Source organism: Prauserella rugosa (assembly GCF_000719975.1).
Taxonomy (GTDB): domain Bacteria; phylum Actinomycetota; class Actinomycetes; order Mycobacteriales; family Pseudonocardiaceae; genus Prauserella; species Prauserella rugosa.
This window is the reverse complement of record NZ_JOIJ01000031.1, coordinates 1-44420: the sequence shown is the minus strand read 5'-3', so window position 1 is coordinate 44420 and position 44420 is coordinate 1. Positions and strand designations below refer to the sequence as shown.

Genomic DNA, 44420 nt, shown 5'->3' with positions numbered 1-44420 from the left:
CCGGGGCGACCGTGGCCGTGGCCGGCAGCGCGATCTACAACGCCCCCGACCCCGCCGAAGCCGCCAGCCAACTCCGCAAACGCGCCAACACCTGAGGCGTACGGCAATCAGCTCGGCGCCATCAGCTCGGCGCCATCAGGTCGGCGCCATCAGGTCGGCGCCATCAGGTCGGCGCCATCAGACAGAGCCACCGAGCAGAGCCACGGGGCGGCACCACCGGACAGCACCACCCGAGCACAGCCACGACGACAAGGGAGTCGGTATGAACAGCACGGAGTCACGGTCCCGGCGGGCGCGTAACCCCGGTGTCAGCGATACGTACTGCGCGCTGTTGCAGCAGGCCGCACAGGTACTGCGGATGCGGTACGTCGAAGTGCGACGCGACACCGGACTGTCCGCTGTGGAGGCTGAAGAGTTGGCCTACCTCTTCGAACGCGTCGTGGACAACCATCCCGCAGGCGACCAGGTCGACCCCGCCGAGGCGATCGCGCTCGCGCACCGGGTCATCGACGACGACCACCCGGAACGCTCGCCGCTCTGGCCGAAGGCCGAGTAACCGGCGGGAAGCGCCGCACCGCGGCCGAACGGACGCACCCGAGGACCATTCTCAGCTCAAAGAGGAGTAACGATGGCCACTGACGTTGCCACCGAGGCGCCGGCACGAGCCGTTCCCGACAGCGATCCGGCCCTGATCGGCCTGCCCACGTTCGTCGTGGGGGCGATCGCCCTCGCGCTGGTACAGACCGGTTACGTTCCGGCCGATGCGGTCGGCGCCTCGATGTCGATCATCGTGCCCGCCACCGCCGTCGGCCAGCTCATCGCCGCGCTCTGGGCGGTGGTGCTGGGCCAGGGTGCCGTCGCGGCGGTGTTCGGCATCTTCAGCGGATTCTGGTTCAGCTATGCGGCGCTCGTGCTCGGCCTGGCCCACGGCTGGTTCGGCATCTCCGACGCCGCGGCAATCCCCACGCAGGGACTGTTCCTCATCGCCTGGGTCGTGACGATCGGCGTGCTGACGCTGGGAACGCTGCGTCTGCCCGCCGTGTTCACCCTGCTGTTCGGGTTGATCACGGTCAACCTCGCGCTCGTGCTGTACGGCACCGTGGGCGAGAGTCCCGGCGCCGTGACCACCGCGGGCTACGTGGCGTTCGTGTTCGCCGGGATCGGGATCTACATGTTCATCGGCGTGCTCTCCACCGCGACGGGCGGCAGGCCCGTGCCGTTGGGCCGCCCGGTACTGAACTGAACCACCCCGAGCGGGCCGACCGAGGTGTCTCCGGCTGCACCCACCCGAAGGTGCACCGGAGGCACCTCGTGTGCGTGTGGTGCCCCCGAGGGCCCCATAGTCGCGATCAACGCAGCCATGGGGCCGTTGGGCGCATGCGGATTACGTGTAGCCGCCGAGCAGGTGGCCGAGCGCGCGGAGCCGCTCGGCGACCTCGCCCTCCGCCTCGACCCGCACGCCCACGCCCGCACCCAAACCCACACCCACGCCCGCGCCGGCGCCGGCGCCGGCGCGGGCGCCCAACGCTGCGACGAGCGCGACGTACTGCACCACGAGGTCGGCCGACTCCGCCGACAGCCGCGCGCGGCACCGCTCGGGCCCGTCCGCGACGAGCTTCCCGGGCAGCTGCGTCGGCAACCGCTTGCGCACCTCGCCGACCGGCAGATCGACGTGGACCGTGGCGGTGTGGCGGTACGTCGCCTCGGCGAACGACGCACGCAGGTACTCCGCCGGTTCAGCGGGCAGTTCTCGCGGGGTGAACCGTCTGCCGGTCGCCGCGGGTGCGGACATGCGGTCGACCCGGAAGGTCCGCCAGTCGTCGCGGCCGAGGTCGTGGGCGAGCAGGTACCACCGTCCTTCCGCGGTGATCAGATGGTGCGGCTCCACCCTGCGATCACCCACACCGCCGCGGCCCGCGTAGCCGAACGACACGATCTCGGCGTCGCGGCACGCCATCGCGAGGACCGCGAGACGTTCCGGATCCACGTCCTCTATGCCGACGTCCTCGGTGCAGAGGCCATCGGTGCCGACGTCCTCGGTGCCGAGGTCGTCGGTGGGCACGCGCCGCGACACCGCCGCCTCGATCGCACCGAAGGCGGCCAGCCGCGGCCGCAGACGTGCCGGCAGCACCTGAGCGAGCTTGGCCAGTGCCCGCGTGGCGCTCTCGCCGAGACCGGCCACCGGAAGCTGCGCCGCCGCGGTGGCCAGCGCGACCCCGACGGCCACGGCCTCCTCGTCGTCGAGCAGCAACGGAGGCAGCCTGCTGCCCTGCCCGAGGCGGTACCCGCCACCGGTGCCGCCCGTGCTGTGCACGGGATAGTCCAACGCGCGCAGCCGGTCGACGTCGCGGCGCAACGTGCGCGTGGTGACCCCGAGCCGCCGCGCCAACTCGGACCCCGGCCACTCGCGCCTGGTCTGCAACAACGACAACAGCCGCAGCAGCCGTCCTGGCATCTCCTGTCGCACCGACACGGGTTCAGCCTGCCAGCTCTCGAGGACGCAATGTGTCCTCGAGAGCTTCTAGCGTCGGGGACATGGACACCACCAGCGGAACCAGCACCGGCAGCAGAACCCCCACCAGCACCCGGACCGGCACCGAAACCGCACCCGACACGGCCGGTCTGCACGGAGTCCGCCACCTCCCGGGCGAGGCGACGTACGAGCGCGCCCGCACCGGATACCAGCGGGCACACGCGCACCGGCCGGAGTTCGTCCTCGCGGCCGCCGATGCCGACGACGTCCGAGCCGCGATCGAGCACGCCGCCGCGCACGGGACGTCCGTGACCACGCAGATCGGCGGACACGGGCTCGCCGCGGCACTCGAGGGCGGCGTCCTCGTCGACCTGAGCGCCCTGCGCACCGTCGAGATCGACCCGGCGGCCCGCACGGCACGCGTCGGCGGCGGTGCGACGTGGCAGGACGTGCTCGACGCGGCGGCACCACACGGCCTGGCACCGTTGTCGGGCAGTTCGCCGCACGTGGGCGCGGTGCCCTACACGCTGGGCGGCGGGTTCGGACTGCTGGGCAGGCGCCACGGCTACGCCGCCGATCACGTGCGGGCCTTCGACCTCGCCACCGGGGACGGACGGACCCGCCGCGCCGAGCCGGCCGCGTCCGACGAGCTGGATCGGGAGCTGTTCTGGGCGTTGCGCGGCGGTGGTGCGGGCGGCGGCATCGTCACGGCGATGGAGATCGACCTCGTCGAGGCGGGCGAGGTCTACGGCGGGTGCCTGTACGCCGACCTGGACGCGGTCCCCGACGCGCTCGACCGGTGGCGGCGGTGGACCTCGACCGTGCCCGACGACGTGACGTCCGGCGTGGCGATGCTGGTCTTCCCCGACGTCGCCGGAGTGCCGGAGGAACTCAGGGGACGCCACGTCGTGCAGGTGCAAGTCTGTGTCGCCGACCCCGACGGCGAGCACCACGTGGCGGCACTACGCGAGACGCTGCCCGCGGTGCGGGACACGATGGCACGGTGGGCGCTGCGCGACAGCGGGGCGATGTTCGAGGAGCCGGAGCGACCGCACGCCTACCGATCGCGGGCGGTCACCGTGCGCGAGCTCGACCCGCGGGCGCTCGCGCGGCTGACGAAGGCGGCGGGGCCGGCCGCCCCGGCGATGTGCGTCGTCGGACTGCGCCACCTCGGCGGAGCCTTCGCCCGTCGGCCGCGGCACCCGTCCACGGTGGCCCATCGGGACGCGGGCTACCTGCTGTCCGTGCTCTCCCCGGTGCGGCCGACCTCGGAGGCGACCGAGGCCGAAGTCCGCGCCCTCCACGCGGAGCTGCTGGCCCCGTTCGAGGAGGAGGTGCTCGGCACCTGCCTGCCGTTCAGCTTCGGCCCGGCCACGGCCGAGGAGGTGCGCGGCGCGTTCACCTCGGCCGACGCCGTCAGGCTGACGCGGGTGCGGGCCGCCGTGGACCCGGACGCCGTGGTGCTGCCCAACCACCCGCTGAGCCCGGAGTGATGGCGGGCCGAGGTCAGGGCAGACGCGTGCCGAGCAGGTCCGCGGCGAGGGCGGCGGCGTCGACCCGGTCGGCGCCGTCGACCACGTGCCACGGCGAGAGCCAGTTCGCGGCCGCCAGTTCGTCGTAGACCGCAGCACAGCGGGCCTGCAGTCCGTCGTCGCTCTCGAACGCGTCCCTGGCACGCGTGGCGTCGGACTCGGCCCGGCCGCGGGCGCGCGCCGCGGCCACCTCCGGTGCGACCCGCAGCAGCAGGTGCGCGTCCGGGACGGGCAGGCCGAACCGCTCGATCTCGAGGTCGCGCACCCACCGCACCACCTCGCTGTCGGCGCCCTGACGCAGGCGCGCGGCCTGGTAGGCGGCGTTGGAGGCCACGTACCGGTCGAGCAGGAGGACGTCGTGCCCGGCGCGCAACGCGCGGATCTCGTCGGCCGCGCCGCGGCGGTCGAGCGCGTACAACAGGCCCATCCCGTAGACCGAGTCACCGAGGTCGCCGTGCGCGCCGTGCAGTGCCTCGCGCACCAGGTCGGCGTGGACGCTGACGCCGTACCGGGGGAACGCCAGCGTGGCCACGCTCGCCCCCACCTCGGCCAGTGCCGCCGTCAACGCGTCGGTCAGTGTCCGTTTGCCCGCGCCGTCGAGCCCTTCGATGACCACCAGTCGCCCCACGGTGGAAAGCGTAGACAGCGGCGCCGAGCGCCCGACGCGCCCGTCCGGTTCACGGCCACCGGACGGCCGCCGTGCTGTACCGCTGTGCCTGCCGCAGTGCCGTATGTGCCGGGCGTGGCGGTCAACCGCCCGGCGACGACACCACCCATGTGGGGTAACCACCGGAGCACGCTGGAGAGGCAACGTGGTCTGGGCCGCCTCGCGTCGTACGGTGGACCCTTCGGCCACACCCACGACCACAAACCCCAGCTAGGAGGCGTGCCCGGTGCCTCTCCCCGGCCCCGACACCCGGGTCGTCGAGCTTCGCGTCCCGGGGCTGATCGGCACGAGCGGCGAATCGCTGCTCGATTCCGTCGGCACCGTCGACGTGGACGGCGACGGCACGGGACGGATCGTCCGCCCGTCCGACCGACTGCGCAGGCCCGCGCCCGGTCCGGTGCTGCAGGCGCTGGGCCGTTCGATGCCGCGCACACTCGAGGGATACCTGTGGAGCCGGATGACCTCGGGTGGGGCGGCCAAGGCCACGTGGGCTCTGCTGTTCCCGTTCTCGCTGGCCAACGTCGCGCACTGGATGCTGCCACCCGTGCCGGAGGGCAGCCGGACGTCGGCTGCGCTGAACCTGGCGTGCCGGGCGCTGTTGCGCGTCGCGGCCATCCTGCTGACGGTGCTGCTGGTCGGCCAGCTGGCGGTCGTGTCCCTCGACCTGTTCGCCGCGCAGTGCCTGGCCCCCGGCTCCGGTTGCCTCTCGGCTGCGCCGTCGTGGCTGCGCGAGGTGCCGGGGCTGCGCACGGTGTTCGGTCTGTTGCCGCTGCTGGCCGTCGCGGCGGTGCTGTTCGGGGTGTCCCGGTCGAGCTGGCAGGTCGAACAGCCGGACACGTCCGGTACGCGGGGCCTCGGCGGCGGCCTGTCGGACGTCGTCGACACGGCGGCGCTGCGCTGCGCCCACGTCGTCGCCGCGCTGGCCACACCGGCGCTGCTGGTGCTCGGCGGGCCAGGGCGGATGCCGGCCGACCCGGCGCAGGCCGCGTTGTGGGTGGCCACGCTCGTGCTTCTGGGGGTCGCGATCCTGGCCGTGGCCACCCGCGCGCAGCGCCTGCTGCCGCGCCCGGCTCGCGCGGCCCTGATCGTGCTGGCCGCAGGCGTGACCGTGACCGCCGCGGTCCTCACCGCACCACTGCCGACGGCCCTGCCGGGCGCGAACACGACCGTCGAGTTCGTCGGCGCCGGCCTGCTCGGCGTGTGTGCCCTGTTCGCGATCATCGTGGCCCCGACGGCCCTGCTGGCCCGCCGCACGTGGGCACATCTGCCGCACCGGTTACGGCCGTGGGCGGGCGGCTGGGCCGCCGCGCCCGCGCTGGCACTCGCGTGTCTGCTGGGTGGCGGGTTCGGTGCGGGACTCGCCGTCGCGCTGCGGGAACTGGTCGGTGGCGACGCACTGGCGCTGCCGCAGGGCTACGAGCTGATCACCATGCTGTGGGGTGGCGGGCTCGTGGTCGCCGCGCTGCTGGCGGTGGCCGCGTTCGCCGGTGCCGCGCTGCGCCGGGCACGCCGCGGCGTGCTCGAGGTGGTCCGGCTGTTGCAGGGCGAGGACGCCCGCACCGTCGACACCACCGAGTCCTCGGCCGCATGGGCCCGCGCCGGATGGGAGCGCAAGTACCTGCACCGCCTCGTGCTGACGTTCGCCTGCGTCCTCGCCGCGGGGGCACTGGCCCTGGCGGTCGTGCGGATCGCCGTCGGCCCACCGCCGGAATGGCTGACCCCGCTGTCGACACTGGGCGTGCTGACGCTCGGCGCGCTGGCCGCCGCACTGCTGCGGGTGGTCTACACCGCGGCCACGGGCCAGCAGCGCAGCAGGCACCTCGGCGCATTCACCGACCTCGCCTGCTTCTGGCCGCGCGCTGCGCATCCGGTGGTGCCGCCGTCCTACGCGCTGAAGGTCGTCCCGGAACTCGCCGGGCGGGTACGCGAGCACCTCGCCGAACCGAACACCCGCGTGGTGCTGGCCGGCTACCACGTGGGCGGTCTGCTCACGGTGCTGGCCGCCGCGCGCCTGGCCGAGGACCTGTCCGAGGACGAGCTGGACCGGGTCGGCGTGGTCACCGCGGGAACCCCGCTGCAGTGGGGATACCAGCGCGCCTTCCCCGCCATGTTCCCCTCCGGTTCGCTGGCGCGGCTGTACGGCAGGCTCGACGGCCGCTGGCGTGGTCTGTGCCGCGGCACCGACGCCTTCGGCGGGGGCGCGACAACGTGGCGGCACCAGGTGGCAGGCGGCATGCTGCTGGGTGTCGGATACCAGAAGGACGGCAGCATCGGCGCGGTCGAACCGGCGGTGCAGGGCCCGACCGGCGTGCTCGTGCTCGGCGGAGACCACTGGCTGCCCGATCCGATGCGTGCCCCGGTCAACGGACGCCGCTGGGCGGCGGGCGTGCGCAGGCATTCGGACTACGTCGGCGACCCCGAATGGGACAGGGCCGTCGTCATGGCCGCCGGTCTCGAGGACGCCGACCTGTCCGCGGGCCTTGCCGAGCAGGTGTCGCTGTTCGGCGACATCCTCGGCAAACCGCGCTGCGCGAACTGAGAGCGCGGGCTCTGCGGGGCGCCCTGCGGGAACACCCGGCGGGAAAACCGCCGCGCCCGATCGCCGACAATCACGCCATGCCCACGATCACTCCCGTGCGGGGAGACATCACGGCCCAACCGGTGGACGCGATCGTCAACGCGGCGAACAACGGCATGCGCGGCGGAGGTGGCGTCGACGGCGCGATCCACCGCGCGGGAGGACGTGCGGTCCTCGACGACTGCATCGCACGCTTCCCGAACGGGCTGGCGACGGGCGATGCGGGGTGGACCACCGCCGGTGAGCTGCCCGCGCGTTGGGTGATCCACACGGTGGGGCCGAACGTCCACGTGGGCGAACGCGATCCCGCGACGCTCGAATCGTGCTACCGGCGGAGTCTGGCGGTCGCCGACGAACTCGGCGCCAGGACGGTCGCCTTCCCGATGATCAGCACCGGTGCGTACGGCTGGCCGATCCGCGACGCCGCACTCACCGCGGCCTTCACCATCGCCTCCACGCCCACGCACGTGCGCCACGTGCGGCTGGTCGCGTTCGACGACGAGGCACTGCGCACCGTCGAGTTCGCCGTCCTGCTGCTGACGCCGTTGCGGATCCTGCAGGCGGTGCGGGTGCTGCACCGGCGCGGCGCCCAGCACGCCCGCATCCGGCCCGGCATGAGCGCCTCCGGTGGGTACTGGCGGGTCGCCGTGTGGCCGGAGGGTGCCGGCACACCCGGCCTCACCTACACGACCGGGTCGACGACGACGTTCCTCGACACCGAGGTCACCGCCGCCACGCGACCCGCCGAGGTGGCGGACCTCATGGAGGAGGCCAACCCCGCACTGCGCACCCGAGTGTCCGATCCGGACTATGCACTGTGGTACGAGCAGCTGCTGGCCGCCGTCGAGCGCAACCGCACACTGCCCGTGTCGTACGCCGACCACTTCGACAGCTCCGGCGGGTGGGAGGTCGGCGGGCGAGACCGCCATCCCCACCCGCCGGAGCCAAGGCAGCGCTGACGCCTACGGCGTGGCCGTGGGCTTCCGCGACAGGGCCATCGCCTCGTCCACAGTGGGCAGTGGCCGGAGACGGTAGGTGTAGGCGTAGTCCCGGTCTGCGAACAGCTTGTACTCGTCGAGCGTCTGCTGTCCCCACGAGTCGTTGCCGCCGACGCCCATCTGCCGATGGTTCAGTCGCAGCACGATCTCGTCCCGGGGCTCGAGCTGGTAGTCGTGCAGGATGTCGCCGGAGAGGTCCTCGGGCGTGAAGTGCGAGGCGTTGATCTCCAGCAACGGCTCGCCGACCGCCAGCAGGCCACCGCCGTCGGCACCGGTCAGGGCCAACCAGCGCACGTCGGTCTTGTTGCCGTTCTCCTGCGGCCGGATGTACGGCGTCCACTGCTCGTCGACGGTCGAGTCGTACACCCCGACCTCCGAGGCACTCTTGCGGTCCCAGTGGTTCTCCTCGGGACCGCGCCCGTAGAAGCGGATCGTGGCCAGCTCCGGCGGGATCCGCAGGATCGTGCCGACCTCGGGGATGTAGGGCAGCGAGGCCGCACCCGGATGCAGCGTGTTGTCCACATTGATCTCCGCGTTGCCGAAGATCGTGTAGACGGTGGTGTAGGTCGATTCGGTGGACGTCGGCAGCGTGCCCTCGACGGTGACGACGACGGCCCTGTCGTCGGAGGTGTCGACCGACACCTTCGTCACCGAACGTTTCTCCCCGGCGTGGCGCCAGGTGCCGTTGCGGTCCGGCTGGCCATTGCCCAGGTCGTTGTCGGTCGATCCGCGCCAGAAGTTCGGCACCGGGCCCGATTCGACGAGGGTGCGGCCGTCGACGACGTACGAGCCGAGCACACCGCTCGACTTGTCGACCTCCACCGTGAAGTTCTGTCCGGTCACGGTCACCGCGGCGTCGGACTCGTCGACCGTCACCGCCGGAACGGAATCCAGCGGGACGGGCTCGACCTCGGGACTGCCGACGTCGACGGCAAACTGGTGCTTGGCGACCTCGTGTCCGGCCTCGGCCCAGAGCGTGTCGTCGCGGAGGGTCAGCGACACCCGCAGGAAGTACTCCGAGCCCGGCTCCGGGTTGCCCGGCTTGCGCAACGGGACGGTGATGGTCCTGCTCGACCGTGGCGGCACGTCGAGCTGCTCGCGCGTCAACCGTCCACGCTGCACGACCTCGCCGTCGGCGACGAGTTCCCACGAGCCGTCGTAGACGTCGGCGTTGGTGAACAGGTGCTCATTGGTGATCGTCACCGCACCGGAGCTCGGATCGTCGGAGGAGAACAGGATGTCCTGGTAGACGTGTTTGACCTCGACGGCCTTGCCGCCCCGCTCGCGGTCGGCCGTGACGACACCGTTGGCACAGAAGTTGCCGTCGTTCGGATCGTCGCCCCAGTCACCGCCGTAGGCGAGGAAGGTTCCGGACCCGTTCGGGATCGGCCAGCGCAGCGACTGGTCGGCGAAGTCCCAGATGTAGCCGCCCTGCAGCACGTCGTGAGCACGGACGATGTCCCAGTACTCGCGGAAGTTCCCGGTCGAGTTGCCCATGGAGTGGGCGTACTCGATCATCACGTACGGCCGCAGGTCATCGCTGTCGGTGGCCCGCTTCTCCACAGTGGACGGACTCTCGTACATTGCGGACCGGATGTCGCTGACGCCCGGACTGTCGTCACCCTCGTAGTGGATGACCCGCACCTCGTCGTAGGAGCGGATCCAGTCGTGCATCGCGACGAAGTTGCTGCCGCTTCCCGCCTCGTTGCCCAGCGACCAGATGATGACGCACGCGTGGTTCTTGTCGCGGTGCACCACGTTCTTGGCCCGCGCGACGACGGCGTTCCTCCACTCCGGATGCGATCCCGGATAGTCGTCGCGCACCCCGTGCGTCTCGAGGTTCGTCTCGTCCATGACGTACAGGCCGTACTCGTCGGCGAGCTCGTAGAACAGCGGGTTGTTCGGGTAGTGGGACGTGCGTACGGCGTTGACGTTGAGCTGCTTCATCACGCGGATGTCGGCGACCATGTCCTCCCGTGTCAGTGCCGAACCGCGGTCGGGATGGATCTCGTGCCGGTTGACACCCTTGATCGTGATCGGCTGCCCGTTGATCCGCATGAGCCCGTCCACCATGGCGAACTCGCGGAATCCCACGCGGGTGGACAGGGTTTCGAGCTCCTCGCCACCGGGGCCGCGGAGGGTCAGCACGGCGGTGTAGAGATCCGGATGCTCGGCCGACCACAGCTTCGGCCCCTCGACGGATTTGCTCCCACGTGCGACGACCTCGCCCGCCCGCGCGGAACCCAGATCGGCCTTCTGCCGCAGCGGCTCCGTCCACACGGGATTGCCGTCGCCGTCGTAGAGCTGTGTCTCCACCGTGAACGTGCGCTTCTCCCCGCCCGCGTAGTCCCGGACATGGGCGGTGACCGCGAGGTCGGCGTTCGTATAGTCGTCACGCAGCGGCGTCTCGATCCGGAAGTCGCGCACGTGGACGGTCGGCGTCGAGAACAGGTACACCGAACGGAAGATGCCGGACAGCCGGATCATGTCCTGATCCTCCATCCAGTCGCCGTCCGAGAACCGGTAGACCTCGACGGCGATCTGGTTGGTGCCGGGTTTGACGTGCTCGGTGACGTCGAACTCGGCCGAGGTGTAGGAGTCCTCGCGGTAGCCGACGAGCGTGCCGTTGATCCACACGTAGAACGCCGACTTGACGCCTTCGAAATGCAGGAACGTCCTGCGGCCGCGCCATTTCGCGGGCATGCGGAACGTGCGCCGGTACTGACCGACGGGGTTGAACTTGGTCGGCGCGAACGGTGGCTGGGCGTTCTCGCCCTTGCCGTTGGCGCCCCACCACGGGTAGTCGCTGTTGGTGTAGATGGGGAAGTCGTAGCCGTGCAACTGCCAGTTGGCCGGGACGGGGACGGTGTCCCAGCCGTGGTCGCTTACGTCGGTGGAGTAGAACTCGGGATCGCGGTCGGCGGGATTGTCGGCGTGCCGGAATCGCCACGTGCCGTCGAGCGAAAGGCGATACGGCGAATCGGTGCGATCCGCGGCGAGCGCCTGCTCGAGATCCGCGTAGGGCATGAGCGTCGCATGCGGCGGCTCCGCGCCGACCTCGAAGAGCTCGAGGTTGTTGTTCCACTCGGGATAGTCCTCGCGCGCGCGGCCGCTCTCCTGGGCCGCTGCAGCGGGCGCGCACGGCAGCAGTGAGGTGGCGGTGACCCCGGGGATCGCCAGGCCACCGAGCACGGCGGCGCTGGTACCCAGGAACCCGCGGCGACTGACCGCGCGGGGCGAGCCGGACTCAGCCGGCTGGTCGTCGTTGACTGACTTGTCCGGTCCAGGCAGGGACATCGGCGAACCACTCCGTTCCTCGATCAGTCACACCTTGCTCACCAACCGCGCAAGAGTCAGCACATTCGCACATTCACACGAACCGAAGCTGTGTGATGCTGATCGATATGCCCGAGAGTGACGGCGGTGCCCACCCGAACAGATGACCGCGACACGCGCCCGTGTCCGGATCGGGCCCCGGCAGCGAGAAGGGCACGCGGCAGGCACGTGCCCTGTCCTTCACACGAGGAGCCTTCTGTTGCCGCTGCCTACCCGACTTCGAGCCGGGACTCAGCCGCGCGGAGCCCAGCCGCCCTGTGACTCAGCCGGGCCGTGACTCAGCCGCCCTGTGACTCAGCCGCGCCGGGCCCGTGCGGCGAGCCACACCACGGCCGCCGCGGCGGCGACGCCACCTCCGCCGACCAGGAGCAGACCTCCGCCGAGGCCCATGCCGCCGTCGGAGTCCGAACCGGCGGTCGTGGCCACCCCCAGCTCGGTCGCGGGGTCGTGTCCACCAGCCGACCGCGCGGTCGACGCCGGTGGCAGGCCCTGAGAGGTGCCTTCGCCGTCCCGCGCGTCCGCGCCGTTCCGGTCGTTGTCCGAGCCCTCGTCGGCGTTCCCGCCCGCGTCCGCGTCGCCGGGTCGGGCTGTGCCGTCGCCTGATCCCTCGCCCGCGGTCCCGCCCTGCGGCCCGACCCCTCCGGCCCCGGCGTGCCCGGAGTCGGACTGCGCACCGGCCTCGTCGTCGCGCGGCGGAGCGGCCTCGACACCGCCTGCCGAGCCGTCACCGCCCGGCCGGGACCCGGAACCGCCGTGGCCCGGCGTCGTCTCCGGAGGACGCCCCGGATCGACGGGAGCGGGCGGATCCTCGATGCACTGGGACCGGTGCTGGTACCGGTTCGACCCGCTCGCCGACCCGGCATCGAGGTCCCAGTCCAGCGCACGTCGCCCGGAGGGGCCGAACAGCTGACCGCGCTGGGAGCGCGCGTCGTCGCAGACCGGCAGATCCTGATCACCTGCCCTGCGGTCCTCCGGGCCTCCGGGTTTCGCACCCGAAGGGGGCCCGCCGGGAAGGATGTGGGCGTCCTCGGCCGCGGCCGGCACCACCGGCTCCGCGGCGGCGATGCCCACCGGCACCCCGAGCACCAGGGCGCCCGCCGCGGCCACCGCGGCGATGGAACGAGTCACGCGCATGAGGAACTCCGAAAACCGCCCACCAGAGAGTCCGCCCGCGCCCCACGGCCACCACGACCGAGGGGCGAGGCGGCCCGAACTCTACCCACCGCGGTGATGGGCCGGGAGCGCCTTTCGTACCTTCGTCTTCCTCCGCGCGAGTGACTCCGCTGGTCAGTCGCCTGTGCGGGTGGGCTCCGATTCCGGTCCGGACTCCGGCCCGGAGGCCTGGGAGCGCCCGAGCACCGAGTGCCGCTTGCTGTAGGCGAAGTAGATGAGCACGCCGAGCGCCATCCACACCAGGAACCGCAGCCACGTCAGCACGGTCAGGTTCAGCATCAGCCACAGGCACACGATGATCGCCACGATCGGCAACACCGGCACCCACGGCACCCGGAAGCCACGCGGCAGGTCGGGCCGTTTCTTGCGCAGAACGATCACACCGGCCGAGACGAGGACGAACGCGAACAGCGTGCCGACGTTCACCATCTCCTCGAGCTGGCTCGCGTCGAAGAACGTCGCCGCGACGGCGACGACCACGCCGACCAGCACGTTGACCCGCACCGGAGTGCCGCGCGAGCCGGTCTTGGCCAGGCCGCGCGGGAGCAGACCGTCGCGGGACATCGCGAACAGCACGCGCTGCTGGCCGAGCAACAACACCATGACGACGGTGATCAGGCCGACGACCGCGCCGATCGACACGAGCTGCGCGGCCCAGTCGACCCCGTTGTGCGCGAACGCGGTGGCGAGCGTCTTGCGGCCCTCCGGCTCGGCGTCCGTGGCCAGCTCCTGGTACGGCACCATGCCCGCCACGACCAGCGACGTGGCCACGTACAGCACGGTGACGATCGCGAGCGAGCCGAGGATGCCGCGCGGCACGTCGCGCTGCGGGTTGCGGGTCTCCTCGGCGGTCGTGGCGACGATGTCGAAGCCGATGAAGGCGAAGAACACGAGCGAGGCACCGGCCAGCAGCCCGAACCCGCCGTACACGCTGCCCGAACCACCTGCCAGCACCGAGAACAGGGACTGCTCGACCCCGGCGCCCGAGTCGCCGCCCTCCGCCGCGGGCGGGATGAACGGCGTGTAGTTGTCCGGCGTGATGTAGGCGATGCCGAGGGCGATCACGAACAGGATGATCAGCACCTTGATGGTGGTGACCACGATGCTGAACCGCGACGAGAGCTTCGTGCCGAGCGTGAGCAGCACCGCCAGCACCACGACCAGCAGCAGCGAACCCCAGTCGAAGCTGAGGCCGCCCAGGTCGAGGGTCGTGGCCACTCCGTCGCCGAAGATCGAGACCAGGAACTCCTCGAGATACACCGACCAGCCCTTGGCGACCGCGGCCGCGGCGACCGAGAACTCGAGCACGAGGTCCCAGCCGATGATCCACGCGAGGAACTCGCCGAACGTGGCGTACGAGAACGTGTAGGCGCTACCGGCGACCGGCACCGTCGAGGCGAACTCGGCGTAGCACAGGGCGGCGAGTCCACAGGCGACACCGGCGACCACGAAAGCCACGGCGACCGAGGGGCCGGCCAGGTCGCCGGCCGTACGGGCGGTGAGGGTGAAGATGCCGGCGCCCACCATGACGGTGACGCCGAAGACCGTGAGGTCCCATGCGCTCAGATTGCGGCGTAGCCGGGTCTCCGGCTCGTCGGTGTCCGCGATCGATCGCTCGACCGACTTGGTCCGCCAGATGCCGTTGCCGGCCACGTCGCCACCGCCTTCTACTACCGATGCTCACGTCCTCCGACCCGTCAGGGCCGTCGGGAACCATAACTCCACAGGACCGACCACGCCCACACGGGACTACCCCGGGTAACGAAAGAGCCGATCAGCTACCCCCACATGCGTCACACGCGACTGCGGTCGAGGTCCGGCTCCAGGTACATCAGCCGTGCGGCGGGCACGGCGTCGCGGACCCGGCGCTCGGCGTCGTCGATGGCCCTCGCCACCTCCGTCACGCCGAGTCCGGTGCGCATCGCGAGCTTGGCCGCGATGAGCAGCTCGTCCGGGCCGATGTACTGGGTGCGGACGTGGATGACCCGCTCGACGTCGCCCTGCGCGAGCAGGCGCTCGATCGTCGCGAGCTCGGACTCTCCCGAGCCCTCCCCGATGAGCAGGCTCTTCATCTCGATGATCAGCGTGATCGCGATCATGCCGAGCAGCACGCCGATCATCAGCGTGCCGATGCCGTCCCACACCGGATCACCGGTCACCACGGACAGTCCGACGCCGATCAACGCGAACACGAGACCGAACAGGGCGCCGGCGTCCTCGAGCAGCACCACGGGCAGTTCCGGGGTCTTCGACTGGCGGATGAAGCCCCACCACGTCCGCTCCCCCTTGAGTGCCCGCGACTCCTTGATCGCCGTGGCGAAACTGTAGGTCTCGAGTGCGATGGCCACGACGAGGATCGCCACGGCCACGAGCGGAGAGCTGAGGTCCTCGGGGTGCTGCACCTTGTGCACGCCCTCGTACAGCGCGAACACCGACCCGAGCGTGAACAGCATCAGCGCGACGATGAACGAGTAGAAATACCGGTCGCGGCCGTACCCGAAGGGGTGCTGCTTCGTCGCCGCGCGCTTGGCGGTCCGCTGCCCGAGCAGCAACAGCCCCTGGTTCGACGTGTCGGCCACCGAGTGCACGGACTCGGCGAGCATCGACGACGAACCCGTGATCAGAAATCCGACGAACTTCGCCACGGCGATCCCCGCATTGGCGCCGAGCGCCGCCAGAATCGCCTTCGTGCCACCGTTGGCCGCCACGGTCAACCCCTCCGGTCCGCGTGTGTGACGGCGAGAGCTTAGAACCGCGTCACCAGCACCCACTCGGCAGGGTGACCATGCGACCACGCAGAGTAAAGGGTGGTTAAAGCTCCTGCAAACAGGTGCCCACGGTCGCGCGGAACAGCTGCGCGGTGTGCTCCCCCACGGCACGCACTCGCACGGCGGGATCGGAAGCAGGCCGCCACACCGACTCGCCACGGCGCAGCTCGACCTTCGTGCCCTCGTCGTCGTACAGCAGCAGCTCGCCCGCCGTGCACAACAGAATCTCCGGCCCCGAACCGTCCAGTTCGAGCTCGCGGCGGTCGTCGCTGTCCCAGTCGATCCGCGACAGCTCGAACTCGGGCGTCTCCGTGCGGTACACCGCGGCGCCGCCGTCGGGCTCCCCGGTCAGCACCGGCATGTCCCCGCACCGGAAGTCGACCACCCGCAACAGCTCGGGGACGTCGACGTGTTTCGGCGTGAGCCCGCAGCGCAGGATGTTGTCGGAGTTGGCGAGGATCTCGACGGCCGTGCCGTGCAGATACAGGTGCAGATTGCCCGCGGGCAGGTAGATCGCCTCGCCCGCACGAAGCGTCAGCCGGTTCAGCAGCAGTGCCGCCAGCACGCCCGCGTCGCGAGGATGGACCTCCCCGAGTTCGAGCACCGTCCGGCACTCGGCGGCGAACTCGCCCCTGTCCTGGACGTGCCGCACGCACGCCTCGAGCACCTCGGGCAGCAGCTCGTCGAGCGCCGACTGCGGCAGCGTGATCCACGTCGTGAACAGCGCGCGCAGCCCGTCCGGCCCCGGCTGTCCCGCGAGCAGCTCGGCGTAACGGGCCAGCCCCGGCGTCTCGATCGCCCGCAACAGCCGCACCGTGCGGTGCGGATCGCGGAACCCGGCGAGCGCGTGGAACTCGGTCAACGCGCACACCAACTCCGGCTTGGCCGTCGGATCCGGATAGTTGCGGTTCGCCGCGTCGCGCGGGATGCCCGCAGCCTCCTCGCGCGCGTACCCCTCCGCAGCCTGCTCGGCCGAGGGGTGCGCCTGCATCGACAGCGGCTCCTCGGCGGCCAGGATCTTCAACAGGAACGGCAGCCGTCCGCCCCACCGCCCCGAGCAGCGGGCACCGAGCTGCCCGTCGGGATCCGCGTCGACGACCTCCAGCAGCGTCGTCTCGGTACCGTCGGACCGCAGCACCCGTGCCGGATCACCCGGGTGCGCTCCGAACCACAGTTCCGCCTCCGGATGCGGCGACGGAACCGGACGCCCCAGCAGCTCCGGAATCGTCGTGCGGGACCCCCATGCATACGCCCGCACCGCGCCCTGCAGCAGCTCCACGGTCAACTCCACTCCTCGCCGGCCACACCTGGTCGCGCCGATGTCACACGGACATCGGCGCGACGCGGCCGGCGCCCCCGATCGTCCCAGCCGCGAGTCCGAGGTAGACCGCGGCGAGCTCGAATCGCAACGCCAGCACCGCGGCACACGCCACGTCGTCGGCGTCGACGAGTTCCTCGGCGGGAGCCAGCACGTCCGCGGCGGGCAGCGTCTCGTTCACCCGGTACCGGGCGCTGTCCGTGGCAGGACCGGTCCGCACCGACAACAGCAACGCCCGCGGCGGGGCTCCCGCGCCGACCTCGTCGAAGTCGGGGTCGGCGAAAATGTCCCGCTCGTCGCCACCCCGCGCGGCCGCGGTGTGCAGCGCGGGACGGGCGAGGGCCTGGCGGTAGTCCGCGACGTCGGCGACGACGGCCGCGTGCGCACCGAGCGCGTACGCCGCATGCTGGCCGACCGCGACGGCCGCGTGGTCGAGCCCCCACAGCAGGGGCGTCCGGTCGGCGATGCGCAACGCCAGCGACTTCGCCGGGTTGACGAACGACTCCTGGTCGAGGTGCCCGCGGGCGGCCTCGCCGTCGAGGCGGTCGGCGAGCCCGTCGACGTCGCACACCAGCAGACCCAGCGCACCCGCGGTCAGCAGGCCCGCGGTCAGCGCCCGCGGGAACGACAGCTCGGGCGGCACCACGATGCGCGGGGACAGCAGCAACCCGCGCCCGGCGACCGACGAGGCCACCGGCCCCTCCGGCGGCGCCGACAGCACCACCGTCGCCCCGTACCGGGCCGCACGTTCCAGTGACGCCGCGAGGTCGCGGTCGTAGGGGTCGTCGGTGTGCGCGAGCACGACGTCGAGCGCACCGATCCACGGCGGCACGACGTCCGAGACCACCACGGGAACCGGACACGCGGGCGCGAGCAGGGCCGTCAACAGCTGCGCCGCGGCGAGTCCGGCACCGGGTCGCACGACGATCACCAGCGAACGGGGCCGTCCGATGTCCAGCCGCTCCGCGAGCTCCAGTTCCTGCGCGGCCTCGATGGTGGAGCGCACCTGCGCCCCGCCCATCGCGACCGCCCTGAGCAGGCCGCCGGTGTCGGCGTCGCTGAGCCGTTGGGGATCGTCGAGGACGGTGTCGTCAAGCACTGTCGGTCCCCGAATCGTCCGGAACCGGCGAGCCGGTGTCGGCCTCACCGGTCAGTGCCTCGTCGAGCAGCAGGACCGGAATGCCGTCGCGCACGGGGAACCGCCGCGAGCACGACGTGCAGGACAGCACGTCGGCGGAGGGGTCACCCGGCGTGCCCGGCGTCAGCGGCGCGTGCGCGTCGCAGGGGCACGCGAGGATGTCGAGCAGTTGCGGATCGAGTGTGACGGCCATTTTTCCTATTTACCACGGTTGGTTGGCACGGTCGGGTCTGAACGACGCACCGGATCGGCTCGGCCGACCCCGCGCAGGATTCGGGCGTCAGGCGCGGACGATGGCGAGCACCTCGTCGGTCAACGCCTGCGCGGCTTGCTCGTCGGGCGCTTCGACGTTCAGCCGCAGCAGCGGCTCGGTGTTGGAGGCGCGCAGGTTGAACCACCGGTCGCCGAGGTCCACGGTGAGGCCGTCGAGTTCGTCGACGCTCGCCCCGCTGCGGCCCGCGTACGCCTCCTTCACCGCCGCCAGCCTGCCTGCCTGGTCGTCCACCGTCGAGTTGATCTCGCCGGACGCGGCGTACCGGGAGAACCGGCCCGTCAACGTCGACAGCGTGCCCGACTGCTCGCCCAGTGCCGCCAGCACGTGCAGGGCGGCCAGCATGCCGGTGTCGGCACGCCAGAAGTCGCGGAAGTAGTAGTGCGCCGAGTGCTCACCGCCGAACACCGCACCCGTGCGCGCCATCTCGGCCTTGATGAACGAGTGGCCCACGCGCGTGCGGACGGCCGTGCCCCCGTGCTCCTCGACGATCTCGGGAACGGCCTTCGACGTGATCAGGTTGTGGATGATCGTGCCGCCGGGCTCCTTCGCCAGCTCCCTCGTCGCCACCAGCGCGGTGATCGCCGACGGCGACACCGGGTCGCCGTTCTCGTCGACGACGAAGCAGCGGTCGGCGTCGCCGTCGAAGGCGAGACCGGCGTCGGCACCCGTCTCCCGCACCTTCGCCTGCAGGTCGACGAGGTTCTTCGGGTCCAGCGGATTGGCCTCGTGGTTCGGGAACGTGCCGTCGAGCTCGAAGTACATCGGCACGATCTCCACCGGCAGACCCTCGAACACCGTGGGCACCGTGTGGCCGCCCATGCCGTTCCCCGCGTCGACGACCACCTTGAGCGGGCGGATCGCGCTGAGGTCGACGAGCGAGCGCAGGTAGTCGGCGTAGTCCGACAGCACGTCGCGCTCGGTGATCTCCCCGGTCTGCCCCGCGAACTCGGGCACGCCGTGCTCGACGGTGTCCCGGATCTCCGCGAGACCGCTGTCCTGGCCCACCGGTGCGGCGCCCGAGCGGCAGAGCTTGATGCCGTTGTACTTGGCCGGGTTGTGGCTCGCGGTGAACATGGCGCCAGGCATGGCGAGCTTGCCCGAGGCGAAGTACAGCTCGTCGGTGCTGGCCAGGCCGATCGACACGACGTCGAGCCCCTGCGACGTGACGCCCTCCGCGAACGCCGACGCCAGCCCTGGCGACGAGTCGCGCATGTCGTGGCCGATCACCACCGACGGTGAATCCGGCTTGATGAGCAGGGCGAACGCGGCACCGAAGTCCCGCACCAGGCCCTCGTCGAGCTGCTCACCGACGACGCCGCGAATGTCGTAGGCCTTCACGATGGCCGACAGGTCTGACACGCCTTCTCCCCGATCATCCGATTGGTGACTCCCCCGAGCCCGGAAATCTCGCCAGGGAGCCTACCCATTCGCCCGAAAACGCCAACGGAGCGGTGAAGCTCCCGCGGGCTGCGTCACTAAGCGTTACCGGGAAGAACGCGCAGGTGACCACGCCTGCCCGTGTCGGTGCCCGTGGCGCCGGGACGGGTCGGTTCCGCAGCGACCGGCTCGGGACGTTCGGTGCGGCCCGCCTCGCGCACGGCCTCGGCCAGCGCGGTCAGCTCGTCACCGGACGGTTCGGGCGCCGAGAACTCGCCCTCGTGCCGGACGACCTCCCAGCCACGCGGCACGGTCAACCGCATCGCGTGCGCCTCGCAGAGGTCGTAGGAATGCGGCTCGGACGCCGTCGCGAGCGGCCCCACCACGGCGGTCGAATCGCTGTAGGCGTAGGTCAGCGTGGCGACAGCGGGCTCGAGGCAGCCCGTCCGCGAACACTTCCGTACGCTCCGCACGGTTGATCACGATAGCCCCTCCGCGCCCGGGAGGGTGAGAGACACGCCCGCCCGTCTCCCACCCCCGCCCAACGCAGGGGAACGCCACGCGACGCCACGCGACCAAGCCAACGACATCGCGCTCGACGGAAGCACCGGGGCAGCCGCCAACCAGTCGTCGACACTCACTGCTCCGTCTCCCACCCCCCGCCCAACGCAGGGAAACGCCACGCGACCAAGCCAGCGACATCGCGCTGGGCGGGCCCGGATCTGCCGCACGCGCCCCGGGGACTGCAACACGAGCCCCTGAACGCGCAACACGCGCCCCTGGATTTGCAACACGGGCTCCCAAAGGCGCAACACGGGCCCCCGAGCCCGCAACACGCACCCCTGGGGCTGCAACACCCCCGGGGCGTCGGCTTGGTGTGGCGTGCCACCGAGGTTGCTGCGCCGGGTTCGGGCCGATGCGTACCCTGGGCCCGGTGACGACGGCTCGAGGTGCACGGTTCCGGCGGCGCATGCGGCGCGACCGCCACGGGCGCGGCCTGCGCGGGCCGCTGTATCCGGCCAGCCTGCCCGCCGCGTCGAGCCCGGCCGAACGGTTCGACTCGCTCGTACTGGACGCGCTGGAGCCGATCGAGGGCCGCTGGCGCAGCGAACTGACCAAGCTCGACGTGGCGGTCGACGACGTCCCCGAGATCCCGGACGAACCCGCCACCGACCCGGCGGTCCCCGGCGAACCCGCCGCCGACGACGGCGTGCTGCACGACGGCAGCGTCCCGCTGTCCAGGCTCGTGCCCGCAGGGGTCGACCGGTCCGGGCTTCCCACCCGCGCCCGCATCGTGCTCTACCGGCGTCCGCTGGAGGCCCGCGCGCAGGATCCCGCCGAGTTGGCCGACCTCGTCCACGACGTGCTCGTCGAGCAGATCGCCGCCTACCTCGGCGTCGAACCCGACGTCATCGAGGGCCACTGAACCAGCGGCCCACCACCGGTGCCGCGGTCCACGCAGCCCGGCACCCGGGACGCCTCAGCGCCCGCGGGTCCCGTGCGGCCTTCCGCGTCCCGGGATCGCCGTGAGCACCGTGAACAGCAGCGCCGCGACGCTGCCGAGGAGGAACACTCCGTGCGCGGGCGAGGAGTACTGCACGACCACCTCCGAGGACTGCTCGGGCACCGACACCGCCACCTGATGTCCCCACGCGGGCGTGATCGGCACCGGCTCGCCGTCGACGGTCGCGGTCCAGCCCGGCTCGTGCTCGGCCGCGAGCACCAGCAACCTGCCCTCCGGGCCGTCGGAGACACGCACGTGCGCCTCGGGCAGGCGCGCATCGACCCGCGCGATCGCCGACCCGCGCATGAGTTCGTCGCTCGGCGCACCGCCACTGACCGCGCGATGCGCCTGCTCCGGCGACACGAGGGTCACCTGGCCGGACTCCGGCGTCAGCCGCAGCACGGTCCGCCCGTCGGACGTGTTCGGGGAGGACCGGACGAGGTCGCCCGCTTCGCCGCGCAAGGCCCCGCCGTCCTCGCCGGGAGGCAGCACGACGAACTGCACGCCGGCGGCGGCCGCGTCGGTCACCGCGTCCCGTGAGCCCGCCAGCAGGCCGTATCGCCAGCCTTCGAGCCGCTGGGCCATTCCGCCGACCGGGGCGAGCGCATCGTCTCCGAAACGCGGGGTGCGTGCCGCGGCGAGCCGGTCGGGCTGCGCGCCGTGTCCCAGCACGAGCACCCCGCGGCCGCTGTCGGCGAGTTCGGTGTCGAGCGCAGGGGCCAGCCGGACACCGCCGCCCGCCCGCACCTCACCGCGCGGCTGCTCGGCCGCGCTAGCGAACCCGGCCGCCAGCACGAGCGCCACGAGTGTCAGCGCACCACCCGCGACCGCGGCGGACGCCCGGCCCGCCGACCGCGCCGAGCCGCGCCCGGCGGGCGCGCGGAACGCGGTCAGCACGAGGGCCACGAGTCCCATGCCGACGACGATCAGCGGAGCGCCCGCGTACCCCGGCGCGGCGGCGCCACCGGTCAGTGGGGTCGCCCGCACGAGCTGCGTCACGACCACGCCCGCGACGCCCAGCGCCGTCAGCGCCAGGCCGGCGGCGAGGTGCCTGCCCGGCGCGAGCACACACGCCACGACGGCCGCGAGCACGACGACGATCCCCAGTGGCACGCCACCCGCCGGATGCAGGCCGAGCAGCCCGGCTACCCCCGCCTCCGTCGACGGCCCCGTGATGCCGTGCAGCAACAGGACCGGATGTGCCACGAGTGTCGGCAGCCACGGCATCGCCAGCGCGGGCGGCAACAGCACCACGCCCACGAGCGCCGGAATGCCGCGTCCCGTCCGGCCCGTCGGCGCGGGCAGCGCGACGAACGCCACGAGCAGTCCGGCCACGGCCGTGCCGTACGTGATCGGAGAGAAGGCGCCGAGCAACGCCAGGCCGAGCGCGCACAGGGCGCTCAGCGGCAACCAGCGCACCTCGGGCCTCGTCAGCAGCGAGATCAGCCCGGCCGCGACCGCGGGAGCCACGATGTGCACCACCACGACGTCGACCCGGCCCGCGGCGACGGCGTCGGTGGCCGCCGGGATCAACGCGTAGGCCGCGGCGCCGCCCGCGCGGACCCACCGTCCGACACCGAGACGCCGCGTCGCCCCATAGGCGACGAGGCCGGCCAACGGCAGATCCAGCAGCAACAGCAACGACACGGCCACTTCGGGACCGCCCGCCACGCCGAGTACGCCCAGCACCGCCATCGCCGGTGAGGCCGCGCTCGTGGTGCCTCCGGCCACGCCGTGCCACGAAGCGAGGTACGCCGACCACACCTCGGACAGTCCGCCCACGGGGAGCAGCGCTCCGCCTGCCAGATCCAGGCCGAGCCGGTCGGCCAGCAGGCCGTGCACGATCAGCGACACCGCAGCCAGCACGGCCCCGAGTACGACCGGCGGCGACGAGAGCACCCGCCACCACGGCGCACGGGTCCGCTGCCGCGCATGCCGGGCCGGTCGGCTCCGGTCGTCGCGGGACTCCGCGCTCCCCGCATCGGCGGGTGCCGGCGCTGCGGTCGATGACCGACCACCCTCGGCGAGCGCAGCCAGGCGTGCCGCGGGCACCGACACGGCGGTCTCGTCCTGAACGTCGGTGTCGGCGCCGAGGTCGGTCTCGAGGTCGGATTCCCACGTCACGCGGATCAGCGCGCCGGGCGCCTCCGCCGGATACGTGTCCTCGCCGGGAGACGTGTCGGCGGGAACGCTCTCGTCGGGCGCGGCACCGACCGCCCGGGGCAGCAGGATGCCGACGTCCGGTTCGGCCTCCGCGGCGGTGAGCAGTTCGGCGAGGCATTCGGACTCGGGCACGAGGCCGTCGACGTCGCTGAGGACCCACACCCAGTCGGCGAACTCGGCACGCGCCTCGCCACCGTCGGACTCGGCGGCTTCCTCGGACTCCGGGGAATCCTCGGACTCCGGGGAGTCACCCCACTCGGCGGCGACCCGCGTGAGCACCTCCGACACGATCGTCGCCCGGTCGGCGTCGGGTTCGGCGGCGAGGACACCGACGGGAACGTCGGCATCGTCGGCGGCCGTGCCGGACGCACGGTCGGCGAGGTCGGCCAGGTCGTCGAAGTCGTCGAGGTCCTCGGTGCCGGCCGACTGCGGAGCGGTGTCGACGACGAGCACCCGCTGCGGCACGACCGAACCGGCACGCACGGCCGTGAGCGCAGACGCTGCCCACGGCCCGGCGGCACTACGGATCAGCAGGGCCAGGACGGGCGCTTGTTGCGTACGAGGCACGAGCCACTCCGAAGATCACGACAGGACATGCGCGCTTGTCCTCGCGCACTCGCGTACGCACGTTACGCATGCCCTCCGCGCGCGCCCGCACGAGGCGCAGCGGCGGGGCCGGCAGTGGCGATCACCGGACAGACCGATCACACGGCAGCGTGACCGGAAGGCTGCACCGCCGTCAGACGGCGCGCTTCTTCAGCTTGCGACGCTCCCGTTCGGACAGTCCACCCCAGATACCGAAGCGCTCGTCGTGCGCCAGCGCATACTCGAGGCAGTCGTCCTTCACCTCGCAGCCCTGGCAGATGCGCTTGGCCTCCCGAGTGGATCCACCCTTCTCGGGGAAGAACGCCTCCGGGTCCGTCTGCGCACACAGCGCACGCTCCTGCCAGTCCTGCTCCTCGGTGATGTCGAGCAGGTCGGCGAGAGCCTCGAATTCGTCGTCGGCCTGGGCGGCCCGATCCATCGGCCGCCCCCATTCGGTTCCCGTCATGTCCAACCGCACGTCCGCCTCCTCGCTTCCACGCACTCCCAGGCTGGCGGTGTCTGTCCCCTGAGCCCGTCACACAGATCCGCTGAGCGGATCTGTCATGCACTGCCCCCCTTCGGCAGCGAATGACATCAATGTGATTACACCTGTGTAGTGCGGCGAGGTCAAGCCGAGTAGCGAGGTTGGGGGATACATTCGGCCCACAACGCAAGCGGACACGCCGAGTGGAGCACACAGCGATCTCACAACCCGGTTACACCGGCCGAGTGGATCGCGCGGGCCGTCGCACCCGCCCACTCACATGATCCTCGCACCCCATGCGCGAGGATGGGGCCGTGCAACGTTCGGTGGTCCGACCCAGCCTGCTGTTCTACCTGCTCCTGCTCGTCACCGTGCTCGGCGGCGCGCTGTGTGCTCTGTTCCCGCCCCTGACGGTGGGCTACACCGGCATCGAACGCGACGTGGTCGGCACCGTAGGTGTCCTCCTGCTCGTGCTCGGCGGCTGGGCGGTGTCGCTGACGCTCCACGAGTTCGGTCACGCGATCGTGGCCTACAAGGGCGGCGACACGGAGGTGGCGCTCAAGGGCTACCTGTCGATGGACATCCGCCGCTACACCGATCCGGTGCTCTCGCTCGTCCTGCCGCTGATCATCCTCGCGATCGGCGGCATCCCACTTCCCGGCGGCGCGGTGTGGATCAACCGGTGGGCGCTGCGTTCGCGGAAGATCTCGTCGTGGGTGTCGCTGGCAGGGCCGCTGAGCAACCTCGCGCTCGGCGTCGTGCTGACGCTCCTGGTGGTGCTGATCGACCTTCCCGCGGGCCTGGTGATCGGCCTGTCGTACCTGGCCTCGGTGCAGATCCTCGCGTTCGTGCTGAACATCCTGCCCGTGCCGGGCCTCGACGGATACGGCGCGATCGAGCCGTACCTCTCGCCGCAGGCGCGCGAGTTCGGGGCCAAGGCGCGGCCGTGGGCCCCGCTCGTGCTGTTCGCCCTGATCATCGCCGTGCCGATGGTGAGCAACACCCTGTGGGACGTCACCAACACGATCTTCGGCGCCGTGGGCGGCGACGAGATCGCGGCGCAGCTCGGTCAGCTGGCGTTCATGTTCTGGCGCTGACGGTCGAACCAGCGATCGGCGCGTTTGACGACGCGTTTGAGCCCGGACCGCTCGCCCAGGTAGTCGCCTGCCATGCCGACGACCGGCAGCATTCCGATGGCCTTGTGCACCAGCCGTCCGTGCGGCCGTTTCTCCAGTTCCCCTGGGATCTCGAGGAGCGTGCGGCCGAGCCGCCACAGCGCCTTGCCGAGCGCTGTGATCGAGGGCCTGCCCTTGGCGCGCTCGCCGTCGAGGTCCTCGGTGAGCCGCTCGGTCTCGGCGTCCTCGGCCTCCCGGTCGCTCTCCGCCCCGGCCGCGAGCTCGGGCGAGATCTCCCGCTCGAACAGCACGGAGGCGATCAGGCGGACACGGGTCTCGACGTCGGTGACGCCGCGTTCGCCGGCCAGCGCGCACAGCAGCAGTCCCTGCCCGGCAGCCCCCAGCGTGTCCTGCACGGGGAACCGGTCCGACAGCGCGCCCGCGATGCCGGGCACCGACGCCACCAGTGACGTCACCCTGCCGACGCGGCCCTTCCACCACCGGGTGCGCGCGTCGACGTCCATCCCGGCCCACGCCACCGTGCCGGGCACCTTCATCGAGTTCAGCCCGTGCAGCACGCGGTCGCGCACCTTCGGCTCGTCGATGACGGGGTTCTCGGCCTCCCTGGCCAGCACCGAAAACGGGTCCTTCTCACGGAGCGCGTCCACGAGCGGTCCCGCGGCCCGCACGAACGGCCGCAACACGGTCACGACCTGCGCATCCGAGATGTACTCGCCCATGTCGGTCTCTACCTCCGGCCGGTTGTCGACTCACGCGCGGCGCGTCCCAGCACACCGCCGAGGACGAGGCCCGCGGGCACCGCACCGCACGCCAGCAACAGCAACGTACGCGCGTCCCCGACGAGCACGAGGTCCCCGCCCGGTCCGGTGACGCCGACGACCAGCATCGTGACCAACCAGACCAGCAACGGGATCATGCCCAGCTTGCGGTTGCCCAGACCTGCGGCGACGGACACCAGCCAGGGCGTGGTCACCGCGGCGACGAGGGCGACGATCGGGAAGGGCGCGTCCCCGAGACGCGGCAGCACGAGCCCGTCGAAGCGCAGCGGCAGGAAGAACAGCTCGAGCACGGCCAGCAGCACGGCGTCGACCGACAGCAGCACGAGCATCGCCACGGTGCCGGCGCGCGGCCGCGAGGTCGGCGACCCGGACGCGGCCGAATCCCGAGCGTGCGGGCGCGGAGTGCGGGTGCTCGACGCGGTCATGACAGTCCTCCGAACAGATCGCCCTCGCAGCCGTCGGCGGGACCGTCGGCCAGCACGAAGTACTCGGCGTCGGGTACGGGCTGGGCGATGCCGTTGGACAGGGCGAAGCAGTCCGGTCCCACGCTGACCTGCGTCTCGTGGGCGGCCAGCGCGGCGAACTTCCGCCAGCGGTGCGCGGCGATGTCCACGACCGTGGTGATCTCCTCGTCCGGGGTCGTGGGCAGTTCGTCGTCCCCGGGAACCCGGAACGGCATGGCCTCTGTCGTGGAGGCGGCCGCGCGCAGCCGCGCGAGTCCGGCGTGGGTCGCGCGGCGCGAGGAGACCGTGTGGAACACCCGCTGCACCGACGCCGCAGGCGGGGCCGCGGCCATCGTGATGTCGTGGGCTCTGATGTGGTCCGGGTGGCCGTATCCGCCGTGGGCGTCGTAGGTGACGACGACCTGGGGCCGCAGCTCGTCGAGCAGCTCGGCCAGCTGCGCGGCCTGCTCGTCGACGTCGCCCTTCGTGAAGGCCCTCGGATGTTCCGCGGACGGTGTGCCCGCCATCCCGGAGTCCCGCCAGCGCCCGATGCCGCCGAGATAGCGGTGCTCGGTCCAGCCCAACGCGGCGCCCGCCGCGGCGAGCTCACCGGAGCGGTAGCCGCCCAGCTGGTCGCCTGCCCACGCGCCGAGTCCGGCGAGGCCGGGCGGGATGATCTCGCCCTCCTCGCCGAGCGTGCACGTCACCACCGTCACGTGCGCACCCTCGGCCGCGTAACGGGCGATCGTGCCGCCCGTCGTGATGCTCTCGTCGTCCGGATGCGCGTGCACCAGCACGACCCTGGGCCCCTCGCCTGCGATCACAACCTAAGATTAGTTCCTTCGACCCGTCCCCCGAACGGCGCATGTCGACTATCCTCGCGCCAACGTCCACGACCACCCACCGTGGCACCCGAACCCGCACGCGAAGGGCATCTGGTGAGCACAGAGACTCAATCACCGCAGGTCACCGGCACAACCGGCCCGGTGTTGTCCATTTCGGACCTGTTCATCTCGTTCAAGACGGAAGACGGTCCGGTCGACGCCGTGAAGGGCATCAGCTTCGACGTCCAGCCAGGCGAGATCCTGGCGATCGTCGGCGAGTCCGGCTCGGGCAAGTCCGTGACCTCGATGTCCGTCCCCGGCCTGCTGCCGAAGACGTCGTCGATCAAGGGTGCGCGCAAGGTCGAGGACACCGACCTCGGCGCCCTGTCGGACAAGCAGCTGCGCAAGCACCGCGGCAGCGACGTGGCGATGATCTTCCAGGAGCCGATGACCGCGCTGAACCCGATGTACACCATCGGATGGCAGCTGAGGGAGTCGCTCCAGGCGCACAACAAGGACATGTCGAAGGCCGACGCCACCAAGCGGGCCATCGAACTGCTCGAACTCGTCGGGTTCCCCGAGCCGGCCACGCGGATCAAGCAGTACCCGCACCAGCTCTCCGGTGGTCTTCGCCAGCGCGTGGTGATCGCGATGGCGATCTCGTGCGACCCGAAGATCATCATCGCCGACGAGCCGACCACGGCGCTCGACGTGACGGTGCAGGCGGAGATCCTCGGCCTGCTGCGCAAGCTGCGGGACGAGCTCGACACCGCGATCGTGCTGATCACCCACGACATGGGAGTCGTCGCCGACCTGGCCGACCGCGTGCTCGTGATGTACCAGGGTGAGATCGTCGAGCAGGCCCCCGTGGCCGAGCTGTTCGCCGACCCGCAGGAGGACTACACCAAGCGGCTGCTCGCGGCCGTGCCGGTGCTGGGGTCGCGGCCGGAGGGCCGCCGGCTGCTCGAGGACGCGCCGAGCGCGGTCGAGACCGAGATCTCGGACAGCGAGGTCGCGGAGCGACTCAAGGCGGTCGAGGAAGAGCTCAGCAGCGAGGTGAAGGGCGACGCGCCTGCCCTCGAGATCAAGAACCTGGTGCTGGAGTATCCGGGCCGGGGCCGCAAGAACAAGGTGCGCGCGGTCGACGACGTGTCGCTGACCATCGAGCGGGGCGAGATCCTCGGTCTGGTCGGCGAGTCGGGTTCGGGCAAGAGCACGGTCGGCCGGTGCGCGATCCGCCTGCTCGACCCGACGGCGGGCACGGTGTCGGTCGGCGGCCGGGACATCACGAAGCTGTCGACCAAGCAGCTGCGCCCGCTGCGCCGGTACTTCTCCATCGTGTTCCAGGACCCGGCGTCCACCCTGGACCCGAAGATGACGATCGGCGAGTCGATCGCCGAGCCGCTCGTGCTGCACAAGGTGCTGTCGGGCAACGCGCTGACCTCGCGCGTCACCGAGCTGCTCGACCAGGTCCAGCTCTCGGGCCACTACCGCAACCGCTACCCGCACGAGCTCTCGGGCGGTCAGCGCCAGCGCATCGCGATCGCGCGGGCGCTCGCGCTGGAGCCGAAGTTGCTCATCGCCGACGAGCCGACGAGTGCGCTGGACGTGTCGGTGCAGGCGAAGGTGCTCGACCTGTTCCTTGACCTGCAGCAGAGCCTGCACTTCGCGTGCCTGTTCATCAGCCACGACCTCGCCGTCGTCGACCTGCTCGCCGACCGCGTGGCCGTGATGCGCAAGGGCGAACTCGTCGAGGTCGGCGAGCGCGACCAGGTTCTGCACGCCCCGCAGCACGACTACACCAAGCGGCTGCTCGCGGCCGCGCCCGTGGCCGATCCGGCGCGCCAGCGCGAACGCCGCGAGGCGTGGGAGGCCAGCCGCTACACGATGGCCGAGTAGGCGGCCGGACACCGACGTCGACGACCAGGGGCGGTTCCTCCAGCGTCGGAGGAACCGCCCCTTTCGTGTGTTCGGACCCGCCGTGCCCGGAGAGCACGAAAGCGGGCGGGGTTCGTCCGAGACGAACCCCGCCCGCGTGTGTGCGTCGTTCCGTTGTCGGTGGCCTTCGGCCGCCCTACTCCGGCGGGAGGTTCACGCCTTCACGCGCCGCTGGCGTGGGTCGAAGGCGTCGCGCAGACCGTCACCGATGAAGTTGATGCTCAGCGAGATGAGCACCAGCACGGTGAAGGCACCGAAGAACAGCCACGGCCTGCCCTGCATCTGCTCGTAGTTCTCCGAGATGACCAGGCCGAGCGAGGTGTCGGGGATCTGCACACCGAGGCCGATGAACGACAGCGCGGCCTCGGCGAGCACGGCCTGAGCGACCGCGAGGGTCGCGTTGACCGTGATCGTGCCGACCATGTTCGGGATCAGGTGCTTGAACACGATGCGGCCCGTGCCCGCGCCGGACGCCCGCGCCGCCTCGATGAACTCCCGTTGCGACAGCGACATCGCCTCGGCGCGGGTGATCCTCGCGATCGGCATCCACGCGAACAACGCGAGCACGATCGCGACGACGTACCAGCTGCCCGCGAAGACCTTCACGAGGATCGCTGCGGCGGCGATCTGCGGGACGATCAGGAACAGGTCGGTCAGCCGCGAGATCGCCGAGTCGGTGATGCCCCGCAGGTACCCCGCGAGAGCACCGAAGACCACGCCGAGCAACGTCGCGATGATCGCCACCGTCAGCGCGATCAGCAGCGAGTACTGCGTGCCACGCAGCACCTGGGCGAGCATGTCCTTGCCGACCTGGGTCGTGCCCAGCAGGTGGTCGGCGCTCGGTTCCACATAGGACGGGTTGTCGGCGTCCCAGTAGCCGTGCGGATAGAAGATCGGGATGATCAGCGCCGCCAGCGTGAGCAGCACCAGCACGACCAGGCTGGTCATGGCGAGCTTGTGCCGCAGGAACTTCCGCAACACCATCTTGCCCTGGCTGCGTGCTTCCGGCAGGGCCTCGCCACCGCTTTCGGAAAGGCCGGATTCGGTCCCGGCGCTCATCGAGTTCAAGTCAGCCAACGCGAATCCTCGGGTCCAGAATGCCGTACACCAGGTCTGCGATGAGGTTGGCGACGACCACCGCGATAGCGATGACCACGATCCAGCCCATCAGCGTGTTCGGGTCGTTCTTGTTCACGGCCTCGACGAGGACCGTGCCCATTCCGTTCCACGCGAACACCTTCTCGGTGATGATCGCGCCGGTCACGACCGTCACGAAGTTCACCGAGAACAGTGTCGTCACCGGGATCAGCGCGTTGCGGAACGCGTGGCGCATGATCACCCGCGACTGGGCAAGGCCCTTGGCCTGCGCCGTGCGGACGTAGTCCATGTTCATCGTGTCGAGCATCGACGAGCGCTGGAATCGGCTGTAGGCGGCGAAACTGATGAACATGATCGACAGCGTCGGCAGGGCCAGACCACCGATGTAACCGATGATCGAGTCGAAGAACCCGTCCCCGCCGCTCAACGACTCCGGGCTGGTCGTCTTCAGGAACGGGCTGCCGAGCCACGAGTCCCAACCCAGGTTGTTGATCATGATGTTCAGGTCGATGCCGTACATCTTCAGGATGATCGCGACACAGAAGATCGGCATCGAGAAGAAGAGGAACGCCAGCGTCGTGGCGATGTAGTCGATCGGCGAGTACTGCTTCACCGCCGCCAGCACACCCACGGCGACACCGAGCAGCAGCGCGATGACCTCGGCGGCAAGCACCAGCTGGATGGTGACCTCGAAGGCGCTCATCACCTTCGGGAACACCGGCTGCATGTTGGCGCCCTGGGCGATCGAGATGCCCCAGTCGCCGGTCAGGAATCCACCGAGCCAGTCGAAGTAGCGCGGCACGATGCCCATGTCGAGGCCGAGCTGGGCCTCGAGGTTTCTGATCGACTCCTGACTGACCCCCGGCTGCGTTCTCAGTTCGCCGAGAGGATCACCCGCGGCCGCGACCATGCAGAAAACCAGGAAGGTTCCGATGAACAGGATCGGAATCGAGATCGCCAATCGGCGAAGGATGTAGACAACCAGGTTCAACGACTTGCTCCTACTCCGAGCTGCGCCCGGAATTATGCGCTACTGCTCGCGCCACGATAGTGGGACCGTCGGCGAAGTGAACAGATACTTACGTCGTGCGTCGGGGGCCGGACGGTAGGTCCGGCCCCCGACGTCGACGTCAGCGCAGCCGATGATGCTTACGGCATCAGTGTGAAACGGGCAGAGCTGCCGGTATCACTCGGCAGGCTCCCATTCACCGACGTTCCACAGCGCACCGTTGTACGACTGCATGTACACGCGGTCGATGTTCCGGAAGCCCCACATGGACGGCGTCGCGAAGATCGGCAGCGTCGCGTAGGTCTGCGACAGCGCCTCGTCCGCCTCCTGGTAGTGCTTCCTCGCCTCGTCCTCGTCCGGCGTGTTGCCCGCGGCCTCGTAGGCCTTGTCGACCTCGGGGTCGCTCAGGCCCTGCCAGTTCTGGCCACCACCGGTGATGTAGATGTCCTTCTGGGTGGACTTGTATGGCTCGGAGGACCAGCCAAACAGCGCGACGTCGTAGTCGCCCTTGTCGACTCGGCCGGCCAGGAAGTTGGGGTCCTGGTCGTCCTTGACCTCGATACCGGCCTTGGACGCGGCCGACTGGATCAGCTCGACGGTCTGCTTACGCCGCTCGTTGTCGTTGTGCGAGATCTCGATGGAGAACCGCTGACCGTTCTTGGCGTAGATGCCGTCCGAACCCTTCTTCCAGCCACCTTCCTGCAGGATCTTCTCGGCCTCTTCGGCGCCCTGCCCGGACTTGTCGCCGTAGTGGTCCTCGTAGCCCTCTTCACCCTGGAAGAACGCGATGCTGTTGTGCGGTTCGGCGTCCGGCTGCACACCCTTGACCAGCTTGTCGACGATGTCCTGCCGGTCGACGACGGCGAAGAACGCCTTGCGCGCGGCCTCGTCGGAGAAGATCCGCTTGAAGTTCAGGTCCAGGTGCTCGTAGGTCAGCTGCGGCGCGGAACCGTAGACGACACCCTGCGACTCCAGGCTCTTCATCTTGTCGGCGGACGTGGTGTCCGGCTGGGTCGAGGCGGCGACGTCAACCTCGCCGTTCTCGAGCGCGGTGGCCATCGCCTGGGTGTCCGGGATCGTCCGGACCGTGACCTCACGCGGGCCGCCCTTGGCGCCGATCCACTCCGGGTTCTTGTCCAGCACGACCTGGCCGGAGTTGCGGTCGAAGCTCTTGATCTTGTACGGGCCGGAGCCGGGCATGAGCTCCTCGTCGAAGCCCTTGAAACCGCCCGCCCAGAACTCGGCGACCTTCTCGGCGTCCGGCGAGTCCGGCGTCACCGCGGTGATGTCCTTGACGCCGGTCTCCTTCTCCACCACGTGCGCGGGCATGATCGCGCCTGCGGAGAACAAACCCTTGTAGTCGATGTAGGGCTTGCTGAACTCGGCCGTGAAGGTCTTCTCGTCCTCGCACTTCGGCTGCTGGATCAGCTCGTAGCCGGTCGTGGAGGCCGCGTTGAAGCCGTCGACCTTGCCGGAGTGCGCGAGCCAGGCGAGGTAGAAGTCCTCACAGTCCCATGCCTCGCCGTCGGACCACTTCGCGCCGTCCTTGATCTTCCATTCGACGGTGTACGGGTCCTCGGAGGTGACCTCGACGGATTCCATCAGGTCGCCGTTGATGAGGGGCTTGTTGTTACCGTCCAGCAGCGTCGGACCGCCGAGCACCGCCGTCAGCACGTAGTTGTTGTACGAGCTGTTGGCGTCGGCCGTGTCGTTGTTGTACGCGGTGAACTTGTCGTCGATGGCGACCGTCACCGGGTCCATCTCCTCGACGTCGGCCAGCGTGAAGACGTCGCCCTTCTGGGCCTTGCCCTCGGCCATGCTCTCCACGTCGGCCGACTGGCCGTCCGAGTTCCCTCCGCCACCACAGGCTGTCAGCACCAGCGCCGACGCGGCCACCAAGGACATGGCGGAGATTGCTTTGGATCTCCTCATTACGTGTGCCCTCCTAGCACTGAGCCCGCGGTTGTCCGCCCGCTGAGCCCACACCCTCCGGCCGGTCTGACCGGAGCATATGACACGCCCCACCACTCGGTCGGCGCATTCGCGGAGGAACGCTAAGAAGGCGAGCCACTGGCAGTCACCATCTACCTAGGGATCGTGACCAAAGGGTGACTTCCGTCTAGCGCCCGGACATCCACTTCTTACATTCGGTAAACATCCGCCGCCCAGCAGGCGACGTTTGGAGAGCAATGTAATCGTTCGCGAGCGCGTGCGGGCGGCGAACCTCCGAAAAGATTCCGGGGGCGGCGGTCGGTGACCGCGTGGTCACCCGCTGCGGCGAGTCCAGTCCACCGCCGAACGGAACGGGTCCGTGGGGTGCTCGGACGTGCGCACGCCCTCGACCCCGGTCGAGACGGCGACGGTGTCGACGGGCTGGAACAGCGGAATCGTCACCCCGGCGTGCCACAACGAAGGTTCCGCCGTGGCGAGCGCATCGCTGAGCGGTGTCGCACCGGTGAGGGCGTCCTCGATGAACGGCTGCAGGCTCGGATCGCAGTACCCCGCGACGTTGGCGCTTCGCAGCTCTTCGGACTCCGAATCGTTGCCTTCCGCGCTTTCCGTACTTTCGGCGCTTTCGGCATCCTCGGTGTTTTCGGCACCTTCGGTACTTTCCGCACCCTGATCGGCTTCCCCGCCGCCTTCGCGATCCGGCTCACGGGACGTCGACGTGGGCGGCGCGCTCTCCCCCGAATCGCCGTCGGTGCCCTCGTCCCCGTCGCCGGCGACACCACTGGCGGGATCGCCTGCGGGTGCGCACCCGAACGACGAGGCCAGCGTCGAGGCCGGGTCGGCGCTGACCGGCTGCGGCACGACGGCGATGTCGACCGGCATGGCGTCGGCGCCGCTGTCGCCCGGCGCGAGGTAGTGGTTGTACAGCTCGCGGGCCGACTCGGGCTCGACGTCGCGGACCTCGATGCCGGCGTCGACCAGTTGCCGGGACAGCTCCTCGGCCACCGACGCGTACGGTTCCTGCTCGCCGGGGGACGCCAGCGCCAGTGACAGCGGCCTTCCGTCGCGCGTCCACGTTCCCGCCTCGCGCTCGAATCCGGCCTCCCGCAACAGTTGCGCGGCCCGTTTCGGCTGCGGGTGGCGCGGCGCTCCGCGCGGAATGGTCGCCGAGTAGTCCTCATCGGACGGAGCACGGACCTGGGCGCTCGCGCGGTGGGAGGCCGAAGGGCCGCCCTCCGCACCCGCCTTGATCAACGCGTCCCGGTCCAGCAGGGCGCCGACCGCTTCGCGCACCTGGTCGTCGGCGAGCTCGCCGACCGGCCGCAGCAGCGTCGAGACGACGTAGGGTCTCGGCGACTCGGACAGCTCGACGTCGCCGCGCAGACCACGGAGCCGCTCCATCCCGGACTGGTCCGTGCGCAGCACAGCCAGCTGGTCCGTACCGGTGCGCAGGGCGTTGACGAGACCGTCCGGGTCGGTCCTGCGCAGCACGACCTTGTCGACCGTGGCCGGCTTCTCCCAGTAGCGCTCGTTGCGTTCCAGCACCATCTCGCCGCGCGCGGAGTCGACGCTCGTGATGGCGAACGGGCCGCCATAGGCGGGAAAACTGTCGTTGAGCGCGTTCTGCCACCCGCCGGGTGCGTCCTTGAGCAGGTGCGCGGGCAGCAGGTGGTCGAACAGCGTCCGCCAGCCCGGATACGGCTGCGAGAACTCGACGTCCACGCGTTTGCCCCCGTCGGCGGGGCGGATCTCGGAGATCAGCCGGTAACCTGCGGCGCCCACGACTCCCGGTTCGGAGCGCATGGCCTCGTACAGGTAGACGAAGTCCTCGACGGCGATCGGTGCACCGTCGGACCAGGAGGCCTCGGGGCGGATCTCGTAGGACACCGTGAACGGATCGTGCGCCACCACCTCGGCCGAGGTCATCAGGCTCTCGTCGAGCGTGAGCCGCCCGTCCGCACCGGGCCGGAACACCGACGGCAGCAACATCGAGGCCAGCGCCGAGGTGGTGGTCGACTGGTCGGCGAGGTTGTGCGGGTTGTACCCACCGCCGATCGAGTCGACGCCCACGGCGATCTGCGACTGCTCCTCAGCGGCAGGCTTCGAGGTCACCGCGACCGGGGAACTGACGACGGGAGGCGGCGGCATGTTCGTACACGCGGTGGCCAACGTGGCCACGAGCGCGAACACGAGCGCGCAGGCTCGTGGGCCCAATCGCCCCCCACCGATCGCGCGCACGCCGCTGCTCCCCTTTCCGCGTCACTGGTCTCCGACGGCCCGAGCCTGCCAGACCCGGTGTGTAGAGGGTGTCTGGCGTCCCCCTGCTCTCGCCGTCACATGGACGTACGGCGCCGCGGATCCGTTCCCCGGCAGGCGCGGCCGGTGACGCGATCGCTGTCGACGGCGCCTGCGCGGGGTCGGCAACCGGTCACACGCGGTCGCGCGACTTGGCGCGCGAACGCTCCTTCGCTCGCTGCGAACCGTCGAGCGTCACCTTGCGCACGCGCACGACCTTCGGCGCCACCTCGACGCACTCGTCGACCGAGCAGAACTCCAGCGCCTCCTCGAGGCCGAGCTTGCGCGGCCGGGCGAGGCGCTCGAGCTCGTCACCGGTGGACGAGCGCATGTTGGTGAGCTTCTTCTCCTTGGTGATGTTGATGTCGAGGTCCTCGGCCCGCGGGTTCTCGCCCACGACCATGCCCTCGTACACCTCGGCACCCGGTTCGACGAAGAACTCGCCGCGGTCCGCCAGCTGCAGCATGGCGTACGTCGTGACCGGGCCGGAGCGGTCGGCCACCAACGAGCCCGAGTGCCGGGTGCGGATCTCGCCTGCCCACGGGAAGTAGCCCTCGAAGACGTGGTTGGCGATACCGGCGCCGCGCGTCTCGGTGAGGAAGTCGGTGCGGAAGCCGATGAGGCCGCGCGAGGGCAGGACGTACTCGAGCTTGATGCGGCCCGTGCCCGCGCCCTCCATCTCTTCCATCCGGCCCTTGCGCGAGGCGAGCAGCTGGGTGATCGCACCCATGTGCTCCTCGGGCGAGTCGATGTAGAGCCGCTCGAACGGCTCGTGCAGCTTGCCGTCGATGGTCTTGGTGACCACCTGCGGCTTGCCGACGGTGAGTTCGAAGCCCTCCCGGCGCATCTGCTCGACCAGCACGGCCAGCGCCAGCTCGCCGCGGCCCTGCACCTCCCAGGCGTCGGGACGCTCGGTGGGCAGCACGCGCACGCTCACGTTACCGATGAGCTCCTGGTCGAGACGCGCCTTGACCAGGCGGGCGGTGACCTTGTCGCCGCCGTTGCGGCCGGCCAGCGGCGAGGTGTTGACACCGATGGTCATCGAGATCGCGGGCTCGTCCACGGTGATCCGCGGCAGCGCCTCGGCGTGTTCGGGGTCGGCGAGCGTGTCGCCGATGGTGATGTCGGGGATTCCCGCGATGGCGACGATGTCGCCTGCCGTGGCCTCCTGCGCGGGCACCCGCTCGAGCGCCTCGGTGACGAGCAGCTCGGAGATCCGCACCTGCTGGACCTCCCCGCCTTCCCGCAGCCACGCCACGGTCTGCCCCTTGCGCAGCTTGCCCGCGTAGATGCGCACCAGCGCGATACGACCGAGGAAGCTCGACGCGTCGAGGTTCGTCACGAGGGCGCTCAGCGGGGCCTCGGGGTCCGCGGCAGGCGGCGGCATGTGGTCGAGCAGGATGTCGAACAGCGGGTCGAGGTTGTCGTTGTCGGGCACCTGGCCGTCGACGGGACGTTCGAGGCTCGCGCGCCCGTCGCGGGCCGCCGCGTAGATCACGGGCATGTTGAGCACGGCGTCCATCGCGGCGTCGTCCATGCCGTCGATGTCGCCCGCCAGCTCCAGCAGCAGGTCGTGGGTCTCCTCGACGACCTCGGCGATCCGCGCGTCGGCGCGGTCGACCTTGTTCACCACGAGCACGACGGGCAGGCCCGCCTCGAGGGTCTTGCGGAGCACGAACCGGGTCTGCGGGAGCGGACCCTCGCTCGCGTCGACGAGCAGCACCACGCCGTCGACCATCGACATGCCGCGCTCGACCTCACCGCCGAAGTCGGCGTGGCCGGGGGTGTCGATGACGTTGATGGTGATCGGACCGTCGGGGGTGCCTCGGCGGATGGCCGTGTTCTTGGCCAGGATCGTGATGCCCTTCTCCCGCTCCAGTTCGCCGGAGTCCATCACGCGATCCACCGGTTCGGTGCGTTCGCTGAACGCGCCCGACTGCCGCAGCATGGCGTCGACCAGCGTCGTCTTGCCGTGGTCGACGTGAGCCACGATGGCGATGTTCCGGAGGTCGGTCCTGACCTTCTCGGAGGTGAGTGCAGGCACGCGTAGAACTCCTGAGGACGAGAAAGGGTTGGATGACCTGCGCCGATCGCCGGCACCCGGTCTTTTCCCAGCGTACCGCCGCCCACGATGTGCTCAGCGCCACACCTCATAATGACTGAGGTTGCCCTAACCTAAGCGGGGACCTGACGTCGCCCGTGGAGCGTGAATCGGTGGGCAAGAAGCACAAGTCCGGCAAGCGCATCAAGGCCAGCACGAAGCTCGCCGTGGCGCTCGCGATGGAGGACGACCCCAAGGCCGCCGTTCGCGGGATGATCAAGGCAGGGCAGCTCAAGAAGAAGTGCTGCAAGTCCACCCCACGCTGCGCGAAGTGCCCGGTGATGGCGTTGCAGACCGCCAAGACCATGCGGTCGAAGGTCTCGAAGGCGGCCTAGGTGTCAGACGCGACGGTGTCAGACGCGACGGTGTCAGACGCGGCCTAACGCGCGAGCAGCTCGTTGACCGCGTGGAGTTCGTGGCAGGTGCGGCTCGCGCTGAACTCGATGACCTCGTAGGCCGCGAGATGACCCAGCGACAGCGGGTCCGAGGCGAGCATCGCGTCGAGTTTGAGTCTCGACATGGGCCGTACGATCAGCACCTCGCCGCGGTGCAGGTCGCGACGACCCGAGGCGATCAGGTGGTTCTGCTCGTACTGCTTGGCGAGCCACTCGGCGTGGTCCGGCAGGGCGTAGTCGACGTCCGGCACCGGAGCTGTGTAGGTGACCATCACGACGTACATACATCGAAGGTACGCCCGTCGAGAACCCAGCGCAGCACCCGAAAAACGCCGGTGAGATCCGCCCTCTCGCGCCGCGGTCAGGCGAGCAGCTCCTCGAGGTCGGGCACGAGCCCGCGGTCGGCGGGCAACCAGTCGACGCCTGCCACCTCGTCCGCGCCGACCCAGCGCAGTGCCTTGTGCTCGACGGCGCGCGGGACGCCGCCCCCGACGAGGGCCGCGGCGTAGACCCGCAGCAGCGAACCGCCCCGCAGGACGACGTCGTCGCCGATCCGCACGCCCACGGTGACCTCGACGTCCAGTTCCTCACTGCATTCCCGGCGCAGTGCGTCCTGCTCGGTCTCGCCGTCCTCGACCCGCCCGCCGGGCAGTTCCCACAGTCCGGCGGCCTCGTCGGGATAGGCCCGCTGCTGGACGAGCAGCTTGCCGCCGTCGACGATCGCCGCCGCCACGATCACACGTTCCACGGTTCCGGTCACGATCGACGATCGTGCCTGCGCCAGCTGACCTCGAAACGGGCACCCCCGTCCGGCGACTCCCCGACGACGACCCGCCCGCCCCGCCGCCGCATCGCCTCGGCCACCAACGCCAGTCCCAGCCCGGTTCCTCCCGAGCTGCGTGCCCGGTCGTCGGAGGCCCGGTAGAACCGGTCGAACACGCGTCCCCGGTGTTCGGGGTCGACACCGGGACCGTCGTCGTCGACGACCACGCGGACCCACGCGCGCGTGGCCAGCACCGACACCACGACGCTGCTCGCGGCGTGCCTGGCCGCGTTGCGCAGCAGGTTGTCCAGCACCAGTTCGACCTCGGACGGTGCGGCCCACGCCCACGCCTCCGGGACGAGAACGCTCACCCGCACGTCGGGCTGGTCGGCCGTGCCGCGTCCGCGTTCGACGGCCGCGCGCACCTCCGTGACGAGTTCGACGGGTTCGGCGGTGGGCAGTTCCCCCGCGTCGGCGCGCGCCAGCGTGAGCAGCCCGTCCAGGAGGGTCGAGAGCCGTTCGGCCTCGACGAGGATGTCGGCGAGCGTCTCCTGCGCCACGGCCCCGTCCCCGGCCGCGACGCCGACCTCGGCCTGCACGCGCACGGAAGCCACGGGCGAACGCAGCTCGTGCGCGGCGTCGCCGGTGAACCTGCGCAGTCGCTCGCCGACCTCGTCGTAGCGCGCGAGCAACCCGTTGAACTCCGCGGTGAGGGCGCCGAGTTCGTCGGCGGACGCGGGTTCCGGCAGCCGTCCGCCGCTCGGCAGGGCGCGCAACGACCGGCGCATCCGGCCGACCGGGCGCAGCGCTGCGCCGGTCACGAGCCACGTGACGACGCCGACGAGCAGCGCGCCCGCCAGCGCCCCGCCGACGAGCCAACGGCCCGCTTCGGCGGTCGCCGAATCCTGTCCCGCCAACGGCGCCTGCGCCGCGACGAGGAGTTGCGTCCCGTCCGGCGCCGTGGCGACCGTTCCTGCCCACCGCACGGGCACCGCGCCGTCGCGGCCTGCGACGGTGACCGCGAGGCCGGCCTTGAGCTCGGCGACGTGCTCGTCGTCGAGTGCGGGACGGGCGCCGCCGTCGACCGGGTCGCCGGCCGTGTCGAGCACTCGGATCGGAATTCCGTCCGTTGTGGACACTTCAGCGGGTGCATCGCCGGATGCGGTGCGGGCGAGCGACGAATCCTCATCGGGAACCCGCCCGGCACCGTCCGGTTCGCCACCGCTGTGTTCGACACCGCTGTCTTCGACGCCGTGTGCGGCCGTCGACGCGGCGGCGCGCAGGTCGGCGTCGACCCCGTCGACCAGCCACGGCTCGACCCACCGTCCCCCCGCGAACGCGAGCCCGAGCAACACGACGGCAGCCACGAGTGTGGTCACCGCGGTGATGCGCACCCGCAGGCCGCGGCGCCGCCATCCGAGCAGCCACCGCCGCGCGAACCGTCGTCCCGTCACGGCACGCGTTCCGCGTCCGGATCGCCTGCCACGTAGCCGTGTCCGCGGACCGTGCGCACGAACGCCGTCGCGCCCACGGCGTCGAGTTTGCGCCGCAGGTAGCCGACGTAGACCTCGACGACGTTGCGGGTCGCGGCGCGCTCGTCACCCCACACCGACTGCAGCAGCTCCTCCTTGGTCACCACGGTGCCCGCCCGTCCCGCGAGCGCTTCGAGCAACGCGTACTCGCGCGGGCTCAGCGGCACCGGTTCGTCGCGCCAGTGGACCTCGCGGCGTGCGCGGTCGAGCACGAGCCCGCCGATCCGCAGGGTGCCCCGGGCGCCCTCGGCCGCGCTGCGCCGCAGCGTGGCACGCACCTGCGCGACCAGTACGACGAACGAGAACGGTTTCACGACGTAGCCGTCGGCTCCCAGATCGAGGCCGTCCGCCTGGTCGATCTCGCCGTCCTTGGCCGAGATCAGCAGCACCGGCGTCGTCACGCCCTCCGCGCGGAGCCGCTCCAGCACGCGATACCCGGACAGGCCGGGCAGCATGATGTCGAGGAGCACGACGTCGAACGCGCCCGTCCTGGCCAGGTTCAACGCCGTGTGCCCTTCGGCGGCCACGGTGACGTCCATGCCCTCCGCGCCCAAGCCACGGCGCAGCGCCTTGCGCACACCCACTTCGTCGTCGACGACCAGCACTCGCGGTTCCACGTGTGTCAGCATGCCGCCTTCCCGGCCCGCGCGCGGGATCTCTCAGCGGCTTCTCAGCGGGACGGACGCTCTCAGCTCGGTCTCAGCGTGCGACTCGCAGTCTTGTCGGTGCAGGACAACACTGGCGAACATCGGGGAAACAGGGAGGACTCGTGAACACGAAACGGAAGGCGACGACGGTGGCCGTCGCGGGGACGGCGGTGGGTGCGCTGGGGCTCGGGCTGCTGGCGATGCCCGCGGGCGCGGAGGACGCACCGGAGCTGCCGGAGATCGGAGCGGAGCGGCTGGTCGGATCGGTGCTGGAGACCGAGCCGCCCGCCCTCGCAGGCACGGCGACGGTCGACAACGAGCTCGGCTTGCCTGCGCTACCGGGTGTGCCCGCACTCGATGCCCAGTCGGCGCGTGTCTACTACGACGGCGACGGCAAGGGCCGGGTGGCGATGGAGAAGGAGTCGAGCGAGCTGACGTACGTGCTCGGCGAACGGGAGCTGTGGTCCTACGACTCGGCGGAACGGTCGGCCACGCGCACGCCGTTGCCGTCGCAGGCGCGCGACGAGCACCGCACCCAGCAGCCCGTCGACCCGGCTCAGGCGGCGACCCAGGTGGTGGACCGGCTGAAGGAGACCTCGGACGTGTCGGTCGACGGCACCGCCAGGGTGGCGGGCCGGGCGGCGTACGAACTGGTGCTGACGCCGAAGCCGGACGAGCGGACGCTGCTGCGCGAGGTCCGCGTGGCCGTCGACGCCGAGGAACGACTGCCGCTGCGCATGTCGGTGCTGACCCACGGCACGACCGAACCCGCGTTGGAGGTCGGCTTCTCGGAGATCCGGTTCGGCCCGCAGCCGGAGCGGCTGTTCGAGTTCACGCCGCCCGAGGGCACGAAGGTGACCGAACGCGCCGCGGACGACACCGGCCGTCCCGACGGCCACGGCGCGGCCGCAGCGCCCGAGTTCGACGTCGTGGGCGACGGCTGGGACACGGTCGTCGTGGGACGCGTCCCGCAGGAGATGCTCGACCGCGCCGCCGACAACGGCGCCGACGTGACCGCCATGCTCGACCGGCTCGGTAAGCCCGTGCAGGGTGAGTTCGGTTCCGGTCACGTGGTCGAGACCCGGGTCGGCACGGCGTTGATCACCGACGACGGCCGGGTCGCCGCCGGTGCCGTGCCCGAGCAGGTGCTGCGTCAGGCGCTGGAGAACCGGTGACCGCGCCCGCCGACACCGTGGTGGCGGGTCCCTCCTCGGAGGGGCCCGCCCCCGCGGCCCGCACGCGCGGGCTGCGGAAGACGTACGGGCGCACCGTCGCCGTGGACCACGTGGATCTCGACGTGCCGGAGGGCGCGGTGCTGGGCATGCTCGGCCCCAACGGCTCCGGCAAGACGACCACCATCCGCATGCTGCTCGGCCTCGTGCGGCCGACCGAGGGCGAGGTCGAACTCCTCGGGCACCGCATGCCCGACCGGGCGGCCGAGGCCCTTCCCGACGTGGGCGCGCTCGTCGAAGGCCCGGGCTTTCACCCGTTCCTGTCGGGACGGGAGAACCTGTTGCGACTCGCCGCGGCCGAACCGCGGTTGACGTCGGCGCGCATGGCGGGCGCCGTGGACGACGCGCTCGAGCGGGTCGGCCTCACCCGCGCAGGTGGCCGCCGGTATCGCGGCTACTCACTCGGCATGAAGCAGCGGCTCGGGCTCGCGGGCGCGCTCCTGGTGCCGCGCAGGCTCGTGGTGCTCGACGAACCCACCAACGGACTCGATCCCGCAGGCACCAGGGAGATCCGCTCGGTCATCGCCGATCTGCACCGCGACGGCGTGACCGTGCTGGTGTCCTCCCACCTGCTCGCCGAGGTGGAGGCGACCTGCACCCACGTGGCCGTGCTCAACGACGGCGCACTCGTCGCGCAGGGCGAGCTGGCCGAGCTGCTCGAATCCGAATCACCCGCACTCGAGGTGTCCACACCGGACACCACGACCGCGCTCGAGACGTTGCGCGCCGCGCATCTGACGGCCAGGCCGGCACCGGACGGCGTCCGGGTCGAACTGACCCGCGCCACGGCGCCGGACGTCATCGCCATGCTCGTCGGCGCGGGCGTTCCGATCCACGAGGCCACCCGCAGCCGCACGGGGCTCGAGGACCTGTTCGCCCGGCTGACCCAGGACAGCGAGGAGTCGCCGACATGGACACCCTGACCGCACCGGCCCGCCGCACCGCACCGACGTCGCGGCTCGTGCGCGCCGAACTCCGCTGGATCTTCCGCAGGCCGCGCTCGCTCGCCGTCCTCGCACTGCTCGGCGTGATCCCCGTGATCATGGGCGTCGCGCTGACCGTCTCGGGTTCACCGGAACCGAGCACCGGAGGCGCGCCCGGCGACGACCAAGGTGCCGGCCTCCTGTCGAGCGCACTCGGCAACGGGCTCGTACTCCCCGTCGCCGCGCTCGTCATGACCCTCGGCATGCTGCTGCCCCTGGCCTCCGCCATGTCCGCAGCCGACGCCCTCGCCGGCGAGACCTCGACCGGAACCCTGCGCGGCTGGCTGCTCGCACCCGTGAGCCGCGGCAGACTCCTCGCGATCAAAGCCATCGGCGTCGCCACCTTCACCCTCGCCGCCGTCGGCGTCATCGCCGTGATCGGCACACTCACCGGACTCGTCATCAACGGCACCGACACCCTCGCCACCATGTCCGGCACCACCCTGCCGCTCACCGACGCACTCGGACGCGTCGCCCTCGCCGCAGGCTGGGTCACCATCCAACTCTGGGCCGTCGCAGCCGTCGCCCTCGCCATCTCCGCCTGCACCGAACACCCGATGGTCGTCCTCGCCTCCGTACTCGGCGGCCTCATCGTGTTCACCGTGCTCGGCAACCTCGACGCCCTCTCCTGGCTCCACCCCTTCCTCATCACCGAATCCTGGTGGTCCGTCATCGACGTCCTCCGCGACCCCATACCCTTCGACGACCTCACCAACGGCCTCCTCGTCGCCCTCTGCTACCTCCTCATCGGAGGATCACTCTCCTATTCCCTCCTCGTTTCTCGGGATGGATGATTTGGTGGGTGATTGGCGGGTGCGGTTTGCCGTCGGGTTTTTCGCCTCGCCGGCTGGGCAGGTCTCTGGGATGGCGTTTTTCCGCTTCGCACCATTCCGTCGAACCTGGCTTTTTGTTTATCACGCTGCAGGC

37 protein-coding genes are annotated in these 44420 nt (G+C 70.8%); 12 read left to right on the top strand and 25 right to left on the bottom strand.

Annotated features, from left to right (window positions below; translation table 11 throughout):
• The first annotated feature begins 262 nt into the window (after window positions 1-262).
• Window positions 263-556, top strand: a complete 294-nt coding sequence (locus IF64_RS0123720; protein ID WP_030534397.1) for a DUF4239 domain-containing protein — start codon at window positions 263-265, stop codon at window positions 554-556.
• Between the two features lie 72 nt (window positions 557-628).
• Window positions 629-1243, top strand: a complete 615-nt coding sequence (locus IF64_RS0123715; RefSeq protein ID WP_030534396.1) for an acetate uptake transporter family protein — start codon at window positions 629-631, stop codon at window positions 1241-1243.
• Window positions 1244-1384: 141 nt separating this feature from the next.
• Here IF64_RS0123715 and IF64_RS0123710 read toward each other — a convergent pair whose 3' ends face one another.
• On the bottom strand, window positions 1385-2455 hold the full coding sequence (locus tag IF64_RS0123710) for a helix-turn-helix transcriptional regulator (RefSeq protein WP_030534395.1): 1071 nt from the start codon (window positions 2453-2455) through the stop codon (window positions 1385-1387).
• An 80-nt stretch (window positions 2456-2535) separates the two neighbouring features.
• Here IF64_RS0123710 and IF64_RS0123705 point away from each other — a divergent pair, with 80 nt between their 5' ends.
• Complete coding sequence (locus IF64_RS0123705; protein ID WP_084706067.1) at window positions 2536-3966, top strand: FAD-binding oxidoreductase; 1431 nt, start codon at window positions 2536-2538, stop codon at window positions 3964-3966.
• 13 nt (window positions 3967-3979) lie between these two features.
• On the opposite strand, the gene IF64_RS0123700 is transcribed toward IF64_RS0123705, so the two are convergent.
• Window positions 3980-4633: a dTMP kinase gene (locus IF64_RS0123700; protein WP_036877733.1), complete on the bottom strand. Its 654-nt coding sequence runs from the start codon at window positions 4631-4633 to the stop codon at window positions 3980-3982.
• A 265-nt stretch (window positions 4634-4898) separates the two neighbouring features.
• On the opposite strand from IF64_RS0123700, the gene IF64_RS0123695 reads away from it, so the two are divergent.
• Both IF64_RS0123695 and IF64_RS26815 read left to right on the top strand, forming a co-directional pair.
• Window positions 4899-7211: a hypothetical protein gene (locus IF64_RS0123695; protein WP_030534392.1), complete on the top strand. Its 2313-nt coding sequence runs from the start codon at window positions 4899-4901 to the stop codon at window positions 7209-7211.
• A gap of 77 nt (window positions 7212-7288) precedes the next feature.
• Complete coding sequence (locus tag IF64_RS26815) at window positions 7289-8209, top strand: macro domain-containing protein (protein WP_084706066.1); 921 nt, start codon at window positions 7289-7291, stop codon at window positions 8207-8209.
• 3 nt (window positions 8210-8212) lie between these two features.
• Here the strand turns inward: IF64_RS26815 and lacZ are convergent, their stop codons facing one another.
• The 9 genes from lacZ to IF64_RS0123645 all read right to left on the bottom strand — a co-directional run bounded on the left by lacZ (window position 8213) and on the right by IF64_RS0123645 (window position 20105).
• Window positions 8213-11545 carry a beta-galactosidase, LacZ type gene (lacZ, locus tag IF64_RS0123685; RefSeq protein ID WP_084706065.1) on the bottom strand — a complete coding sequence of 1111 codons (3333 nt, stop codon included), beginning with the start codon at window positions 11543-11545 and terminating at the stop codon, window positions 8213-8215.
• Window positions 11546-11878: 333 nt separating this feature from the next.
• A complete protein-coding gene (locus IF64_RS0123680; RefSeq protein WP_030534389.1) occupies window positions 11879-12718 on the bottom strand; it encodes a hypothetical protein in 840 nt (279 codons plus the stop codon).
• 153 nt (window positions 12719-12871) lie between these two features.
• The gene (locus IF64_RS0123675; protein ID WP_030534388.1) at window positions 12872-14410 is read right to left on the bottom strand and encodes an amino acid permease; all 1539 of its coding nucleotides are present in this window, start codon (window positions 14408-14410) and stop codon (window positions 12872-12874) included.
• A 140-nt stretch (window positions 14411-14550) separates the two neighbouring features.
• Window positions 14551-15465: a cation diffusion facilitator family transporter gene (locus IF64_RS0123670; protein ID WP_030534387.1), complete on the bottom strand. Its 915-nt coding sequence runs from the start codon at window positions 15463-15465 to the stop codon at window positions 14551-14553.
• Between the two features lie 103 nt (window positions 15466-15568).
• A complete protein-coding gene (manA, locus tag IF64_RS0123665; RefSeq protein WP_030534386.1) occupies window positions 15569-16804 on the bottom strand; it encodes a mannose-6-phosphate isomerase, class I in 1236 nt (411 codons plus the stop codon).
• 43 nt (window positions 16805-16847) lie between these two features.
• Window positions 16848-17942, bottom strand: a complete 1095-nt coding sequence (locus tag IF64_RS0123660) for a hypothetical protein (protein WP_030534385.1) — start codon at window positions 17940-17942, stop codon at window positions 16848-16850.
• Window positions 17935-18174 carry a Trm112 family protein gene (locus tag IF64_RS0123655; protein ID WP_030534384.1) on the bottom strand — a complete coding sequence of 80 codons (240 nt, stop codon included), beginning with the start codon at window positions 18172-18174 and terminating at the stop codon, window positions 17935-17937. Before IF64_RS0123655 ends, IF64_RS0123660 begins: the two co-directional genes overlap by 8 nt.
• An 87-nt stretch (window positions 18175-18261) precedes the next feature.
• The gene (locus IF64_RS0123650; protein WP_030534383.1) at window positions 18262-19614 is read right to left on the bottom strand and encodes a phosphomannomutase/phosphoglucomutase; all 1353 of its coding nucleotides are present in this window, start codon (window positions 19612-19614) and stop codon (window positions 18262-18264) included.
• Window positions 19615-19730: 116 nt separating this feature from the next.
• Window positions 19731-20105: a DUF3499 domain-containing protein gene (locus IF64_RS0123645; RefSeq protein WP_030534382.1), complete on the bottom strand. Its 375-nt coding sequence runs from the start codon at window positions 20103-20105 to the stop codon at window positions 19731-19733.
• A gap of 497 nt (window positions 20106-20602) precedes the next feature.
• Here IF64_RS0123645 and IF64_RS0123640 point away from each other — a divergent pair, with 497 nt between their 5' ends.
• Window positions 20603-21058, top strand: coding sequence for a metallopeptidase family protein (locus tag IF64_RS0123640; protein ID WP_030534381.1), 456 nt, complete (start codon window positions 20603-20605; stop codon window positions 21056-21058).
• Window positions 21059-21112: 54 nt separating this feature from the next.
• Here the strand turns inward: IF64_RS0123640 and IF64_RS0123635 are convergent, their stop codons facing one another.
• Window positions 21113-23782 carry a thioesterase domain-containing protein gene (locus IF64_RS0123635; protein ID WP_157575535.1) on the bottom strand — a complete coding sequence of 890 codons (2670 nt, stop codon included), beginning with the start codon at window positions 23780-23782 and terminating at the stop codon, window positions 21113-21115.
• Window positions 23783-24038: 256 nt separating this feature from the next.
• Complete coding sequence (locus IF64_RS0123630; RefSeq protein ID WP_030534379.1) at window positions 24039-24362, bottom strand: WhiB family transcriptional regulator; 324 nt, start codon at window positions 24360-24362, stop codon at window positions 24039-24041.
• Window positions 24363-24682: 320 nt separating this feature from the next.
• On the opposite strand from IF64_RS0123630, the gene IF64_RS0123625 reads away from it, so the two are divergent.
• Window positions 24683-25465 carry a site-2 protease family protein gene (locus tag IF64_RS0123625; RefSeq protein ID WP_030534378.1) on the top strand — a complete coding sequence of 261 codons (783 nt, stop codon included), beginning with the start codon at window positions 24683-24685 and terminating at the stop codon, window positions 25463-25465.
• On the opposite strand, the gene IF64_RS0123620 is transcribed toward IF64_RS0123625, so the two are convergent.
• The 3 genes from IF64_RS0123620 to mshB form a co-directional block, all read right to left on the bottom strand.
• On the bottom strand, window positions 25438-26223 hold the full coding sequence (locus IF64_RS0123620; protein WP_030534377.1) for a hypothetical protein: 786 nt from the start codon (window positions 26221-26223) through the stop codon (window positions 25438-25440). The two genes, IF64_RS0123625 and IF64_RS0123620, sit on opposite strands and share 28 nt — an antisense overlap.
• 8 nt (window positions 26224-26231) lie before the next feature.
• Window positions 26232-26612, bottom strand: coding sequence for a hypothetical protein (locus IF64_RS0123615; protein ID WP_036877738.1), 381 nt, complete (start codon window positions 26610-26612; stop codon window positions 26232-26234).
• Window positions 26613-26704: 92 nt separating this feature from the next.
• Entirely contained in the window at window positions 26705-27550 is an 846-nt protein-coding gene (mshB, locus tag IF64_RS0123610; RefSeq protein ID WP_030534375.1) for an N-acetyl-1-D-myo-inositol-2-amino-2-deoxy-alpha-D-glucopyranoside deacetylase, read from the bottom strand.
• A 114-nt stretch (window positions 27551-27664) separates the two neighbouring features.
• Between mshB and IF64_RS0123605 the strand changes: the two genes are divergently transcribed.
• Window positions 27665-29449, top strand: a complete 1785-nt coding sequence (locus IF64_RS0123605) for an ABC transporter ATP-binding protein (protein ID WP_030534374.1) — start codon at window positions 27665-27667, stop codon at window positions 29447-29449.
• Between the two features lie 192 nt (window positions 29450-29641).
• Here the strand turns inward: IF64_RS0123605 and IF64_RS0123600 are convergent, their stop codons facing one another.
• The 5 genes from IF64_RS0123600 to typA all read right to left on the bottom strand — a co-directional run bounded on the left by IF64_RS0123600 (window position 29642) and on the right by typA (window position 37884).
• Window positions 29642-30556, bottom strand: coding sequence for an ABC transporter permease (locus IF64_RS0123600; protein WP_030534373.1), 915 nt, complete (start codon window positions 30554-30556; stop codon window positions 29642-29644).
• 1 nt (window position 30557) lies between these two features.
• Entirely contained in the window at window positions 30558-31577 is a 1020-nt protein-coding gene (locus IF64_RS0123595) for an ABC transporter permease (RefSeq protein ID WP_030534372.1), read from the bottom strand.
• 195 nt (window positions 31578-31772) lie between these two features.
• Window positions 31773-33527 (bottom strand): ABC transporter family substrate-binding protein, encoded by a 1755-nt coding sequence (locus tag IF64_RS0123590; RefSeq protein ID WP_030534371.1) that lies wholly within the window; start codon window positions 33525-33527, stop codon window positions 31773-31775.
• 333 nt (window positions 33528-33860) lie between these two features.
• A complete protein-coding gene (locus tag IF64_RS0123585) occupies window positions 33861-35735 on the bottom strand; it encodes an ABC transporter family substrate-binding protein (protein WP_342779927.1) in 1875 nt (624 codons plus the stop codon).
• 238 nt (window positions 35736-35973) lie between these two features.
• On the bottom strand, window positions 35974-37884 hold the full coding sequence (gene typA / locus IF64_RS0123580) for a translational GTPase TypA (RefSeq protein ID WP_030534369.1): 1911 nt from the start codon (window positions 37882-37884) through the stop codon (window positions 35974-35976).
• A 155-nt stretch (window positions 37885-38039) separates the two neighbouring features.
• On the opposite strand from typA, the gene IF64_RS25735 reads away from it, so the two are divergent.
• Window positions 38040-38276: a hypothetical protein gene (locus IF64_RS25735; protein ID WP_036877730.1), complete on the top strand. Its 237-nt coding sequence runs from the start codon at window positions 38040-38042 to the stop codon at window positions 38274-38276.
• A gap of 44 nt (window positions 38277-38320) precedes the next feature.
• Here the strand turns inward: IF64_RS25735 and IF64_RS0123570 are convergent, their stop codons facing one another.
• From IF64_RS0123570 to IF64_RS0123555, 4 genes are all read right to left on the bottom strand, one after another.
• Complete coding sequence (locus tag IF64_RS0123570; RefSeq protein WP_030534368.1) at window positions 38321-38620, bottom strand: YciI family protein; 300 nt, start codon at window positions 38618-38620, stop codon at window positions 38321-38323.
• 77 nt (window positions 38621-38697) lie between these two features.
• A complete protein-coding gene (locus IF64_RS0123565) occupies window positions 38698-39096 on the bottom strand; it encodes a (deoxy)nucleoside triphosphate pyrophosphohydrolase (protein ID WP_048807234.1) in 399 nt (132 codons plus the stop codon).
• Window positions 39093-40553: a sensor histidine kinase gene (locus IF64_RS0123560; RefSeq protein WP_246134768.1), complete on the bottom strand. Its 1461-nt coding sequence runs from the start codon at window positions 40551-40553 to the stop codon at window positions 39093-39095. Before IF64_RS0123560 ends, IF64_RS0123565 begins: the two co-directional genes overlap by 4 nt.
• Window positions 40550-41260: a response regulator transcription factor gene (locus IF64_RS0123555; RefSeq protein WP_030534365.1), complete on the bottom strand. Its 711-nt coding sequence runs from the start codon at window positions 41258-41260 to the stop codon at window positions 40550-40552. The genes IF64_RS0123560 and IF64_RS0123555 overlap by 4 nt, the downstream gene beginning before the upstream one ends.
• A gap of 140 nt (window positions 41261-41400) precedes the next feature.
• On the opposite strand from IF64_RS0123555, the gene IF64_RS0123550 reads away from it, so the two are divergent.
• From IF64_RS0123550 to IF64_RS0123540, 3 genes are read left to right on the top strand one after another with little or no spacing between them, the layout of a single operon-like run.
• Window positions 41401-42453 (top strand): LolA family protein, encoded by a 1053-nt coding sequence (locus tag IF64_RS0123550; RefSeq protein ID WP_030534364.1) that lies wholly within the window; start codon window positions 41401-41403, stop codon window positions 42451-42453.
• A complete protein-coding gene (locus IF64_RS0123545) occupies window positions 42450-43433 on the top strand; it encodes an ABC transporter ATP-binding protein (RefSeq protein WP_051758118.1) in 984 nt (327 codons plus the stop codon). The genes IF64_RS0123550 and IF64_RS0123545 overlap by 4 nt, the downstream gene beginning before the upstream one ends.
• Window positions 43421-44287, top strand: coding sequence for an ABC transporter permease subunit (locus IF64_RS0123540; RefSeq protein ID WP_030534362.1), 867 nt, complete (start codon window positions 43421-43423; stop codon window positions 44285-44287). Before IF64_RS0123545 ends, IF64_RS0123540 begins: the two co-directional genes overlap by 13 nt.
• Window positions 44288-44420 lie beyond the last annotated feature (133 nt).

What these genes read in the sequence shown, in the direction of transcription:
- IF64_RS0123680 (WP_030534389.1), bottom strand. Translation starts at nt 12,718, where the DNA reads ATGCGCGTGACTCGTTCCATCGCCGCGGTGGCCGCGGCGGGCGCCCTG.
- IF64_RS0123555 (WP_030534365.1), bottom strand. Translation starts at nt 41,260, where the DNA reads ATGCTGACACACGTGGAACCGCGAGTGCTGGTCGTCGACGACGAAGTG.
- IF64_RS26815 (WP_084706066.1), top strand. Translation starts at nt 7,289, where the DNA reads ATGCCCACGATCACTCCCGTGCGGGGAGACATCACGGCCCAACCGGTG.
- IF64_RS0123615 (WP_036877738.1), bottom strand. Translation starts at nt 26,612, where the DNA reads ATGCTCGTGCTGCTGTCGGTCGACGCCGTGCTGCTGGCCGTGCTCGAG.
- IF64_RS0123655 (WP_030534384.1), bottom strand. Translation starts at nt 18,174, where the DNA reads ATGGCCGTCACACTCGATCCGCAACTGCTCGACATCCTCGCGTGCCCC.
- IF64_RS0123620 (WP_030534377.1), bottom strand. Translation starts at nt 26,223, where the DNA reads ATGGGCGAGTACATCTCGGATGCGCAGGTCGTGACCGTGTTGCGGCCG.
- IF64_RS0123720 (WP_030534397.1), top strand. Translation starts at nt 263, where the DNA reads ATGAACAGCACGGAGTCACGGTCCCGGCGGGCGCGTAACCCCGGTGTC.
- IF64_RS0123590 (WP_030534371.1), bottom strand. Translation starts at nt 33,527, where the DNA reads ATGAGGAGATCCAAAGCAATCTCCGCCATGTCCTTGGTGGCCGCGTCG.
- lacZ (WP_084706065.1), bottom strand. Translation starts at nt 11,545, where the DNA reads ATGTCCCTGCCTGGACCGGACAAGTCAGTCAACGACGACCAGCCGGCT.
- IF64_RS0123715 (WP_030534396.1), top strand. Translation starts at nt 629, where the DNA reads ATGGCCACTGACGTTGCCACCGAGGCGCCGGCACGAGCCGTTCCCGAC.
- IF64_RS0123540 (WP_030534362.1), top strand. Translation starts at nt 43,421, where the DNA reads ATGGACACCCTGACCGCACCGGCCCGCCGCACCGCACCGACGTCGCGG.
- IF64_RS0123570 (WP_030534368.1), bottom strand. Translation starts at nt 38,620, where the DNA reads ATGTACGTCGTGATGGTCACCTACACAGCTCCGGTGCCGGACGTCGAC.
- IF64_RS0123705 (WP_084706067.1), top strand. Translation starts at nt 2,536, where the DNA reads ATGGACACCACCAGCGGAACCAGCACCGGCAGCAGAACCCCCACCAGC.
- IF64_RS0123640 (WP_030534381.1), top strand. Translation starts at nt 20,603, where the DNA reads ATGCGGCGCGACCGCCACGGGCGCGGCCTGCGCGGGCCGCTGTATCCG.
- IF64_RS0123710 (WP_030534395.1), bottom strand. Translation starts at nt 2,455, where the DNA reads ATGCCAGGACGGCTGCTGCGGCTGTTGTCGTTGTTGCAGACCAGGCGC.